This window comes from Microbispora sitophila (assembly GCF_014892245.1).
Classification (GTDB): Bacteria; Actinomycetota; Actinomycetes; order Streptosporangiales; family Streptosporangiaceae; genus Microbispora; species Microbispora siamensis.
Window position 1 is genome coordinate 153,401 of record NZ_JADBGC010000010.1, and the last position, 57,671, is coordinate 211,071.

The window sequence follows — 57,671 nt, forward strand, 5'->3', positions numbered from 1 at the left end:
CGCGCCCCGCTGCCCACCCTGGCGGCGCCGCCCGGGCTTCCCGGGCGGCGCCTCTCTGTTTCAGCGCTGGTCCTCGCCGCCCGCCTGGCTCCAGGGGTCGGCCACGCCCTGCTGCGGTGCCTGCGGTACCTGTGGTGCCTGCATCTGGGCGGGGTCGGCCACCGGGTATCCGTACGGCTGGGGCTGGGCGTAGCCGTACGGCACCGGATAGCCGTAGGACTGCTGCGGATAGCCCATGGTGTAAGGCTGCACGGGCACGAAGCCGACCATCGGGGCGTAGCCGGGGGTGGCCGCAGGGTATGCCGCCGCCTCGGGAGCCTGCGTCCGCGCCGCGGCCGGGCCGCCCCGCCGTATGGCGGCGGCGTGCGCCATCCTCCGCAGCCGCCCCTCGAAGACCAGCCAGGCGATCAGCGCGATGCCCACGAGCACCGCCGCGGGGATCGCGAGCCGGTGGGCCAGCGTCGGCTTGTCGTACTCGGGGGACGCGTTGCGGATCTCGATCGGCACCGTCTGGGGATCGGGCTGCTCGAACGACACTCCTGCGCTGGGAGTCTGCTGCGCCACGTCCGGCGACGACTCGGCCGACGCGGTGGGCAGTTGCACCTGCCCGTTGTCCTCCGGACTCGGGCTGGGACTCGTGACAGGGGTGTCGGTCAGCGTCGGGATCGTCTGCGGCGGCGGGTTCTGCTCCGTCGTGGACGCGGGCGGAGCGGTCGTCGTCGTGGCCGGCTTGGGCGCCTTGGTCTTGGTCTGCTTCGGCGTCGGCGTGATGGTGACGGTCTTGGTCACCACGGGCTCGGCGCTGGGGCTCGCGTCCCCCGTGGAGGAGGCCGGCGGCGTCTGCGTGACGGTGACCGTGACGACCGCGCACTGGGGGTCCGTAACGGGGTCGCACGGCTCCACCGGGTCGGCGCTGGCGCCGATCACCGGGCCCACGGCCAGGATCGCCAGCGTGGCGATGGCCACCGACGCGACAGCCGAGGACGCGGCTCTCATGTACGCGCGTCCGATCACCGCTCGCCTCCCGTCGGCCCGGCTTTAAGGTCAGAACCGATTGTAGTTTGGTAAAAGCAGGAGCAAAGCCCGATCTTGCGAACGATTCGGCGACTATCCGCCCGAATTATGTGCCGGAGGAGCCGGGCAGCAGCTTCTCGATCGCGGCGACGACCGGCAGATCCGCCGGAAGCCAGGGCACGTCGTACAACTCGTGCGGCTCCAGCCAGCGCAACGCGAGGTGCTCCAGCGGGCGGGGCACGCCCGCGACGACGGTGGCGAGCCACACGCGCATCAGGTAGCCGTTGGGGAGCGGCCAGTCCCCGCCGACGCGGTGTCCGAGGACGACCCGGACGCCGAGTTCCTCGGCGCACTCGCGCACCAGCGCCGCGCGCTCGTCCTCCCCCGGGTCGACCTTCCCGCCGGGGAACTCCCAGCCGCCGCGCAGCGCCGGGGGTCCGGACCGCTGGGCGGCCAGGAGGCGACCGCCCTCGACGATCGCGGCCCCCACGACGAGCTGAGTGTCCGTCACGTCTGCGCCCGCTTCAGTTGCTCGATGACGGTCTCGTTCTCCAGCGGGCGCGTGAAGCCCACGATGTTCGGCCGGTCGCGGTAGGTCGTGACCTTGATGGGCCCGCACAGGGTGCACCGCGCCTCGATCATCTTGCCGGGCGACACGATCATCCCGACATGCCCCGGACTGTCCTTCGATGTGCCGGGCCCGGCGTTGAAGAAGACGAGGTCACCGGGCTGCTCCTTGCCTTCCTCGATCTTCGCACCGAAGGGCCACTGGCCGAAGGTCGTGCGGGGAATGGTCAGACCCGCGTTGCGGTAGGCCATGTAGATGATCCCCGAGCAGTCGAAGGCGTCCGGGCCTGTGCCGCCCCACCGGTACGGCTTGCCCCGCTGCGCCAGAGCGTACTCGAGGATCTTACGTACGACGTCGTCGGGGGCGCTGTCGACGTAGCCGGAGTCGCAGGCCGGGTCGGCCTCGGGCGGCAGGACGATGTCCCCGGTCGCCGCGTAGCGCTTGGCGATCTCCAGCACCTGGTCGACGTACCAGGTCGCCCGGTTGTAGACGAAGATCGCCCTTCTGAGGTCGTCGGGGGCGCCATTGCGCTTGAGCATCTTGGCCGCGCCGAGGATGGCGTCCGCCGGGTTGTAGACGTCGCCGTAGCCGTCCCCGTCGCCGTCGGAGGCGTAGCCGTTGATGCCCGGCTCGATCTTCATCTTGGCCTGGCCGCCCCAGGTGCTGATGAGGAACTGCATCGGCCCTGCGGCCCCCGCGTAGTTCGTGCCGCTGCGCACCCCCGGCAGCGTCGAGCGGCCGTGGTTCGTCTCCCGCTTGCCGATGGCGGCCAGGACATTCCACTGCACGCCGATCTGCTTGCCGAACTTCTTGTAGAGCTCCAGGTAGTCGCCCGGGATGTCGCCCTGGGCCGTCTGCGACACGTCGGCGGCGCCGGCGGCGGACTCCCCCGTCGCCGCCTCGGCGCAGTTCTCGGCCGCGCCGCCGCCGAAGAGGATCGACGGGCTGGGGGTCATCAGGATGATCGAACCGAACAGCGTGGCCGGGACGATCAGAACGAGGGCCACGGCGATCACCCGCCAGTCCCGCCCCGCCGACGCGAGCCCGCGTACGACGCGCGTCGAGGCGCCGGACGAAGTCATGCGCGGCGGAGCGGTCACGGCGAGCTGTCCCCGTCCTGACCGGCGTCGGCCAGTTGCAGGTCGTACACCCGCCAGTCGGTCCCCGCCTTGATCACGGTCACGGCGAACTGCTCGGGCACGTCCTTCTGGCCGTTCTTGTCCGTCACGTGACGGACCGAGCCGACGACGAACACCACCTGGTCGGCCGTCATGTCGCGGATCGTCGTCACCTTCGCCGACCCCTTGGAGGTCACCTGGTCGGCCTCGTTCTGCTCCACCACCGCGGGGTCGGTGACGGTCCTGGTGAGCTGGCCGGCGAACTCGTCGGTCGCGAACCGCTTCAGCCGGTCGGCCCGCGCCGCCGGCTCCTCGCCCGGAGAGAAGGTGCCGTACGCCTCGGTGAAGCGGCGTGCCAGGTCGGCCGCCGCGCCGATCTCCTCCCTCGACAGCGGCAGGTACGCGTACACGTCGAAGGCGCCGGGAGTCGTGGCCACCGGGCTGGGCTCCCGGACCGCGGCCGTCGCCCGCGGGGTGGCCACGACGGACTGCTCCCTCGTCTGCTCGTCGCCCCCGGAGGAGGAACCCGGGCTCATCGTGAGGTAGACGCCGACGGCGGCGAGCACCACGACGGCCGCCGCGAAGGCGAGGCCCTTCCCCCGATCACTGTTCCGGCTTCTCATCAGTCGCCGGAGTCGCGGTCGGCGGGCTTGGCCCAGAACGGGGTCGGCGCGTCGCTGTCACGGCGCGTGCCCTCTCCCCTGCTCGGCAGCCAGAGCGGGGGCGGCTCGGCCGAACGGGAACGGCTGGACGACGAGCCGCCGGACGAACCGGAGTCACGCGGTGGGGCGGGCCGGGAACGGCCGCCGTCGCCCCGCCGGGACGATCCGCCGAACAAGCCTCCGGACGAACCACCGGACGACCTGTTCGAGGACCTGCCGGAGGAGCCGCCGAACAGGCCACCCGAGCCGCCCGAGCCGCCCGACCCGCTCGACGAGCCGCGCGAACCGCCGAAGAACCCGCCCGAGCTTCCGCCGGACGGCCGCGTGGACGACGGCCGGGAGGCCCAGCCACCACCGGACCTGCCGCCGAACCAGCCGCCACCGGATCCCCCGCTGGAACCACCGCTCGATCCGCCGCTCGGACGGCCGCGGGACGGTGTGGGCTGTGCGGCGGACGGCGCGGGCACGGCGGAGGCGCCGGTGACCCGCTGCGGCGGGGCCGCCGGGCTTCCGCCGGACGACGCCGCGGCGGACGCGGCCTGGGCGGCGGCGGACAAGCCCGGACCGGACGGCTTGGACGCCCGTACGGGCCCGGCGGGCCGCACTCCCGAGAGGTTGAGCGGTGGCGCCGTTCCCGGACGTGAGGCGGTGACCCCGGCCTTGCGGCGACCGGCCCCCTGCGCGTCGGCGTCGAGCGGCGCGGGTTGCGCCCCCGCACGCGCTCCGGCCTGGGCGGGCACGTTGCCCACGCCCTCCTCGCCGCGCACGCGGCCCTGCGCCACCCCCGCCGCGGCGGCCGCCGCCGTGCCCGCGCCGGTCGCCATGGCGGCCGCGCCGATGACCGGCTCGGCCTTGCGCAGGCCCCACCGGGCCGCCCGGGCCGCCGCGACCGGCGGCAGCGCGTTGGCCGCCCGCGAGAGGGTCGGCGCGGTGGCGGCCTCGCCGAGCATCCGGGTGGTGAGCGTGTGCCCGTCCATCGAGGCGAACAAGTGCTGGAACGGCCGCCTGTAGAAGAAGACCGCGATCGTCAGCAGCGCCATGAACAGGATCTGCATGCCCCAGGGCAGGTTGGTCGAGATGATCAGCGCGTAGCCGTACACGAGGATGCCGAGCACCAGGGCGAGCACGGCCTGGCGCAGCAGGGTGCCGACCAGCATCTCCACCCAGCGCATGGCGATGATGCGGCCGGAGCCCGGATGCACGCCGATCAGCAGGAAGATCGGCCCGAGCATCAGCAGCAGCAGGAAGCCGACCTTCAGGACGAGCAGCGACACCGCGACGAGGAAGATGAGCAGACCGGCGACCATCGCCGCGATGAACGCGCCGATGGCGATGCCCAGGCGGCTGGTCCAGTCCTTGCCCTGGAACAGGAAGTACGCCGGGGTGCTCTGCATCGGCTTGGCGATCTCCTCCTCGAACCGCTTCTGGTGCTCGTCGGTGCTCGGGACCTGACCGGCCGCCTGTTCCTTGGCGTCGATCGCCTGGAGGTTCAGGGTCTTCGTGCCCAGGCCCTTCACGAGGCCGGCGTTGGGGTCGGCCGTGCCGAACTCGCCCATCAGCCACGGCTTGCAGACCAGGACCGACCACAGCGCGTCGGCGTTCTGCGCCACGCCGGGCGTGCCCTGGCGGCCGTAACCGCCCGCCGTGGGCGCGCTCGGCACCTCGCCCGGCGCGGTCTCCTCCATCGGCAGGCAGGACGCCCCGCCCGCCCCCGGCAGCCCGGAGAACGCCGAGTTCACGATCTCGCCGGTCTTGTCGGTCACGGTCTTGCCGAGGCTGGTGAAGTCACCCGGGCGGCTGAAGAACCAGATGGCGACCGTGACCGCGAGGACCATCCAGATGACGCCCTCGGTGGTCGTCGTCGCGCGCTTGCGGATCAGGCCGTACCACGCCAGCCAGATCGCGCCGAGGATGACGATCGGCCGCAGGTAGGGCCAGTACATCGCGTTGGCGAGGTTGGTGACGACCTCGTCGGCGACGTCCTTGATGGGCTGCAGCGGGCCCTCGGTGGCCGCCGCCTGGTAGGTGCTGATCGTCAGCCGGTCGACGGCCTTGGCCCACGAGAACACCGTGTTGGCCCACGCGTTGCCGAGCACGGCCGTGACGTCGGAGCACCCGAGGTCGTAGGTGTGCCAGAACTGGCCGGCCATGCCGTACCGCTCGTAGTTGGTCGCCGGCTCCTTCGGCGCCTGAGTGGTGTTCTGGCCGGCGCCGGCCGTCGCCTCTTCGGTCGACGGCGGCTGGACCAGCCCGTCGACGCCGCCGCCCACGATCTCGGGGGCGAGGTTGGGCGACAGGTCACAGGGGCCCACCGCGCTCGCCGTACCGGTCGGGAAGACCAGCGGCAGCGTCACGAACGCCGCGAACGCGACGAACAGCAGCGCCAGGCCCCGGCGAATCCTCCTGCCGCGTCTGGCACCCTCCCTGGTGCGACCCTTCGGACCGTTCCTGCGCACGCTCACGATCGCACCTCCTGCGCGACCCCCGACCGACCGGAGCCCCCGTCAAGAAGATCATGCACGTTCTCGTTGGGTTTGTCGTGTGTCGGATTGGTGTCAAGCCAGCGCAGCAGTTCCTCCGAGATAAGGTCCACCCCGATACGGCCGGCCCGGCCGTCCAGATCCCGGAAGACGCACTCCCCGTTGCCCAGGGAACGCAGCACCGCCTTGTGCTCCTCCGACGGGTCCACGCCGAGGAGCTCCATCACGTGCTCGACCTCCACGCGTTCCGTCGAACGGAACGCGAAGACCGACGACAGACAGTTGGTCACCTGCTCGTTGAGCAGGTCACCGGCGTTCTGCGAGACCAGGACGAGCGCCGTGTTGCGTGAGCGGCCCATCCGGGAGACCTCCGGCACGAGCTTGGCGCCCTCGGGGGTGGACGTGATCGCCCACGCCTCGTCGAGGAAGATCGCCTTCGGTGTGCGCCGGTCGAGCCCGTTCATCAGGCGGCGCGCGAACTGCGACACGAGGTAGAGCAACGCGACCGACAGCCGCTGCTCGTAGGAGTAGTCGTCCCTGACCGTCATCACGTCGGGCAGCGTGAGGCCGCCGAGCGTGAACACGGTCGTCCAGCCCTCGGTGTCGATCTGCTCGCCGCCCGAGGCGTCGAAGCACAGCCGGGCCAGGTGCATCTCCGACATCGACCGCAGCACGGCGCCGAGGTTCTTGGACGCCGGGTCGGTGGACTGCTCCAGGTGGTCCACCACCTTGCCCAGTGAGGGGTCGGGCTCGTTGGAGATCGCGGCGACCGCCTGGATCATGGCGGACTCGCGCTCCTCCGACATCCTCGGCAGCAGCAGCCGCAGGGTCTCGGTCGCCATCGTCTTCTTCGTCGCGATGTCGTCGCCGAACGAGAACGGGTCGAGCAGCCCCGGCGCGGCCGACCCCAGCGGGATGACCCGCGCCTTGCGGCCCCGGTTGCGCAGGAGCCGTACGAGCGACTCGGCGTCGCCCTTGGGGTCGATGACCGCGATCGTGACGCCGCGTAGCGCCATCTGGTAGATCAGCAGCAGCGCGAGCGTCGTCTTGCCGCCGCCCGGCTCACCGGTGATCGCGATGGCCGTCGGGCGGTTGCGCGCCGCCGCGACGAGCGGGTCGAAGTGCACGATGCTGCGCGCCCGTCCCAGGGTCTCCCCGACGTACGGCCCGATCCAGCCGGCGTTCGACTCGTCCACCCGGTCGCCGAGTTCGACGGTCGCGGTGGCCATTCCGCCCGCGATCGTGCGCAGCGGCTGCCGCTGGGCGTACGCGTTGACCCGCAGCCGCTCCCCCGGCAAGGCCTCGCAGAACAGCGAGAACTGGTCGCCGGTGGAGTTGACGACGTCGATGCCGATGTCGCGGTAGTGCTCCACGACCGCCTCGACCCGCTGGATGCACATCTCCTCGGTCGGCGCGCTGACGCTCAGCCGGTGCCAGCCGTACACGAACGGCAGACGCTCCTTGGTGATGCCGTGCTCCAGCATGCGGGCGGCGTCGATCTGCTCGGCCAGCGCGAGCGGCGCCTCGGCGCCCGCCTCGCGGATGTGGCTGTCCATGTCGCGGGCGTGGGCCAGCTTGCGCGCCACGTCCTTGCTCGCCCTGACCGGGGGGATCAGCCGCATCCGGCTGGAGACCTCCACCGGGAACGGCAACTGGTCGGCGAAGTGCAGCCACGGCTCGCCGTCCGGGAACGGCATGAGGTCGGGGAACCGGGCGAACGACAGGTGCGCGGTGTAGGAGTCTCCGGCCGGCTGCACGATCCGCAGCAGCGACCTGCCGTTGTGGATCTGCCCCTCGACCAGCGCCTCGATCTCGCCCTTGCCCCACCTGCGGCGCGGCGTGGCCGAGGCCAGCGGCTCGCCGAGGCCGCCCGCCGCCGCGTGCTGGAACAGCCAGGCGATCTCCGTGGAGGTGGCGTGGCGGGCGTACAGCGCGCTGGACGCCAGGGCCCGGCCGAGCCGCTCGGCGGCCTCGGTCCACCGGGCGATCTCCTTGTCCGGCACGTGGTCGTCCTCGATGCCGAGCGCCTTCTCGCTGCGCTGGTAGAAGCCGAAGAGCTGGGCCAGCACGCCGGTGCCGAGCTGCGCGCCACGCGGCCCGAGCCGTACGCCGAGGTAGACCTCCTTGCTCCAGAAGTCCTTGGCCCAGACGTGGCGGTACATCTCCTCCAGGTACTCCCGCCAGCCCGGGCCCTCGTCCGAGGTCGAGTTGAGCGCCATCGCCCAATCCGCCGCCGGGTAGGCCCGGTGCGCGATCCGCAGGTGCACCTCGGCGTCGGGCATCCTGATCGCGGCCAGCGCGATCGTGATGTTGGTGGCCAGCGCCTCGCGCTCCTCGGGGGTGAGGAACTCGTAGCTCACCGTCGGCAGCCGGAAGTAGGCCCAGGCCGCCGAGTCGGTGAGGAGAACGCGATCGTCGAAGTAACGCACCGCGAGGCGACTGCGCGCCCTGCTCATCGACCTCTCACCAGCTTCCTCGCTCGCCCCTCATCTGGCCACCTCCTGCTTCGCCTGGACAGCCGCCAGGCCGCTCACGATCACACCCGCAAGCGCAACGTACGCCCTGCGGCCGCCCATCCGGAGGTGATTGACGTCGACCGGTCCCGGCCGCCCGGGTGCCAGCTCGTCCTCCCAGGGCACCCGGACGATCGCCCGGCAGCGGCCGCTGGCCACCGCCTCGGCCTGCTCCACGTCGGGGAGGCTGCGGCGGCTCACGCCGTTGATCACCATCACGGCGCGACGCCGCAGGTCGGAGCAGCCGTGCCCGTCGAGCCACTCGTAGGTCATCGCCACCGCCTCGGAGGCGTCCTCGCTCGCGGGGGCGACCAGCACGAGCTGGTCGGCGTACGGCAGGAGCCGGGCCGCCAGCGCGGCCGCGGGGTCGATCACGGTAAGCCGGTAGTGCCGGTCGAGCGCGGCGAGCGTCCTGCGCCAGTCGGCCAGGAACGCGCGTTCCGCCAGGCGCTGCGTCACCCGGTCGTCGGTGTCCGCCCCGACGACCTCCAGTCCCGATTCGCAGCGCGTCGTGTACGCCCGCATGCCGAGGTAGCCGGTCACCTCTTCCGAGCCCTCGATGAGCGAGCTCAGCGTCTCGGGGGACTCGGCGGCGATCCTCGTCGTGAGCGTGTCCTCTCCGGTGTTCGCGTCGAGCGCGAGCACGCGGTCGTCTCGATAACGGGCCAGTGTGTGGCCCAGCATTAACGCCGTGGTCGTCTGCCCGGCGCCGCCCGTGCAGCCGAGCACCATGATCCGCCTGCTCGTGCTGAGCGGGATGCGGGTGCGGGCCTCGTCGACCTCCATGCCGTCCGTACGGCTGCCGCCCACGACGACCTGCGCCAGCCGCCGCCAGCCGCCCGAGGTGTCACGCCCGACGACGGCCTCGACGCGGCGCAGCCGCGGCGGCTCCTCGTGCGCCGGCCTGCCGGGGGTGGCCGTCCCCGGGGTGGGCAGCGACGGCCGGGCGGGACCTGCCGGGCCGACCGCTCGGGGCCCCGCGGGCACGGCCCGGATCGACACTGCCGCCGGACCCGCCGGAGGCGGCGGCACGTCCCCCTTGCCGGTGGCGCTCTCGTACGGCCTGGACCCCGGCGCGTGGGGCGGCCTGATCCAGGTGGCTGTGTCCTCCTGCGTGACCTCCGCGGCTTCCCTGGTCTCCCTGGTCTCGGCGGCCTCTGCGGCCTCGGCGGCCTCTGCGGCCTCGGCGGCCTCTGCGGCCTCGGCGGCCTCTGGGGCCTCCGCGGAAGGGGCCGCTGCCGGAGGTGCCGCTGCGGACGCCACCTCCTCCATCGCGGCCCGCCCGGCCGCCACGCCCTCGTCCGGCTCCGCGTCCCCCGTGGGCGCGGGCACCTCGCCCGATGCGCCGCCCGGCACGCGGGGGCGCACAAGCCGCGGCGGACGGCCCTTGCGATGCTGCTCGAGCGCCTCGTCGTCCCGCTGCGCCGTCGTTTCCCGGCGCGCGGCCTCGGGCCCCCGCGGCGTCGCTGCGGCATCGGCGGGAGGGACCGGGTCAGGGACGCTCAGGTCGTCGGCACCCTCCCCACCGGCCTCGGCGTCTTGTGCACGCTCGTCGCGAGCACGCTCGTCGTGAACGTGCTCCTCGTGCGCGGGCTCTTCCGTCGCCGGCTCGATGAGGGAGGCCACACCGGACGGCCGTACAGCACGGGGTTCGGCCGAGGCGGCGAGCCTGCGCAGGCGGCGCAGCGTCTCGGTGCCGATGGGCGGGACGGCCGGCGCCTCCGCGGCGTCGGCGGGAGCGGCAGGGGGCGCCTGCCGGCCAGAGCCCTGCTCATGCCCCTCATCGCTCTGGTGACTCTCGTGACTCTCGTGGCTGTCGTGACTCTGGTGGAGGTCACGTTCCTCGCCGTGTCCCTCATGCGGCTCGCGTTCGCGATCCGGGCCGGTGACGTGGCCGGTCTGCGGCTCCGCGGGGAGCGCGGGCGGTGCGGGCGGCGTGGACGGTGCGGACGGCTCCGCGAGGTAGAAGACGCGCTCACCGGTGGCGCCGGCCCGGGTGGCGGCACCGCTGCGGGAGAGGGTCACGGGAGGTGTGTCGGTGACCGGTGCGGCGGCGGCCGCCGCGGCGGCCACGGCCGGGCGTACGACACGCGAGGGGTCCACCTGGTGCGCGCCGACTCGCCCGGCGGCGCCCGAGCCCGCCCGTGCGCCGGTCCTGGGGACCTTCGGGACGGGCACCTTGACCGAGACCGCGCGGCGCGCCTTGCGGGCCGCCTTGGCGTGCGCCGCCGCGGCGGGCGGCGTGGTCCGCCAGACACGCGCCGTGAAGGCGACCTCGTCCGGCTCGTCGAACGGGGCCATGCGGCACCAGGTGCGGGGCTCGCTCATGTAGCGGAGCTGCGACTGGAGCAGCTCGGTGAGGCGCTTGCTCTCGATGACGGGACGGGTGGAGAGCCAGGTGAGCACACCTGGAGGAACGAGGTAGATGACGTGCCAGGGGGCCGCGAACGGCAGTCCGATCAGGTAGAGGAAGACCCACCACGGCACGGAGACACCCACGAACACACCGATCCAGACGACCGGAAGCGGCATCGGCAGCCGTAGGTCGTACAGCTTGTACAGCCGCTTCTCAATACGCCAGATATTGGTATATGTGGGCAGATCCACCCCGAACCTCCTCTCCGCCCGATCACTTGATGCCAAGCGCGCCCGCGATCGCCTTCGCCGTCACCTCGATGATGTTGGGAACGTAGAAGATCACGCCGATCGCGATCGCCAGGATGATGAACTGGACGAACCTGGTGATCTCGCGGGTGAAGAGAAAGAAAATCGCCACGACGGAGACGACCGCGAGGAAGAGCGGAGCGAAGAACTTCCGGAGGAAGTCGGCGAGACCTTCGGTGTTGATGCCCGTCGTCGGCGCCGGTGACGGCGCTGCCAGATCAAGGACGTGGTCCGCGATGGTCTTCAGTATCAACTCTCGCCCTCCCGGGGGTATGGATCAGCGATGTCTTTGCTGGGCATGCGCTACCCCACGGACCGGTTCGCACCCTGGATGTCCCTGACGAACCACTTGCCGCCCTGCTTTTCGATCGTCAACTGATAGGCCTGCTCGAGACCGGCCGGCTGCGCCGCCGGATCCTGCGACGGGCTCGCCACCGCCGCCGACTGTCCGGACGCCACCGCCCACACGACCACCGCCGTGACCTTCCTGCTGTCGGCGCCGCCCGGCGGGACCACCACGTCCTTCAACTCGGCGAGGGTGAACTCGCCGTTGAACCCGTTGACGGTCACCCCGCTCGCGACGTACCGCTGGAGGTCGACCTGGTTGCCCGCGGCGTACGCCTTGAAGAAGCCTTCGAGCTGGGGACGCAGTTCGGCCTCGGTGGCGGAGTCGCGGTCGGGGTCCGGAAGCTGCGGCAGGCCCGCCGGCCCCGGCGCGGGCAGCAGAGCCGGCTGGGCCGAGACCACGAACCTGCTGTTGTCGTAGTAGACGGGCACGGACAGCAGACCCCGGCTGCCCCCCGACTGGTACGTCACGGTCACCCGGGCGTTGTGGTCGTCGACCACGTCGATCCCGGCGAACTGGAAGGCTCCCGCCGACATGCGTCCGTAGCCGTTCCAGCCGAACTGCTCGTCGGCGCCTTCCGGCAGGAACGACTTCAGCCGTTCCGCGCGCTGCTGGGGGTTGGCCGCGTCGTAGTTGAGGTAGACCGCCGCGAACTGGTTGGCGAAGGCCGCGGCCTCCGTCACCGGGAAGCCGGACGTGGCCGTGCCGGTGGGGGTCACACCGGCCGGGTCGTCCTGCGTCAGCCGCTCGAACGGAGCGCGGACGCCGTTGACCACGACGACGACGATCAGTGCCCAGAGGATGACCCGGCCGGTCCAGACGAGCCAGCGGCCTCCACCGCCACTCCAGCCTCTGCGGCGGGGGGCCGTGCCGTGCGCGGCACTCGCCGCCTCGAAGCCTTCCAGTGGGTACGGGTCAGGGTCGCCAGCGATCCGAGGATCCTGCTGGACGTCTGACCTGCGAGCCATCACGCCTCCGCTCGCGCCGATCCCTCCGGCTGGCGCGGTTTCCTCTTGCTCTCGATCCGGTTAACCGCATTGAAGTATTCACCCTAGCGGTCTCGCCAATTCTTCCAGGTAAGCCACGCCCATGGTGCAAGCATCGCCGCGACCGAGCAAACCGGGTCTACATCCCGTAGAGACGCCCCACAGCTATCCACTCCGCGGAAAAGCACGTTACGCCTGGCCAGCGGGGGCATCGATTACCTAACCGCCACCTATTGCTGTCTTCGCAGCTCGCAGGCATAACGAAACCGACCGTACGCGCCACGACGGCCCCGCGCGGGGCGGGGCCGTCGTGTCTCGAACTACGCCTGCGCCCTCACTGGCACGCCTCGGAGGAGGACGAGGAGGACGACTCACTGGACGTCGGCGGGACGCTCTCCGGACCCGAGATCGCGGGCGGGACGTTCTCCGGAGCACTGCCCAGAGCGCTACCCGGAGCGCTCTCCGGCAGCGAGGAGCTCTGTGACTGGCCCGCAGACGACTGCGACTGCGATCGCGCCTGCTCCGACAACCGCTGCTGCGCACGCTGGGACATCTGCTCGATGCGCTGCTGCGCGCTCGCCGCCTCCTGCATGACCTGCTGTCTGGCGCTGCTCGCCTCGTTCCTGATGCTCTGGCGGGCCTCCTCCGCCATCTGCTCCATCGACGCGCCCATGCCCGGGAACGCCTCGCTCCGCAGGCTCGAACCGCTGTACTGGCTGGAACCGCTGTATCGGCCGGCAGACCACTGCGCCGGGAACGCCGCGACCGTGATCCTCGGCACGCCGATCGGCACCGTCCCGGCCACGGGTACGGCCTCGGTCGCCAGCAGCGGCTCGCTTATGGTCGTGGTGTACGACGTCGCCCGCCTGCGGCGCCCACGCCGCTCCCGGGGCGCCGGTGGCCGCGGAGGCGGTGTCGCCGAGAAGCGCGATTCCGCCGGCCGTGAGCGTCGAGGCGAAAATCGCCGCGAGAGCCGGCTGTCTGGATTTCCGCTGCATGGTCGCCCCCTTGGGCCCGATCGGGCCTCGCCAGGTCGGGCCACCTCGGCTTTTCCCGGTGCCCGAATTCGGCCGGCATCCCCTTCCGCCGTGCCGGATTACGACAGCGAAGAGATTTGTCACGAAAAGGGATTCAAACGGCGACTACGCACCAAACGGCCTCGTCTCGAGGCTTCAAGGAGCATCACGAATGCGTCTAGGGCAGTCGGCCCAAGCGTTTCCGCTGGCCATGGAGGATCTGCCGGAGGGAGGGCCGCAGCGGGTGATGCCGCTCACCGCCATGACCGCCGCTTTGCCCGACCCGGCCGTTTCAGGGCCGTTGGAGATCGTAGGCGACGTCCGACACGCAGACCGTCCGGACTCGCGCACGGCCGGCGACTCGATGTGCAGCGGCGGCACGCCGAGCTCGTCGGGATGGGGCAGGTCCAGCTCTCTGCGGTGGCGCCGGACGTGGTCGACCAGAACGTTGCGGGCGATGACGAGCAGCCACGCGGCCGGGTTCCCGCCGCGCGAGCCCCCCGCGTTCTTGTGTCTGTCACAACAGACCAGACGCGGCCGGGGCAGGGATGGTCACCCACCTCTTCCCGGGATGCTCGAAAATGTCGTGCAGTCCGCCGGGCAGAGCAGGAAGGTTGCAGAGGTGGCCATACCGCAGCAAGAGCACCTGGTACGGCAGGCGACGACGTCCGACGCCGCTGTCGTCGCCGAGTTGCTGGACGCTTTCAACCGCGAGTTCGACGCGCCGTCACCGGGAACGGAGGTGCTCACGGCACGCCTGCGCGGGCTGATCGCCGGGGACCACCTCGTCGCCCTTCTCACCGGCGAACCGGCCGTCGGCGTCGCGGTTCTGTCCTTCCGGCCCAACGTGTGGCAGGAGGGTCCGGCCGCGATCCTGGACGAGCTGTATGTGCGGCCCGACATGCGCGGACAGCGGTTCGGGCACGCCCTCCTCGAAGAGGCGTGCCGCCTCGCAGGGGAACGCGGCGCGGAGGCCCTCGAGATCAACGTCGACGGTGAGGACACCGACACCCGCCGCTTCTACGAGGCGCACGGCTTCGCCAACAGCGAGCCCGGGGCGACCGAGCCGATGTTCTACTACTACCGCGACCTCGTCTGAGAACGTTCAGACGTTGAAACGGAACTCCACGACGTCACCGTCGCGCATCACGTAGTCCTTGCCCTCGATGCGGGCCTTGCCCGCCGCCCTGGCGGCGGTCATCGAGCCCGCCTCCACCAGGTCGTCGAACGAGATGACCTCGGCCTTGATGAAACCGCGCTGGAAGTCGGTGTGGATGACCCCGGCGGCCTCGGGAGCGGTCGCGCCCTTGCGGATCGTCCAGGCCCGGGCCTCCTTGGGCCCGGCCGTCAGGTACGTCTGCAGGCCCAGCGTCTCGAAGCCGACCCGGGCGAGCTGGGAGAGGCCCGACTCCTCCTGGCCGACCGACTGCAGCAGCTCCAGCGCCTCGTCGTCGGGCAGCTCGACCAGTTCGGACTCGATCTTGGCGTCGAGGAACACGGCCTCCGCCGGCGCCACGATCGCCGAGAGCTTGGCCCGCAGGTCGGCGTCGGTCAGCTCGTCGGCGTCGAGGTTGAAGACGTAAAGGAACGGCTTGGCCGTGAGGAGGTGGAGCTCACGCAGGTCGGCGAGGTCGATCCCGGCCGCCTTGCCCCCGGCGTACAGGGTCGTGCCGGTGTCGAGCAGCTTCGCCGCGGCCTCGGCGGCCTCCAGGAGGACCTTGCGGTCCTTGTTGTTGCGCGCCTCCTTCTGCAGGCGGGGCAGCGCCTTCTCGATCGTCTGCAGGTCGGCGAGGATCAGCTCGGTGTTGATCGTCTCGATGTCGCGCTCCGGCGCCACCTCACCGTCCACGTGGGTGACGTCGGGGTCGGAGAAGACCCGGATGACCTGGCAGATCGCGTCGGTCTCGCGGATGTTGGCGAGGAACTGGTTGCCTCTGCCCTGGCCCTCAGACGCACCCTTCACCAGGCCCGCGATGTCGACGAACTCGACCTTGGCCGGGAGGATGCGCGCGGAGCCGAAGATCTCCGCCAGCTTGTCCAGACGGGAGTCCGGCACGCCGACGATGCCCACGTTGGGCTCGATCGTGGCGAACGGGTAGTTGGCCGCCAGGGCGTTCCCGCTCTTGGTCAGGGCGTTGAAAAGCGTGGACTTGCCGACGTTGGGCAGGCCGACGATGCCGATGCTCAGGCTCACGTACCACGAGTTTAGGGGCCTCGGGGGGTGCGCCGGACATCGGCGGCTCGGCCCGCTCCCAGGCGCGCCTCCCTGTTTGGCACGCCAATGCCTGAAATCATCCAGACCGTGGATGTCGTGGCTCTCGCACTGGGACTGGTGATCGGCGCGGTGGTCGGCGCGGCGCTCGCCGGGATGCGGACCGCCGGCCGTACCGCTCAGGCGGCCGCCAGGGTGGCCGAGGCCGAGGCGCGGACGCGGGCGGCCGAGGACAAGGTGGCCTACATGGAGAACCAGCTCACCGAGCGGTTCCAGGCCATCTCCGCACACGCCCTCGACGTGGCCAACCTGCGCTTCCTCGAACTCGCCGAGAACCGGCTGAACACCACGAGGGCCGAGGCGGCCGGGGACCTCGACCAGCGCAGGCAGGCGGTCGAGAACCTGGTCGCGCCGCTGCGGGAGACGCTCGCCAAGGTGGAGAGCCAGCTCAGGGAGAGCGAGTCGGGCGCCCGCGCCGCCCGCGCCGAGCTGAGCAAGCAGATGGACTTCGTACGGGAGAGCTCCGATCGGCTCAAGGCCCAGACGGACGCGCTGGTGCGGGCACTCCAGCGGCCGGAGGCCCGGGGACGCTGGGGAGAGCTGCAGCTGCGCCGGGTGGCGGAGATCGCCGGGATGGCCCGCTTCTGCGACTTCGACGAGCAGGTGAGCGCCGTCACCCGCGACGGCGTGGTCCGGCCCGACATGGTCGTACGGCTCAGCGGCGGCAAGAACGTCATCGTGGACGCGAAGGTCTCGCTCGCGGCCTACCTGGAGGCGGCCGAGACCGCCGATCCCGAGTTCGCCTCGGCCCGGCTGGACGCCCACGCGCGGCACGTGCGCGAGCACGTGGACCGGTTAGCCGCCAAGTCCTACTGGCAGGCGTTCAATCCGTCGCCCGAGTTCGTGGTCCTGTTCATCCCCGGCGAGGCGTTCCTCGCGCCCGCGCTGGAGCGCGACCCCGGGCTGCTGGAGTACGCGATGCGCAGGCGCGTCCACATCGCCACTCCCACGACGCTCGTCACGATGCTCCGCACCGCGCAGTACGCCTGGCAGCAGACCGCGGTCAGCGAGAACGCCAAGGCCGTCTTCGATCTCGGCAAGGAACTGTACGAGCGGCTCGGCGGCCTCGGACGGCACGTGGACGGCCTGGGCAAGGCGCTCACGCGAGCGGTCACCGCGTACAACCAGACGGTCGGCTCGCTGGAGAGCCGGGTGCTGGTCAGCGCGCGGAGAATGAACGACCTCGGTCTCGTGGACTACTCGCTCGACGCCCCGTCGGCGGTCGAGGAGGTCCCCAGGCCGGTCGCCATCCCCGAACTCGAAGGTGAAGAGCGGGTAAGCCCCCCTCCCCCGCTTCGTCAGAACGGTAAATTGACGCGAGACTTGTCGTAAGGGGGGCCCGATGACAGGCACCGGTCGAGCGGGGCTGCGGCTGACCGCTCGGGGGGCGATCGTCATGCTCTTCGTGATCACTCTGGTGGGCATGCCGTTCCTGCCCGGGCCCGCGTTCGTGGCCGGTTGCCTCACGGCGGCCCTGCTGGTGCGTCCCCGGGACCTACTGCCGCTGGTGGTGACGCCTCCGCTGGTCTTCTTCGTCGCGGCGCTGCTGGTGGAAGTCGTGCGGGCGCTCAGGTCCGCTTCGATGCTCCAGACGTTCGGGCTCGGCATGTTCACCGCGCTGTCGTCCGGCGCGCCGTGGCTGTTCCTCGGGTCCGCGCTGGCGCTGGGGATCGCGTGGGTGCGCGGCCTGCCCGCCAACCTGAGGGAGTTGCGCGGCGCGCCGGCGCCCACACCGGCGCCGGCCTCCCACTCCCGTTCGCGCCGTGGCCGCGCCCGCACGTTCGACCCGGAGCCTGAGGGCTACTTCGAGCCCCGCGTGTACGGCAGGGCCGCCGACGAGTGACCCCGGGTCGCGGCCAGGCCGCGCCTAGACCGCGCGGAGGTCCTTGCGGAGCTCGTGGGGCAGGGCGAACCGCATGCTCTCCTGCACCGACTCGACCTCCTCGACCTCGGTGAAGCCGTGGTCGGCCAGCTTGGCGAGCACTCCCCGCACCAGTTCCTCCGGAACGGAGGCGCCGCTGGTCAGGCCGACCGTGCGCACGCCCTCAAGCCACTCGTCCCGTACGAACGAGGCGTCGTCGACGAGGTAGGACGCGGCGGCGCCGTAGTCCTTGGCGACCTCGACCAGCCGCTTGGAGTTCGAGGAGTTGGCGGAGCCGACGACGATCACCAGGTCCGACTCGGCGGCGATCTGCTTGACGGCCGTCTGCCTGTTGGAGGTGGCGTAGCAGATGTCGTCGCTCGGCGGGTCGATGAGGTTCGGGAACCGCGACCGCAGCCGGGAGACCGTCTCGGTGGTCTCGTCCACCGACAGGGTCGTCTGGGAGAGCCAGACGACCTTCTCCGGGTCCCGTACGGACACGCCGTCGACGCCGTCGAGCCCATCCACGAGCTGGATGTGCTCGGGCGCCTCACCGGCGGTGCCCTCGACCTCCTCGTGCCCCTCGTGCCCGATGAGCAGGATGTCGTAGTCCTTGGCCGCGAACCTCTTGGCCTCGTTGTGCACCTTGGTCACCAGCGGGCACGTCGCGTCGATCGTACGGAGACTGCGGCTCGCGGCCTCCTCGTGCACGGCGGGCGAGACACCGTGAGCGGAGAAGACGACGATGGCGCCCTCGGGGACCTCCTCGGTCTCCTCCACGAAGACGGCGCCGCGCTCCTCCAGCGTCTTCACGACGTGGGTGTTGTGCACGATCTGCTTGCGCACGTAGATGGGCGCGCCATACTGCTCCAGCGCCCGCTCGACCGCCTGCACCGCACGGTCGACACCCGCGCAGTAGCCGCGGGGCTTGGCGACCAGGACACGGCGGGTCGCTGAGGTCTGCACGTCCATGTTCCTATGCTATGTGGAACGCGAGCCGCCTCTTGACCCTGGTCTTGCAAGACTGGGGGTACCAGATACGCATCTCCCCGGGAGCCAATATGTCCGTCCTTAAGGCAATAACGAAACCTCTACGTGATTTGCCGGTCTTCGTACTTCAGACCGCTCTGAACGGGGTCGGACAGGCGTTGCTGGTCGGCGACAAGATCAAGACCACCATCAAGGAGCGCTTCGCCGGTGGCGAGGCACAGGACGGCGAACGCCCCGAGACCGCCGAGGCACCGCGGCCCGAGCAGGCCGCCGGGGAGCGCCCCGCGCGCCGGGAGCCCGTCATCTTCGCCCCCCGCCCGAGCAAGGCCGAGCAGGCCGAGGCGGTGACCACCGAGCCTGTGAAGACCGAGGCTGTGAAGACCGAGGCCCCGGCCACGGAGACGCCGGCCGCGGAAGCGCCGGCCACGGAAGCGCCGGCGGCGGAGACGGCCCCGGCCGAGCCCGTGAAGGCCGTGGAGGCCGTGGAGGCCGTGGAGGCCGTGGAGGCCGTGAGCGAGCCGAAGCCCGAGGCCGCGCCTGCCGCCGAGGCCGAGAAGCTCGACCTGCCGGCCGTGCCCGTCGAGGTTGAGCCCCCGGCCGTCGCCGAGGTGGCGGACCGGACCGCCGCGCCCAAGAAGCCGCGCACCCGCCGCAAGGCCACCACCGAGGCCACCGAGACCACCCAGGCCACCGAAACCACCGGGGCCGCGACCACGGAAGAGGCCGCACCCGCCGAGGCCAAGAAGCCGCGCACCCGCCGCAAGGCCGCCGCCGAAACCACCGAGGCCGCGACCGAAACCGCCGATAGCACGACCACCGCGGCGCCGAAGGCCACCAGGACCCGCAGGAAGACCGCCGCCAAGCAGGCGCCGGAGAGCCCTGCCGAGGCGCCGGCGGAGCAGCCCAGCACGGAGGCGGCCGAGCCGGGTCAGCAGCCCGTGGAGCAGCCGGCGGCGGAGGCGACGACCGCCGAGACGGCGGAGCCCATGCCGGGCTACGCGAACCTCTCCGTGGCGTCGCTGCGGGCGCGGATGCGCGGCAAGTCGGCCGAGCAGGTGCACGCGCTGCTGGACTACGAGCAGGCGCACCTGAACCGCCCCGAAGTGGTCCGGATGTTCCAGAACCGGCTGTCCAAGCTCCAGTCCGAGGCCTGATCCCGAGCCGCGCCCGCCCGGCCGTACGCCGGGCGGGTGACGGCGCGTCCTCCGCCCGGTCGCCTGTGGATTGTCGGACGGTGCGGCTAGCCTTCAGGTGCGAGCCGGGCCAGGCGAGGAGGGCATTTGAGCGCGAAGACGTCCCCTGAGGCGCCGCTGCCGATCAGGTCGGTGCTGCAGATGGTCGCCCAGTGGATCGGCAAGCTGGGCACCGTCTGGGTCGAAGGGCAGATCACCGAGCTGACCGCCAGGGGCGGCACCGTCTTCCTGACGCTCCGCGATCCCGTGGCCAACGTCTCCGCGCGGATCACCTGCGCGCGGGCGGTCTACGAGGCGAGCGTGCCGCGTCCCGTCGACGGCGCGCGCGTCGTGATGCACGTCAAGCCGGACTTCTGGGTCAACAAGGGCTCGTTCGCGTTCACTGCCCTGGAGATCCGGCCGGTCGGCATCGGCGAACTGCTGGCCCGGCTCGAACGGCTCCGCCAGGTCCTCGCGGGCGAGGGCCTGTTCAACGTCGACAGGAAGAGGCGGCTGCCGTTCCTGCCGGGCACGGTCGGGCTCATCTGCGGGCGTGATTCGGCGGCGGAGCGTGACGTGCTGGAGAACTCCCGCCGCCGCTGGCCCGCCGTCCGGTTCAAGGTGGAGCAGGTCGCCGTCCAGGGATCGTACGCCGTGGGCGAGGTGACCGAGGCGCTGCGCAAGCTCGACGCCGACCGAGAGGTCGACGTGATCATCATCGCCAGGGGCGGCGGCTCCCTCGAAGACCTGCTGCCGTTCTCCGACGAGTCGCTGGTGCGGGCCGTCGCGGCCTGCCGTACGCCGGTGGTGAGCGCGATCGGCCACGAGCAGGACAGTCCGCTGCTCGACCTCGTGGCCGACGTGCGCGCCTCGACTCCGACGGACGCGGCCAAGAAGGTCGTGCCCGACGTGGGCGAGCAGCTCACGCTCGTCCACCAGCTCAGGGACCGGGGCCGCCGGGTGCTGCGGGGCTGGGTCGAGCGCGAGATGTCCTGGCTCGAGTCCGTACGCTCCCGGCCGTCCCTGGCCGATCCCGTCCGGGAGCTCGACCGGCGGGCCGAGCAGGTCGACGCGCTGCGCGAGCGGTCCAGGCGCTGCCTTTCGGCGTCCCTGGACCGCTCGGCCGACTCGCTGGAACATCTCCGGGCCCGACTCGTGGCCCTGTCCCCCGCCGCCACGCTGGAGCGCGGCTACGCCATCGCGCAGCGTCCTTCCGGAGAGGTCGTCCGCCTGGCGGCGGACGTCAAGCCGGGCGACGAGCTCACGATCCGCTTCTCCGACGACCGTGTGACGGTGACCGCCCAGGACGCGTGACCCGGGCGCACCGGGTCGCGGCGAGGTCAGATCGCGAGGCGCACGTCGTAGGCGCCGAGCCAGGCGTTCATCTGCAGGATGCCCTCCAGCGACGTCCGGGCGCCCTGCAGGCTGACCGCGGCCATGGGCTGGTCGAGCATCGTACGCACCTTGCCCGCGTCCACCAGGCAGCCGATGGCCGGGGCTCCGTCGAGCACGCGGGTCACCTCGGCGCGCAGCGCACGCTCGTACGCCGGGTCCTGCGTCGAGGGGTACGGCACCTTGCGGCGCTCGACCACCGACCGGGGCAGCACGTCGGCCGTCGCCGCGCGCAGCAGGCTCTTCTCGTGCCCGTCGAAGGTCTTCATGGCCCAGGGGGCGTTGAAGACGTACTCGACCAGGCGGTGGTCGCAGAACGGCACCCGGACCTCCAGGCCGACGGCCATGCTCATGCGGTCCTTGCGGTCGAGCAGGATCTGCACGAACCGGGTCAGGTGCAGGTAGCTGATCTCCCGCATCCGCTTCTGCAGCCCCGTCTCCCCCGGCACGCGAGGCACCTCGGCCAGCGCCCGCTGGTAGCTGTCCGCACGGTAGGCGGGGATGTCGAGCTTGCGCAGCAGTTCCTCGTTCAGGAACTCGCCCCGGCTGGACAGGCCCGTCTGGGTGTGGGTGGCGAGCCACGGGAAGGTGCCGGAGTTGACCGCTTCAGGGTCGTGGAACCACCGGTAGCCGCCGAACACCTCGTCGGCGGACTCCCCCGACAGCGCCACCGTCGAGTGCCCCCTGATCGCCTTGAAGAGCAGGTAGAGCGAGGTGTCCATGTCGCCGATGCCGAGCGGGAGGTCCCGCGCCCGCAGGACGGCCGCGCGTACGGCGGGGTCCATGAGGTCGGCGGAGTCCAGCACGATGTCCGTGTGGTCCGAGCCGACGTGCCGCACGACGTCGTGGACGTAGGGCGTGTCCGGGGTATCGCGCATGTCGTCGGCCTGGAAGTTCTCGCTGTAGCCGGCGAAATCGACGGAGAACGACCGCACCCCGCCCTGGCCGGCGAGCGCGCGGGCCGCCAGCGCGGTGACCGCGCTGGAGTCGAGACCGCCGGACAGCAGCGTGCACAACGGCACGTCGGAGATGAGCTGCCGCTCGACGATGTCGTCGAGCAGCTCCCGCACGGTCCTGATGGTGGTCCGCAGGTCGTCGGTGTGCTCGCGGGCCTCCAGCTGCCAGTAGCGGCGCTTGCTCAGACCCTCGCGCCGCACCTTCACCACCTGGCCGGGGCGCACCTCGTACATCCCCCGGAAGACGGCGCTCTCCGGCGTCTTGACGAAGGCCAGGATCTCGCGCAGGCCGTCGGCGTCGATCACCCGCTCGGCGAGCGGGTTGGCCAGGATGGCCTTGGGCTCGGAGCCGAAAAGCACCCCGTCAGGTGTCGGGTAGTAGTACAGAGGCTTGATCCCCATACGGTCGCGCACGAGCAGCAGTTCCTCGCGGCGGGCGTCCCAGATGGCGAAGGCGTACATGCCGTTGAGGCGGGAGACGAAGTCCTCACCCCATTCGAGGTACGCCTCCAGGACGACCTCGGTGTCGCTCTGGGTCCGGAACCGGTGGCCGCGCTGGGTGAGCTCGGCACGTAGCTCCCTGAAGTTGTAGACCTCGCCGCTGTAGGTGAGCGCGGCCACGACCTCGCCGCCGGCGTCGGCGGTCATGGGCTGGCGCCCGCCCTCGATGTCGATGATGGCCAGCCGCCGGTGGCCGAACGCGGCGTGCGGCGCGAGCCACATCCCCTCGGCGTCGGGCCCCCGGCACGCCATCGTGTCCGTCATGGCCTGCACGGTCTCCCGCTCGCGACGAAGGTCGCGTCCATAGTCCACCCAGCCGCTGATTCCACACATAGGATGACCCCCCGATCATCGCCCCCGAAGATGGTTAGTACATCTAAGTAACGGACAAACCATCCGATTTATGCCCAAACCGGGCACGGCTAAGAGGCCGCGGAGTGTCGGTCCCGGCCTCTAAGGTGGGGACGTGGCTGAGGACAAGCAGACCCCGTCGGACAAGCAGACCCCGTCGTACGAGCAGGCCCGCGAGGAGCTGACCGAGGTGGTGCGCCGTCTGGAGACCGGCGGGCTCACGCTGGAGCAGTCGATAGAGCTGTGGGAGCGGGGAGAGCGGCTGGCCGCGATCTGCGAGGAGTGGCTCCAGGGCGCCCGCGCGAAGCTGGCCGCCGCGATGGCCCAGCGCCAGGAGCCCCAGCCGAACGGCACCGAGGAGGCCCCCTTCTGACACCGGGCCACTCCGGACTTGCTCGTCTAAACCTGCCAGAGGGCGGCGAGCTGCCGGGTGGCCAGCCGGGACGGTACGGCGCGCAGCAGCATGTCGCGTAGCCAGGCGGCGATGCCGGTCTGGGAGGTCAGCCTCGACTGCCGGGCCGCCGCCAGCATCATGCGGTTGGCGCCGGGCCTGCGCTCGGCGTCGTAGCGCAGGAGCCGCTGGGCGACATCCGCCGGCTCCGCGTCGGCCAGGTGGCGGGTCAGCGCGGCGGCGTCTTCGAATGCCTGGCTGGCGCCCTGGCCGAGGTCGGGTGACATGGCGTGCGCGGCGTCGCCGAGGAGCGCGATCCTGCCGGTCGCGAACGAGGGCAGGGGTTCGGCCAGGCGGGCGATCGGGTCGACGTAGATGTCGTCGGGCGAGGTGGCCTCGATCAGTGCCGTGACCAGGGGGTGCCAGTCGGCCATCAAGGACAGCATCTGCCGGCGTGCCTCGTCCGTGCCTGGCGGCGGGCCGTGCAGGACGGAGTCGGTGAACCAGTACAGGCGGTCCTCCCCGACCGGGAACAGGCCGAACATCGCCCCGCTGCGGCGGTCGACCAACTGGCTGGTGAGCAGGTCCGGTGCCATGCCGGGAGGGCGGGGCAGCATGCCGCGCAGGTCCATCCGGCCGGTTCGCCGCAGCCCGGGGTGACCGGGGAAGAGCTGTGCGCGCAGCGTGCTGCCGATGCCGTCGGCCGCGATCACGGCGTCCGCTCTCGCGACGGGCTCGCCTTCGCTGATCACGGTGACCCCGGTGGAATCGGGCTGCAGACGCTCGATCGGGGTCGTGGTCCGCACCAGGCCGGGAGGCAGCGGGGCGCGCAGCGCCCGGTGCAGTTCCGCTCGGTCGATCATGGCGGGGGTCAGGACCACCTGCTGGGCCTGGGCCAGGTCGGTGACCAGCAGCGGCCGTCCGCGCCAGTCCCGCAATCCCCCGCGGGTCGTGTGCACGACGTGCTCGCGGACCTCTTCACCCAGCCCCAGCGCGTCCAGCGCGCGCAGCCCGTTGGGCATGACCACGATCCCGGTGCCCGCTTCCCGCAGCTCGGCGGCCCGTTCGACGAGTGTCACCTCGTGGCCCGCGCGATGCAGTCCCACCGCGGCCGCCACTCCTCCGAGCCCGGCGCCGACCACCACGATCCTCATGAGACCTCCCGCTCATTCACTACGATCGTACTAGTACGGCTATTGGTAGCGTATTGCCATGCCACCCACTAATCCGGCCCGTCGACAAGCCCTGACCGATGCCGCGATCGAACTGCTGGCGTCGTCGGGCGTGCACGGCCTGACCCACCGGGCGGTGGAGAAAGCGGCGGACCTCCCGCCGGGAACGGCTTCCAACTACTTCCGCACCCGTGAAGCGCTGCTGATGGCCGCCGCGGAGCGCATCGCCGAGTTGCATCACGCGGACACCGACCGGGCCGTCAAGCAGCCCGCGACGCTGGTCGACCTGCTGACGGAATCGTTGCTCACAGCGGCGACCACGCTGCGCAACCGCTATCTGGCGATCTTCGAACTGCAACTGGAGGCCGCGCGCCGGCCGGCGCTCGCCTCGGCTCTCGCGGGCCTGCAGGACACGGCATCGCTGGTCACCGCCGGGCACCACGAAGAACTCGGCCTCGACATTCCACGCGAGAAGATCCCCGCCATGATCGCGCTCTACGGCGGCGCGCTGTTCACCCTGGTCAGCGCGCCGCCGGAGCACGTCAGCAGGAACGTCGTCCAGAACATGGTCGAGGTCATCGTGTACGGCTGCGTTCAGCCGGCGTAAGCATGTCAGATGCCGGGGCGCCGCGCGTCGACCTCGATCTCGATCTTCATGCGGGGGTCGGCCAGACCACACTCCATCATCGTGGCGGCCGGCCGCACGTCGCCGAAGCGGCGGCGCAGCACCGGCCAGCACGGCTCGAAGTCGGCCCGGTCGGGCAGCAGGTAGCGCACCCGCACCACGTCGGCGAAGCCGCACCCCGCCTCGGCCAGTGCGGCCCCGATGTTGCGCAGACACTGCTCGGCCTGCTCCACGACGTCCTCGGAGATCGTCATGGTGGTGTAGTCGAAACCGGTCGTCCCGGACACGTGCACCCGGTCGCCGTCCACCACGGCCCGGGCGTAGCCGATCTGCTCCTCGAACGTCGAGCCGCTGAGGATCACACGTCGCTCCGTCATGCGCGGAACGCTAGGCCGACGCGCGGCGATACGTCTAATACATCCTCAGACATGGCCTGATATCTCTGTGCGTATGGAGCGCCCCGAACTCCCCCTGGCGCAATTGCACGCCTTCGTCGTGCTCGCCGAGGAACTGCACTTCAGCCACGCCGCGGCCCGCCTGGGCATCGCCCAGCCCCCGCTCAGCCAGCAGATCCGCCGCCTGGAGGACAAGGTCGGCCACGCGCTGTTCAGCCGAGAACCGGGACGCGTCGCCCTGACCGCGGCGGGCCGCGAACTGCTGCCCGCCGCCCGGCGTGCCCTCACCGATCTCGCCGACGGCCTGGCCGCCGCCCGGGCCGTCGGCAGCGGCCGGGCCGGGCGCCTGCGGGTCGGCTTCGCCGCCTCCCTCGCCCTGACCGTCCTGCCCGGTCTGCTGCGCGCGTTCCGGGAGCGATTCCCCGACGTCCGCCTGGACATCCACGAGATGACCACCGCGCCGCAGATCGCCGCCCTGCGCGACAAGGCCATCGACGTCGGCCTGCTGCGGGAACCCCCTGCCGACGACGCCGCCGACGGGGCGGAACTCGCCTTCAGGACGGTGCTCACCGAGCCCTTCGTGGCCGTGCTGCCGTCCGCTCATCCGCTGGCCGCCCTGCGGACAGTACGGCTCTCGCGACTGGCGGACGAGCCCTTCGTGCTCCTGCCCCGCGCCGCCGGCCCGCGGCTCCACGACCAGATCACCGGCCTGTGCGCGGCGGCGGGGTTCACGCCCCGGATCGTCCAGCGGGCGGTGGAATGGCAGACCGTGTGCGCCCTCGTGGAAACCGGCCTGGGCGTCTCCCTGGCCCCGGCGAGCATCCGGCGCATCCGGCTCAAGGGCGTCGCCTTCCGCACGGTCGAGCCCAACGCGCGCACCCGGGTCGCCGTCGGCTGGCGTGAGGACGACTAGAGCCCTCTGGTCGCGCACCTGCTGGCGACCGTCAGCCGGGATCCGGGTTCAGCCCGCTGACGACACCGGAGAAGGCTTGGCCTGAGGGGCGAGGGTCCGCACGAGGGCGGTCAGCTCGTCCCAGTCGGCCGTTCCGGTGACGACCACCGTGTGATCGGGGAAGACGCGGACCAGCGTCCGCTGGTTCTTGTCCTGACGGAACCGTTCCTCCCAGGTCACGCCGTCGATCTGGCGGCTCCCGCCGGGCTTGTCGGTGTTGGCCATGCGGTTCACGAAGTCCGCGGACGGTCTCTCGTCGCTCTGGGCGAGCATGGCGTGCTGCCGCTTGGCGGTCGCGAACCCCAGCCGCCACGTCACGGCGCCGTTCTTCTGGGTCAGTGACGAGCTGTTGGGCACCCAGTCAGGCAGCACCCGGCTCGGGGCGACGATTTCGTACGGCGCCGTGCGCGCCGCGTTGACCCGGTCGATGGAGAAGTCCACCCGGGGGATGTGCTCGGTGCGGCTCTGCGGCGTGATGAGCAGGAACGCTCCGACGGCGGCGAGGCAGACGAGGAGCGCGAATGCGTAGCCGTAGAGTCCCTGGGTGAATCGTCCCACGTAATGCGAGATTAGTCGGTGGAGCGGGCGGTGGCCGTACCGGCCTTCACGAGTGCCGAATATCGCCGATGATGCGAAGAGCGTCCTCGGCCATCCTCCGGGCCTGCTCCGGGTCGTCCGACAGCGTGACCTCCTGCACGACGGCCGCCAGGGCGCCGGTGACGACGACGACCAGGGCGTCCTCGTGCTCGAACAGCGCCGCGGTGCGCCTGGCCCACTGCCGGAGCCGGTCGCGCATGATGACCTCGAACCCGGGCGGGGCGTCGCCGCGCAGGAAGAGCGCGGCGAGATCGCGCTCGGCGAGGCAGCCCTCCAGGTAGGCCCGCGCGGCGGCGAGGAATTGGGGCATCGGGTCGGTTTCCCCGGCCGCCCGGGCCTCCTGCACGGCCTGCCGGGTGCGCTGGGTCTGCCGCTTCTGGAACTCCTCGAACAGCGTCAGGTAGAGGTCGGCCTTGCCGGAGAAGTGGTGGTACAGGCTGCCGACGCTGGCGCCGGCCTTGGCCACGACGTCGGTGACGCCCGCCTCGGCGAAGCCGCTCGTGATGAACGTCTCCTTGGCGGCGTTCAGGAGGGCTCCTCGGGTCGCCGCACCCCGCTCCGATGTGCGCATCATCACTTGTCGTTCGGTGTCGCCGCTCATGCGGCGACGATATCTCCGACCCGTCCGTTCCGGAGGTCCGCGACCGCAAATGGCCTCCTACCTGGCCCAACAGGTTCAGACCAATCGGACAAGAACGGCTTCGCGAACTACGATCGCTAGAACGGCACCTACCTAAAAGGGGATCAATGGCTGATCACGTACCGGCCGCTCTGGCGACGGGGGAACGCGCACCCGACCGCAACCTGGCTCTAGAACTGGTCAGGGTGACCGAGGCGGCGGCGATGGCGGCCGCGCGCTGGGTGGGACGCGGGGACAAGAACGGGGCGGACGGCGCCGCCGTGAACGCCATGCGCCAACTGATCAACACGGTCTCGATGAAGGGCGTCGTGGTGATCGGCGAGGGCGAGAAGGACAACGCCCCGATGCTGTACAACGGCGAGGAGGTCGGCGACGGGACCGGCCCCGAGTGCGACGTCGCCGTGGACCCGATCGACGGCACCCGGCTGTGCGCGCTCGGCATGAACAACGCGATCTCCGTGATCGCGGTCAGCGAGCGCGGCTCGATGTACGACCCGTCCGCGGTCTTCTACATGGAGAAGCTCGTCACGGGCCCGCAGGCGGCCGATCATGTGGACATCGACGCCCCGGTGGCCGACAACATCCGCGCCGTGGCGCGGGCCAAGGGCGCCAAGCCGTCCGACGTCACCGTGGTGATCCTGGACCGGCCCCGGCACGAGCGGATCGTCAAGGAGATCCGGGAGACCGGCGCCCGGATCCGTTTCATCACCGACGGCGACGTGGCCGGCGCGATCATGGCGGCGCGCAACGGCACCGGTGTCGACCTGATGCTGGGCATCGGTGGCACGCCCGAGGGCATCGTCGCCGCCTGCGCGCTCAAGTGCATGGGCGGCGTCATCCAGGGCAAGCTGTGGCCGCGCGACGATGAGGAGCGCCGCAAGGCCCTCGACGCCGGGCTCGACCTCGACCAGGTGCTCACCACCGACGACCTCGTACGCTCCGACGACGTGTTCTTCGCCGCGACGGGCATCACCGACGGCGAGCTGATGCACGGCGTGCGGTTCCAGGGCGGCGCGGCGGTGACGCACTCCCTCGTCATGCGGGGACGGTCGGGCACGATCCGCAAGATCGAGAGCGAGCACCAGCTCTGGAAGCTCGGCGCCTACAGCGCCATCAACTTCGACACCGCCGTCTGAGACCTCAACGGCCGAACAGGCGGCGGCGGGGGCGCTTCGGCGAGCGGGCGACGACCTTGCCGCCGAAGACGAACCCGGCGAGCTCGATCACGGGCGCGTCCGGCGCGAAGTCGGTCGCGCCCGGCGGGAGCCGCACCTCGTTCCTGAGCGACCGGACGCGGGCGTCCGGGGCGGTCACGATCCGCACGCCCTCGGGGACCGTCAAGTTGACCGTGCCGGCCATGACCGCGAGCTGCACCACCACGTGCCGCGACTGGAGCAGCGCCTCGCACAGGTCCATCGTGACCGTGCCGCCCAGGGACGTCACCGGCACCTGGGAGGGCACGACCCACCGGCCGCCACGGGTCTCCGTACGGAAGAAGGCGGTGACGGGACGGCTGTCCACCCGGAACGGCTGGCTCTCCGGCGGCAGCAGATCCACGGTCAGCTCGGCCAGCTCGCCGAGGGTCCGCGCGGCCCAGACGCGCTCCACCCGTTCCTCGTGTTCCAGCGGCGTGAGCCGCCCGTCGGTGACGGCGTCCGCGAGCACCGCGACGATCCGCTCCCGATCGGCGTCGGAGGCCCGCAGCAGGGAGGGGTCGGGCGTGTCCGGGGTGCGCGGCGAGAGGAAGGCGGAGATCCACTTCACGGCTGAGGACTCGCTGCTGCTCACACCATCGAGAGTATGCGCTCCCCGCACGACGGTCACCATGCGACGCGGCGCGCGACGTCGACCCCCACGTTGACCGGGACTTCGTGGCCGCTTAGCGTGAGGAGGTGGTCGCGGGGGCGGTGACACGGCAGGTCGGCAACCTTCCAGCCGACCTGACGAGTTTCGTCGGCCGGCGGCGTGAGCTGGCCGAGATCAGGCGGCTGCTTTCGGCGTCGCGTCTGGTGACGCTCACGGGAGTGGGCGGCGTCGGCAAGACCCGTCTGGCCCTGCGGGCGGCCGCCGAGCAGCGCCGCGCGTTCGACAGCGTCTGTCTGGTGGATCTGAGCACCGTCACCGATCCCGCGCTCGTGGCGGAGACGGTGGCGGCGACCATGGGCGTACGGGACGAGTCGGCGGCCGGCCCGGTGGACGCGCTGGAGCAGGTGCTGTCCTCGCAGCGGACCCTGCTCGTGCTGGACAACTGCGAGCACCTGCGGGACGCCTGCGCCGTGCTCGCCGACCGGCTCCTGCGCGCGGCTCCCGAGCTGCGCATCCTCGCGACGAGCCGGCAGTCGCTCGGCATCACCGGCGAGCACCAGATGAAGATCTCGCCGCTGCCCGTCCCCGAGCCGGGCCGGCCGCTCGACCGCAGGTCGTTGGAGTTGTACGACGGCATCAGCCTGCTGACGGAACGGGCGGCGGCGGTCCTGCCCGGCTTCACCGTCACCGAGGACAACCACGCGGCCGTCGCCGAGCTGTGCCGCCAGCTCGACGGCATCCCCCTGGCCATCGAGCTCGCCGCGGTGCGGCTGCGGGCCCTGTCGGTGAACGCGCTCGTCGAGCGCCTGCGCGACCGCTACCGCCTGCTCACCGGAGGCAGCAGTACGGCGGTGCCGCGTCAGCAGACCCTGCACGCGCTGGTCGACTGGAGCTTCCAGCTGCTGCCCGCCGCCGAGCGGACGCTGTGGACCCGGTTGTCGATCTTCCCCTCGCACTTCGACCTGGACGCCGTCGAAGCGGTGTGCACCGGCGGCGGCATCGAACGCGACGACGTGCTCGACCTGCTCGACGCGCTGCTGGACAAGTCCCTGCTGCTGCGCGAGGAGCACGCCGGCGCGGTCCGCTACCGGATGCTCGACACGCTGCGCGAGTTCTGCCGCAAGCGACTCGGCGGGCCGGCGGAACGCCGGTCGCTCCAGCGGCGGCACCGGGACCACTATCTCCAGCTGGTGCGGCAGGCCGCCGCCGAGTGGTTCGGCCCCGACCAGTTCTCCTGGTCCAGGCGGCTGAACCTGGAGCAGGCGAACCTCCGCGCCGCGATGGACTGGTGCCTGCAGGAGCCCGGCGAGGCGGAGGCCGGGCTGCGCATGGCGACCTTGCTCACCGAGCCCTACTGGATAACCAACGCCTTCTTCAACGAGGCTCGCCACTGGCTCGACCGCACGCTGGCGGCGGCGCCGGAACGCACGGAGCTGCGCGCCCGCGCTCTGCTCTCCGACGCCTTCATGGCGCTCACGCAGGGGGACACCACGGCGGGCCTGCCCCTTCTCGACGAGGGCCGGGCGCTGGCCGAGGAACTGGGCGATCCGGAGATCCTGGCGCACGCGTCCCTGATCGCCGGGCTGGCGGCGCACTACAGGGGCGACTACGCGAGCTGCGCCGAACTGCTGAACCTGGCCCTCGTCGAACAGGAGGCCGCGGGTCACAAGAGCGGGATACTGATGTCCCTGACCACGCTGGCGGCGACATTGGGCCAGCTCGGCGACCGCGAGCGCGCGACGGAGCTGTTCGAGCGGAGCATCGAGCTGACCAGCAGCCACGGGGAGAGAGTCGGCCGGGCCTGGGCTCTGACGATCTTCGCGATCTACCTGTGGCAGTGCGGCGACGACGAGCGGGCGACCGCACTGGCGCGCGAGGGGCTGGCTCTGGGCCGCGACTTCGGCGACCGGCTGAACGCCGCGACGAACCTGCAGACGCTCGCCTGGCTCCTCACGGGGAAAGGCCGTAACGCGGAGGCCGCGCGGCTCCTGGGAGCCGTCGAGGAGATCGGACGCACGATGGGCCTGACCCCGACCAGGGTCAAGCGGTTCGCCGAGTTCCACGAGAACTGCTTGACCACGCTCCGGAGCAGGATGGGCGACAAAGCCCTCGGCCGGGAGCTGCGCCGGGGCCGCCGGATGACGCCGGACGAGGCGATCGAGGAGGCGCTCGGCGACCGGGCCGAGGGCGCGCCGACGCGGCCGGAGGAGGCGATCGTGGAGGCCGAGCCCACGCCCCCCGCGACGACGGTCTCCACGGCCGAGCCGTCCCCGCTCACCCGGCGGGAGCAGGAGATCGCGGAGCTGATCGCGCAGGGACGGAGCAACAAGGAGATCGCCTCCACCCTCGTCATCTCGCAGCGCACCGTGGAGGGCCACGTCGAGCACATCCTGGACAAGCTCGGCTTCGCCTCCCGGGCCCAGATCGCCGCCTGGATGGCCGCCCGCGAGGCAGGCGGCCGATCCTGACCGGCGCACCCCATTGACCGGGCGGGTGACGGCTCCTACGCTGACCAAAACTTGAACCCCCCTCATGTTCCTGGAGGCGTGCGATGCCGGCAGAGGACACGGTGCCTACTTCTCGCGACCGGCAGGCGCGGCTCGCCACGTTCGCGGTGTTCTTCGTCCAGGGCCTCACCTTCGCCACGCTGCTCACCCAGGTGGCGGCGCTGCAGAAGAAGCACGGCCTGTCGGACGGCGAGCTGACCATCCTGCTCCTCGTCGTCCCGGTGATCGCCGGGGCCGGGAGCGCGCTCGCCGGGGCCGCCGCGTCCCGGTGGGGCAGCCGCCCGATCCTGCGCCTGGTGCAGCCGCTCGCCTGCGCCGCCGTCGTGCTCGCGGGCCTCGCCCCGAACGTCCCCATGCTGGTGGCGGCCAACGTCCTGTTCGGCCTCGGCCTGGGCGGGGTGGACGCGGGCATGAACATGCAGGGCGTCGCGGTCGAACGCGAGTACGGCCGGGCGGTGCTCACCGGGTTCCACGCGCTGTGGAGCGTGGCGGCGGTCGTCGGGGCGCTGTGGGCCTCCGCGGCGGCCACGCTCGGCCTCGGCCTGCCCGTCACGTTCGCGATCGCCCTGGTCCCGGCCGCCGCTCTCGCCGTCCTCTCCTCGCTCTGGCTCTACCGGCCGGAGGAGGAGCACCGGGCATCCGCGGCCCGGGACGAGGACACGGGTGCGGGCAGGCCGGCCGGGGCCGCGTGGCGCCCGATCATCCCCCTCTGCCTGGCGATGGCGTTCCTCTACGTCGGCGACTCGTCGGTCTCCAACTTCGGCACCGTCTTCATGGACAAGGTCCTGCACGCCTCGGCGACCGTGATCCCGCTGGCCCTGGGGGCCTACCAGCTCACCACGTTCCTGGTGCGCGTCGGCGGCGACCTCGCGGTGCGCAGGTGGGGCCCGGCGGCCATCGTCCGCGCCGGGGGCTCCGTCGCGACGCTGGGCTTCATCGCGATCGTGGCGGCGCCGACGGTGCCGCTGGCGATCGCGGGCTTCGCCCTCACCGGGATCGGCCTGTCCGTCGTCGCCCCGCAGTCGTTCTCCGCGGCCGGCCGCCTCGACCCGGCGGGCACGGGCGTGGCGATCGCCCGGGTCAACATGTTCAACTACGTGGGATTCATCGTCGGAGCCGCGCTCGTCGGCGGCCTCGCCGACGCCTCCGGCTTCCGCGTCGCCTTCGCCGCACCGCTCGTCCTCGCCGCCGCGATCATCCTGCTCGCGCGCGGCTTCCAGCCGCGTACGGCCGACCCGGCCGCCGCGACCACCGTCGTCACCCCCTGACATTCCCCGCCAGAGCGCGTACGGCCTCGGTGACGCGGTGGGCGGGCAGGCGGGCGAAGCCGATCACCAGCCCCGGCGAACCGTGAGCCGGTGTCACGGCCTCCGCGGACAGGCCGGCGGCGCGGGCGGCCTCGGCCAGGCCTGACGGGTCGCCCCCGTCGTCCATCTCCGCGTACAGGTGCAGTCCCGCTGAGATGCCGCGCACGGTGATCCAGGGCAGGTGCTCGGCCAGGGCGCCGACGAGGGCGTCCCTGCGCCGCCGGTACTCCCGGCGCATCCGGCGCAGATGTCGGTCATACGCCCCGCCGGCGATGAGATGGGCGAGCGCGTACTGGTCGATGACCGGCGAGCCGAGGTCGAGTTCCCCGCGCGCGAGCCGTACGGCACGGGCGACGCGCGGCGGCGCCGCGATCCAGCCCAGCCGCAGCCCCGGAACGAGGGACTTGCTCACGCTGCCCGCGAGCACGACCCGGTCGGGCGCGAGGCCCTGCAGGCACCCGACCGGGTCGCAGTCGAAGCGGAACTCGGCGTCGTAGTCGTCCTCCAGCACGAGGGCGCCCGTGCGGGCCGCCCACTCGACCAGCGCGGCGCGGCGGGCCGGGGACAGGACGACGCCGGTCGGGTACTGGTGCGCCGGGGTCACCAGCGCGGCGTCGGCGTCACCGGGCAGGGCCCCGACGACGATCCCCTCCCGGTCGACGGGCACGGGGACGGTGTCCGCCCCGGCCCGGCGGAGCAGCGGTAACTGACGTGCGCTCGTCGGGTCCTCGACGGCCAGGACGACCCTGCGGCCCAGATCCCGCACCAGCGCCTGGACGGCGAGACTGAGCCCCTGAGCCACCCCGGTCACGATCATGACGTGGTCCGCCGGCGCGTCCGCCGCGCGCACCCGGCCGAGGTACGCGGCGAGTTCGCGGCGCAGGGCGGGCACCCCGCCGGGGTCGCCGTAGTCGAGCGCGTCGTTGGGCAGCGTGGCCAGGACGTGCCGGACGGCGGCGAGCCAGGCCTGCCGGGGAAAGGCGCCGAGGTCGGGTGAGGTGGGCCGGTGACCGTAGTAGGGCCAGCAGAGCGGTTCGTCCGGAATCTGCTCGGCGGCGGCGTGCCGTCCGGCCCCCGCCGCGACCCGGGTGCCGGCGCCGGTCCTGGATTCGAGGAGTCCCTCGGCCACGAGTTGCTCGTAGGCCTCGACGACGACGCCGCGCGACAGGCCGAGATCGCGGGCGAGGTCGCGGGTGGCGGGCAGGCGGGTGCCCGGGACGAGCCGCCCGGACCGGACGGCGTTCCGCACCTCGCGGGCGATCTGCCCGGCGAGCCCGCCCGCGGCCCTGTCGACCACGAGATGAAGATCGGCCATTGGTACACTCTAATGCCCCACGATTGGACCATGGCGCAGGACCAAGCCGTCCCTAGCATCACCTGACATGAACACTCATGTGGCCGGAGCAGCGGGTGCGATGTTCCTCGTGGGGACGTTGGCGGCGGTCTCCGGCGTTATCGCGGACTATCCGGTCCACGGGGGTCAGGCGCTCCGCTACGCCCTCGCCGCCGTGATCCTGCTCGCCGTCGCCAGGACCCGCGGGCTCGGATGGGTGCGGCTCCGGGCGCGCCAATGGGCGCTGCTCGCCGCGCTGTCGCTGACGGGACTCGTGCTGTTCAACGTCTGCGTGGTCGAGGCGACCCGCGCGGCCGGGCCCGCGCTGCCCGGCATCGTCCTCGGCACCGTGCCGCTTGCGCTCGCCCTCGTGGGCCCGATCTTCACGGGCGCCCGGCCGTCCCCGCGTGTCGTGGCCGCGGGTCTGGTGGTGGTCGCCGGAGCCTCGCTGGCGACCGGCGCCGGCAGCGGGAACGTGACCGGACTGCTGTGGTCGCTGGGAGCCCTGGTCTGCGAGCTCTGCTTCTCACTGCTGGCCCTGCCGCTGCTGCCGCTGATCGGCCCCCTCAGGCTGTCGGCCTGGACGTCCGCGCTGGCGGTGCCGTTCCTCCTGGTCGTCGGCGTCACCCTGGACGGCCGTCACGTGCTGCGCGTGCCGACCGGCGCGGAGGCTGCCGGCCTGGCCTACCTCGCCCTGGTGGTGACGACCGTGGCGTTCTTCCTGTGGTATCGCTCGCTGCCCCACCTGGGCGCGGACCGGGCGGGGCTGTTCGCCGGGATGATCCCCGTCGGCGCGCTCGCCACGGCCGCCTTTCTGGGGATCGCCGTCCCCTCCGCGGCCGACCTGGCGGGCGCGGCCCTCGTGATCAGTGGGATCGCCCTCGGGCTCCGCTCACCCTCACCTCGTCGTCCTGTTCGATCCTTCGCGGCTCGTCGCGCGGCACCGCTCGCGCCCCGGGAGGGGACCACCAGCTGATGTCGCCGTCCTTGACCTGCCGCAGCACGAGCGTGAGCAGCGACACCGCCAGGGCCACGAGAATGCCGATCGCGAAGATGACCATGACCCATACCTCGGCGTTCATGACCCCTCCCCCCTGTGCTCTATGTCTCAATTATCCCGCTTTGCGGCCGAATGTTCAGTATGAACTTATTCAAAAGCTACTCACGGCCCGGCATGATGACCACGGCCCGCGCGCCGTACGCTGTGCAAAGACCATGGGCGGTCCGCGCGGCGGGCGCGCCCGACCAGGCAGACCACGAGGAACCGAGGACGATGCCGGAGTTCGACTACACCGACCTGCTCCCGCTTGGACCGGACGAGACGGAGTACCGCCTGATCACCACCGAGGGGGTGCGGGTCACCGAGGCGGCCGGGCGCAGGTTCCTGGAGGTCGAGCCGGAGGCCCTGCGGCTGCTCACCGAGACCGCGATCCACGACATCTCGCACTACCTGCGGTCGTCCCACCTGGCCCAGCTCCGCAAGATCGTCGATGACCCCGAGTCGAGCGGGAACGACCGCTTCGTCGCCCTCGACCTGCTCAAGAACGCGAGCATCTCGGCCGGCGGCGTGCTGCCGATGTGCCAGGACACCGGCACCGCGATCGTCATGGGCAAGCGCGGCCGGCACGTGCTGACCGACGGGCGCGACGCCGAGCACCTCAGCCGCGGCGTGTATGACGCCTACACCAGGCTCAACCTGCGCTACTCGCAGATGGCGCCGCTGACGATGTGGGACGAGAAGAACACCGGCTCCAACCTGCCGGCGCAGATCGAACTGTACGCCGAGGACCCGGGCGGCCACCCGGACGCGTACAAGTTCCTGTTCATGGCCAAGGGCGGCGGCTCGGCCAACAAGTCGTTCCTCTACCAGGAGACCAAGGCGGTCCTCAACGAGAAGCGGATGCTCGCCTTCCTCGAGGAGAAGATCCGCTCGCTCGGCACCGCCGCCTGCCCGCCGTACCACCTGGCGATCGTCGTGGGCGGCACCAGCGCGGAGTACGCCCTGAAGACCGCGAAGTACGCCTCGGCCCGCTACCTCGACTCCATCCCCACCGAGGGCGCGCCGAGCGGGCACGGCTTCCGCGACCTGGAGATGGAGAAGAAGGTCTTCGAGCTGACCCAGAAGCTGGGCATCGGCGCGCAGTTCGGCGGCAAGTACTTCTGCCACGACGTGCGGGTCATCCGGCTGCCCAGGCACGGCGCGTCCTGCCCGGTCGCCATCGCGGTGAGCTGCAGCGCGGACCGCCAGGCGCTGGCGAAGATCACCCCGGAGGGCGTCTTCCTGGAGCAGTTGGAGACCGACCCCGCCCGCTTCCTGCCCGACACCACCGACGAGCACCTCGGCGGCGATGTGGTCAGCGTCGACCTCAACCGCCCGATGCCGGAGATCCTCGCCGAGCTGAGCAAGTATCCGGTCAAGACCCGGCTGTCGCTCACCGGCCCCCTCGTCGTGGCCCGCGACATCGCCCACGCGAAGATCGCCGAGCGGCTCGACGCCGGCGAGGACATGCCGCAGTACATGAAGGACCACGCCGTCTACTACGCCGGCCCGGCCAAGACCCCCGAGGGCTACGCGTCCGGCTCCTTCGGCCCCACCACCGCCGGGCGGATGGACTCGTACGTCGAGCGCTTCCAGGCGGCGGGCGGCTCGATGGTGATGCTGGCCAAGGGCAACCGCTCGAAGCAGGTCACCGAGGCGTGCCAGAAGTACGGCGGCTTCTACCTCGGCTCGATCGGCGGTCCCGCCGCCCGGCTGGCCCAGGACTGCATCAAGAAGGTCGAGGTCCTGGAATATCCGGAGCTGGGCATGGAGGCGGTCTGGAAGATCGAGGTCGTGGACTTCCCGGCCTTCATCGTCGTCGACGACAAGGGCAACGACTTCTTCGCGGACACGACCGGTCCCGTCCTTACCATCGGACGGCGCTGACCCTGCGGGGAGGTTGTCAGGATCTTTGACAGAAGATCTCAACAATTTCCCGGCATGGTCTCTACAGGTCGCACTACACAAATCGGTAAGCTGCCACCCATGCGTGCGCCGTCCGGATACCTGTTAGCCGCGCGCTATCGGCTGATCGAGCCGGTCGGGCGCGGCGGGATGGGCACTGTGTGGCGCGCGCGTGACGAGCTGCTCGACCGCGAGGTGGCTGTCAAGGAGGTGCGGCTTCCGCTGGTCCTCGACGAGGATCTGCGGGCGGAGCTGTGCGCGCGCACCGAACGCGAGGGCCGGGCGACCGCCATGGTCGCCCACCCCTCGGTCATCACGGTCTTCGACGTCATCACCGAGGACGACCGTCCCTGGATCGTGATGGAGCTGCTCAGGGCGCGGTCGCTGGAGGAGCTGATCCGTCAGGAGGGCCCGCTGCCGCCGCGCCGGGTGGCCGACATCGGCCGGCAGGTGCTCGGCGCGCTGCGCGCCGTCCACGGCAAGGGCATCCTGCACCGGGACGTGAAGCCCAGCAACGTGCTGGTGACCGACGACGACCGGGCGGTGCTGACCGACTTCGGGCTGGCCGCCCTGGAGGGCGACGCCTCCATCACCCAGGCCGGGATCGTCCTCGGCTCCGCGGGCTACATCGCCCCGGAACGCGTCCTCGGCGACAAGGCGAGCCCGGCGGCCGACCTGTGGTCGCTGGGCGCCACCCTCTACACCGCCGTCGAGGGCCGCGGCCTGCACGGGCGCCGTACGGCCGCGGCCGCGCTCGCGGCGCTGACCAGCGGCGCTCCGATCCCCATGGAGAAGGCGGGCCCGCTCGCCCCGGTCCTTCGCGGCCTGCTCCAGATCGACCCCGCGGCGAGGCTCGACGGCGTCCGCGCGGCCCACGCGCTGTCCAGGATCGCCGCCGGAGGCGCGGCCGAGGACCCGTTCGCCTCCCCGTTCCGGAGCGGGCGGCCCACGCCGCCGCCCATCGCCCCGCAGCCCACCGCGCCGGAAACCCGGAAGCCGCCGCAGCGCAGCCGGGGGCAGCACCGGGCCGAATCGCGGCCCACGCCCAAGGTGACTCCGCGCGACCGGGACTCCGGCCCCCACCGGCAGCCCGGGCCGTACGGCCAGCCGTACCGGCCCGGGGAGCACGGCCAGCCCCACGCGTACGACCCGTACGCCTCGGGGCGGAACGACGTGTTCGCTCCACAGGGGCAGTCCGGCCAGTATGGGCAGTTCGGCCAGTACGGGCAGTTCGGCCAGAGCGGTCAGCTGCGACACAGTGGCTCACCCAGTGGCTCACACGGCGGCTCCTTCAGTGGCCCCCACCAGCAGATGGGGCAGTCCGGCCACCACCGCGGCTACCCGCGCGACTTCGGTTACTCGCGGGAGGCGCCTTCCGTGCCGTCCCAGCGTCGGCGGCCGAGCGAGGGCATGCACCGCAAGCCGTCGGAGCCCGCCCTCCACCACGTCGTGCGCATCCCCATGATGCGGCACGTGGCGAAGATGATCAAGATCCTGCTCCCGCGCCGGTATTGGCCAAGAATCTTCATCAAGTAACCAGAAAGCGATTTCCAAGGTGGAATCGCTATCTTTCTAGATATGCCGGAACAGCACCCGCGGCTGCTCGCCGACCGCTACGAGCTGCGCACCCGCATCGGCCGGGGAACCATGGGCACCGTCTGGCGGGCGTACGACCGGTCGCTCGGCCGGGAGATCGCGGTCAAGGAGATCCGCCAGGACCCCTCGCTCAGCCCGCGGCAACGGCAGGAGCTGCGCGAACGCATGATGCGCGAGGGCCGCATGGCGGCGCGCGTCAGCCATCCCTCCGTCGCCACCATTCACGACGTGATCGTGTCCGACGGCATTCCGTGGATCGTCATGGAGCTCGTCGAGGGGCGCTCGCTGGAACAGGTGATCGACGAGGAGGGGCCGCTGCCGCCGCGTCTGGTGGCGGAGATCGGCTACGACCTGCTCGGCGCGCTGCGCGCCGCCCACGCCCAGGACATCCTGCACCGTGACGTCAAACCGGCGAACGTGCTGCTGACCGAGACGGGCAGAGTGGTGCTGACCGACTTCGGCATCGCCAAGGCGCTGGGCGACCACGCGCTCACCCAGACCGGCATGGTGATCGGCTCGCCGGGATACACCGCCCCGGAGCGGGCCCGGGGCGATTACACCGGCCCCGAGTCCGACCTGTGGTCGCTCGGCGCGACGCTGTATTTCGCCGTAGAGGGACGGCCGGCGTACGAACGGGCGACCGTGGGCGAGACACTGGCCGCGTTGATGACGGAGAACGCCGACGCGCCCACGCAGGCCGGGCCGCTGCGGCCGGTCCTGGACGGGCTGCTGGAGAAGGAGCACACCGCGCGCCTCACGCCCGAGCGCGCCGCCGCGATGCTGCGCCTGATCGCCGACACCCCCACGGGCTCCATCCCCGCGGTGCCCCCAGTGCCCCCAGCCCCGGTGCCCCCGGCGCCGCCCCCGCCTGCGCCGGCTCCCGCGGGTGAGGCGAAGGCGCGCCCCGACGGGAACGGCTCGGCCGACCGGTCCCACGCCGCGGAGTCTCGCGGCAGCACCCTGCCCGCCACTGGGGCCGCCGCAGCGGCGGCCGCCCGACCCCCCGGAGGGAACATGACCGGAGACGACGAGGACGACGCCAACCGCACGGTGGTCGTCCCCCGCCCCGCAGGCGGCCTCCGCCTCCCGTCCCCGCCTCCGGGCGGCCCCCAGAACCGTGCCGCAGGCGAGCCGGTCCCCGACGCCACCGACAGGCACAGCACCACGGTTCCCGGAAGGCTGCCCGGGCGGGGACCGGCGACGCCCCCGTCGCCCGGCCCCGCATTCGCCGGGAACGGCCCCGTACCCACGCCAGGGCCTCCCGCCGGACAACATCCGCCACACCCCGGCACCTCCCAGCCCGGCTCCTTCCAACCCGGGGACGGCGTCCCGGGAAGGCCGCCCAGCCTGGGCACGGACCTGTTCGCGATGCAAAGTCCCGCCGGCCCGGACGCCAAGACGCAGGCCCGGGTGCTCGTGACGATGGGGATCGCGCTCTTCGGCGTCCTCGCGCTGATCCTCCTGGGCGTCTTCGTCTTCGCCAGGTGACCGGTGCGCAAAGGGATCGGCTACGCCGACGCGGTGCGCCTGCTCGGACAGGAGAGCAAGGTCGCGAAGGCCCTCACCGGCACCCTGATCGAGGCCGTGCCGGTGCTGTCGCTGTTCGACGTCAAGGACGAGGCCGTACGGCTGGCGGGCGAGGTGACCGGCAGGCTTCGCGACCGGGTGACGGGCCTGAACCGGTACGACCGGACAGCCCGGCTGGAGGCGGCCCAGGCCGTCCTCGTCGTGGCGGCGTTCTTCGAGGCCCTGGATGAGCTGCCCCTGCCGTTCGATCCGAAGGATCTCCGCCTCGACCGGGACGAGCAGGCGGCGCTGGCCGGGTCCGGCGCGGGTCGGGCACCGTTCGTCCACACGCTGGTGACGATCGAGCCGGCCGGTTTCCGGGCCGATCACTCCTACGCGGACATACTCGACTCGATCGGCGCGTACTACCGCAAGCTCGCCACGGCACTGACCGGGTTCATCTCCGGGCTGGCGGTCCGTGACCGGCTGGATTCCACCGAGTGGACTCGCGCCACGACGACGATCAAGGAGGAAATCCCCGAGACCGCCCGCCGGAGGTACGAGGAACTTCACCGGCGGCTGGCTCTGGACATCCCCGAGTTCGCGCTCTGGCGCGACACGATCGAGCGGCGGCGACTCGCCACAGGGCTGGGCGAGCTGGAGGCATTGCTCGCCCAGGTCGCCGCGCGCACCAGGACGCCGGAGCACCGGCACGCGCTGTCGCGCGCCCATCGGGCCGTCCTGGACCGGCCGATCGCGCAGTCCGGCGAGGTCCCCGCGGGCATGCGCATGCCCGCGCTTGTCGAGGCGTACGTGAACCCGCGCTTCCGGCCGGCCGAGTACGGCGAGCAGGCCGATCCGAGCGCGGAATGGTGGTGGGACCAGAGGGAGCCGAGCGACGACATCGCCGGCTTCCTGGCCCGCTACTTCACCTCGCCCGAGGCCACCAGGATGCCGCTGGTCGTGCTGGGCCAGCCCGGCGCGGGAAAGTCCGTACTCACCAAGATCCTGGCCGGTCGCCTCCCGGACGGCGACTATCTCCCGGTGCGCGTGCCGCTGCGGGAGGTGCCGGCCGACGGGACGATCCAGGAGCAGATCGAAGCCGCCGTACGGGAGACCACCGGCGAGCACCTGAGCTGGCCGGAGCTGACACGGTCGGCGGACGGCGCGCTGCCGGTCGTCATGCTCGACGGGCTGGACGAGCTGCTCCAGGCCACCGGCGTCCATCGATCCGACTACCTGAGCCGCGTGGCCGACTTCCAGCGCAGGGAGGCCGAGCTGGGCCGCCCGGCGGTCGTTCTCGTGACCACGCGGACCGCCGTCGCCGACCGGATGCGCTTCCCGCCGGGATGCCTGACGATCCGGCTCGAACCCTTCGAGGAGGAGCAGGCCCGCCGCTGGCTGGCGGTGTGGAACGCCGCGAACGACGAGTACTTCACCGCGCACGGCCTGAAGCCCCTGCCGCCCGAGGCGGCTTTGGCGCACGGCGACCTGGCGTCGCAACCACTGCTGCTGCTGATGCTCGCGCTGTACGACGCCGACGCCAACGCCCTGCAGCGCGGCGAGACCGGGCTGAGCCAGGCGGAGCTGTACGAGCGGCTGCTGACCCGCTTCGCCCGCCGTGAGGTGGACAAGCACCAGCCGGAACTGCCGGAGACGGCGGCGGCGCAGGCCGTGGAGATGGAGCTGCGCGCCCTGGCCGTCGCGGCGTTCGCGATGTTCAACCGGGGCAGGCAGTGGGTCACGACCGACGACCTCGACGGCGACCTGGCCGCGCTGCTCCCGGCTCCGGCGGCCCGGACGACGAGCTTCCAGGCACCCCTCTCCCGAGCCGACCGGGTGATCGGGAAGTTCTTCTTCGTCCACCAGGCGTCCGCGGAAAGGGACGGCGCCAAGCTCCGGACGTACGAGTTCCTGCACGCCACCTTCGGGGAGTACCTCGTCGCGCGGATGACGCGCGACGTCCTGCGCGGCATGGTCGCCCGCGAGACGGCGGCCGCGGCCGATCCGTTCTTCGCTCCCGCACAGCCCGACGACGGGCTCCTCCACGCGCTGCTGTCGTTCTCACTGCTGACCGAGCGGCAGCCGACCGTGGCGTTTCTCCGCGACCTGCTGCCCGCTCTCGACCGCCAGCCCACCATCGACCTGCTCGTCCGGCTGCTGCACGGCGCCGAGGCCCGGGCCGATCAGAGCTACGCCGACTACCGGCCCGGGAGAAGCTCGTTCATCACCCGGTACGCCCACTACACGGCCAACCTGGTGATCCTCGCCTCCCTCATCGCCGACGGCATAGCGGCCGGCGAACTCTTCCCCGGCGGTGAGCCTCCGGCCGACGCCTGGTGGCGCCTGGCGACCCTGTGGCATTCACGGCTGAGCAGCGAGGCGTTCACCGTCATGTCCCTGCTGTTCGAGGTCGAAAGAGTGACGCGGAACGATGTTTCCGACTTGATCGTCCGTTATGCCGGCGACGCGGAGCGCCGATGGCGCGGCCGGGTGACTCCGCGGTGGACCGGGGAACGGCAGTTGCCTGTGCCGACACGCCGGACGCTCGACGTGGCGCACTTCCTCGGCAACCCGCTGCTGGACAGCGTGGCCCTTGCCGCCGAGCCGCCGATCATGGCCGAGGACCTCCACTTCACCGCTCACCTCGCCGGCGAAGGCGATCAGACCATCGTGCACCTGGCGAAGGCGTGGCAACTCACCGCGGGGATGCGGGAGACGATCGAGGCGATCGCGGCGGCCCTCCGTGAGGAGTATTGGAACCATCCCCCGACAGTCTCCACGGTCTTCCGGGAGGTGACGGGGTCGGAGCTGCCTGATGAGGTCGTCGTGCCTCAGGTTCTTCGTTCAGGGGACGCGCATCCGGGCAGGAACGATGCGACAGGGAGAGGCTGAGGGACTGAGACATGGACGAATTCCGGATCGAGCACGACTCCATGGGCGAGGTCCGGGTGCCCGCCCGTGCCAAGTGGCGGGCCCAGACGCAGCGGGCGGTGGAGAACTTCCCGGTGTCCGGCCGGGGGCTTGAGCCCGCGCACATCGCGGCGCTCGCCCGCATCAAGGCCGCCTGCGCGAAGGTCAACGCCGAGTACGGCGTCGTCGACAAGGACATGGCGCAAGCGATCCAGGAGGCGGCCGAGGAGGTCGCCGAGGGACGCTGGGACGACCAGTTCCCGGTGGACGTCTTCCAGACCGGCTCGGGCACCTCGTCCAACATGAACATGAACGAGGTCGTCGCGACGCTGGCGCAGGAGCGGCTCGGCCGGCCCGTCCACCCGAACGACCACGTCAACGCCGCCCAGTCGTCCAACGACGTCTTCCCGTCCTCCATCCACGTCGCGGCGACGTACGCCGTGGTGCACGAGCTGACGCCCGCGCTGGAGCACCTGGCGACCGCGCTGGAGGAGAAGGCGACCGAGTTCGCCGACGTGGTGAAGTCGGGCCGCACCCACCTCATGGACGCGACGCCGGTCACGCTCGGGCAGGAGTTCGGCGGCTACTCCACCCAGGTCGAGCTGGCACTCGAACGGCTCCAGGCCGCGCTGCCGCGCCTGGCCGAGCTGCCGCTGGGCGGCACGGCCGTGGGCACCGGTGTGAACGTGCCGGGCCCCGGCTGGGCGCAGGCCGTGATCGCCGAGCTGAGCCGGACGACCGGCCTGCCGTTCACCGAGGCCAGGGACCACTTCGAGGCGCAGGGCGCGCGTGACGGCCTGGTCGAGCTGTCGGGCATGCTCAAGGTGATCGCCGTCTCGCTCAACAAGATCGCTAATGACCTGCGCTGGATGGGGTCGGGCCCGCGCGCGGGGCTGGCCGAGATCAACCTGCCCGACCTGCAGCCGGGCTCGTCGATCATGCCGGGGAAGGTCAACCCGGTGATCCCCGAGGCCGTGACGATGGTGGCCGCGCAGGTCGTGGGCAACGACGCCGCGATCACGATGGCCGGGGCCTCGGGATCGTTCGAGCTCAACGTGATGCTACCGGTGATGGCCCGCAACGTGCTGGAGTCGATCCGGCTGCTGGCCAACGTGTCGCGGCTGCTCGCCGACCGGTGCGTCGGCGGGATCACCGCCAATGTGGAGCGCCTGCGCGAGTACGCCGAGTCGTCGCCCTCGATCGTCACCCCGCTCAACCGGTACGTGGGGTACGAGGAGGCCGCCAGGATCGCGAAGCAGGCGCTGAAGGAGCGCAAGACGATCCGGGAGGTCGTCATCGAGCGCGGCCACGTGGCGAGCGGCGCGCTGACCGAGGAGCAGCTCGACCAGGCACTGGACGTGCTCTCCATGACCCGCCCCACATAGGAATGCGGGCATCTATGTCGCCGGCCGCCATGTGCCGGGCGGAACCTGGTTCCTATCGTGAGGCAGCATGAGCCTTGAAGGGCGTACGGCCCTCGTCACCGGCGCGGGGAGCGGCATCGGACGGGCGTGTGCCCGGCGCCTGGCCGCCGAGGGCGCGCACGTCGTCGTCGCCGACATCAACGCCGAGGCCGCGGGCAAGGTGGCCGCCGAGATCGGCGGCACGCCGGTGGCCGTCGACCTGTCCGATCCGGAGTTCCTGGTGGCCTGGCGGGGCCAGCTCCCGCCCTCGCCGGACACCCGCCTCCAGGCCGACATCGTGGTGAACAACGCGGGGTTCCAGCACGTGGCCCCGATCGAGGAGTTCCCGCCCGAGATCTTCGGCAAGATCATGCGGGTGATGGTCGAGGCGCCGTTCCTGCTCGTACGGGACGTGCTGCCCGGCATGTACGAGCGCGGCTGGGGCCGGATCGTCAACATCTCCTCCGTGCACGGCCTGCGCGCCTCGCCGTTCAAGGCGGCCTACGTGACGGCCAAGCACGCGCTGGAGGGCCTGTCGAAGGTGATCTCCCTCGAAGGGGCGCCGCACGGCGTGACCTCCAACTGCGTCAACCCCGCCTACGTCCGCACACCGCTCGTGGAGAACCAGATCGCCGACCAGGCGCGCACCCACGGGATCAGCGAGGACGAGGTGGTGGAGCAGATCATGCTCGCCCCCGCGGCGATCAAGCGGCTGATCGAGCCGGACGAGGTGGCCGAAATGGTCGCCTACCTGTGCGGCCCGCAGGGATCGTTCGTCACCGGCGTCTCGATCCCCATCGACGGAGGATGGAGCGCGCGCTGACCACTCCGGCCCCCAAGAACACGACGGCCTCGAAGAACACGAGGGCCCGGATGAACACGGACGGCGCCCGCGCCTACCTCGACCTGCTCGCCCGCGAGGCGTCGGCGGTCGAGTTCGAGGGCCCGATTCTGCAGGCCAGGGCGGCCGGGGCCGACTCCGCGACGCTGGAGGAGCTGGAGCGGGCCAAGGTCGCGGCGCTGCAGGTGCGGGCCGTGCTGCGCCGGCGGGCCAAGCGGGAGGCGGAGCTGTCGGCGCTGTTCGACACCGCCAGCGACCTGGCCGGGCTGCGCGACCTCGACGCGGTGCTCGAGGCCATCGTGCACCGGGCCAGACAACTGCTCGCGACCGACATCGCGTACATGACGCTGAACGACCCCGAGCGCGGCGACACCTACATGCGGGTGACGGACGGGTCGATCTCGGCGAGCTTCCGGCGGCTGCGGCTGCCCATGGGCGCCGGGCTGGGCGGGCTGGTGGCGCAGAGCGGCACGCCGTACAACACGGCGGACTACTTCGCCGACCCGCGGTTCCGGCACACGAACACGATCGACGTGGCCGTCCACGAGGAGGGCCTGGTGGCGATCCTCGGGGTGCCGCTGCGGCTCGGGACGCAGGTCATCGGCGTGCTGTTCGCGGCCAACCGCAGTGCCAGGCCGTTCGCGCAGGAGGAGGTGGCGCTCCTGTGCTCGCTGGCGGCGCACGCCGCCGTGGCCATCGACACCGCCCGGCTGCTGCAGGAGACCCGGGCGGCACTGGCCGAGCTGAGCGAGGCGAACACCCTGATCAGGGCGCACAGCGAGTCGATCGAGCGGGCCGCCGACGCGCACGACCGGATGACCGGCCTCGTGCTGCGCGGCGGCGGGGTCGAGGACGTCGCCGCGGTCGTCACCGAGGTGCTGGGCGGCCGCCTGACCGTGCTGGACGACGAGGGCCGCCCCCTCGTGGGCGAGTCCGGCGACCTGGACACGGGCGTGTTCGACGCCGCCCAGTCCTCGCGAGCGCTGGGCCGCACGGTCAAGCGCGGCGACGCGTACGTCGCCTCGGTGGATGTGGGGGCGGCGCCGCTGTGCACGCTGGTCCTGCGGACCGACCACCCGGTGTCCGACACCGACCAGCGGATCCTGGAGCGCGCCGCGATCGTCACCGCGCTGCTGCTGCTGTTCCGCCGCAGCGTGGCCGAGGCCGAGGGGCGGGTGCGCGGCGAACTGCTCGACGACCTGGTCTCCAGGCCCGAACTGCGCGGGCTGGACGACCGGGCCCGGCGGCTCGGCGTCGATCTCGACGCGCCGCACGTGCTGGTCGTGGCGCGGCACGACGGGCAGCGGGAGCGCGGCGCGTTCTGGGCGTCGTCGCAGGCGACGCTGGCGCACGGCCTGGCCACCGCCCGGGGCGACGAGGTGGTGCTGCTGCTGCCCGGCGACCGGCCCGGCGCGCTGGCCCGGCGCGTCGCGGCCGAGCTGAGCGCCTCGCTCGGCCGCCCGGCGACGGCGGGGGCCGCGCCGGCCTCCGGTCCGGTGACGGCGGTGGCGTCCGCCTATCAGGAGGCCCGGCGCTGCGCCGGGGCGCTGGTGGCGCTGGGCCGTACGGGCGACGGCGCGAGCGCCGAGGAGCTGGGCTTCGTCGGCCTGCTGGTGGGCGAGCGGCGCGAGGTGTCCGGCTTCCTGTCCGGCACGCTCGGGCCTGTGCTCGACTACGACGCGCGCCGGGGAACCGCCCTGGTCAAGACGCTGAACGCCTACTTCGGCGCGGGCGGCTCGCTGTCGCGTACGGCCGAGGCCCTGCACATCCACGTCAACACGGTGACCCAGCGGCTCGACCGGGTGGGGCAGCTGCTCGGCGAGGACTGGCAGGAGCCCGAGCGCGCCCTGGAGATCCAGCTCGCCCTGCGGCTGCACCGGCTGCGCACCCACATGCCGGACGCCTGAGGTGTGTGGCATCGCCCCATAGGAGTGACCTCGGTCACTGCATACCGTGTGCGGAACCCCCCATCGGAGGAGTTCCCATGGCAAACACCCCACCTGCCCGGATCGGAAAGGTCGTCGGGGCCAGCCTGATCGGCACCACCATCGAGTGGTACGACTTCTTCCTGTACGGCTCGGCCGCCGCCCTGGTCTTCAACAAGCTGTTCTTCCCCTCCGAGGAAGCGCTCACCGGCACGCTCTACGCGTTCCTCACCGGCCTGGTCGGGTTCGTCGCCCGGCCCCTCGGCGGACTCGTCTTCGGTCACTTCGGCGACCGGCTCGGCCGCAAGCGACTGCTCGTCATCAGCCTGCTCATGATGGGCGGCTCGACGTTCCTGATCGGCTGCCTGCCGACGTACGCCACGCTCGGCGCCGCCGCGCCCCTGCTGCTCGCCGTTCTCCGCCTGGTGCAGGGCTTCGCCCTCGGCGGCGAGTGGGGCGGCGCGGTGCTGCTGGTCTCCGAGCACGGCGACCCCCGCAACCGCGGCTTCTGGGCGTCCTGGCCGCAGGCCGGCGCTCCCGGCGGCAACCTGATCGCCACCGGCGTGCTGGCGCTGCTGGCCGCGGTGCAGCCCGACGACGCGTTCCTGTCCTGGGGCTGGCGGATCGCGTTCCTGCTGTCCGGCGTGCTCGTGCTGATCGGCCTGTGGATCAGGCTGACGGTCGCCGAGTCGCCGGTGTTCCAGGAGGCGCTGGAGCGGCAGGAGCCCGCGCCGAAGGCCCCCATCGTCGGCGTGCTGCGCCACCACTGGCGGGACGTCCTGGTGGCGATGGGCGCCCGGATGGCCGAGAACGTCTCCTACTACGTGATCACCGCGTTCGTCCTCGTGTACGGCACCACGGCGGCGGGCCTGCCCAAGGGCACCGTGCTCAACGCGGTGCTGATCGGCTCGGCGTTCCACTTCGTCACGATCCCGCTGTGGGGCGCGCTGTCGGACCGGATCGGCCGCAGGCCGGTCTATCTTCTCGGCGCCGTCGGCGTCGGCCTGTGGGCCTTCGCGTTCTTCCCGCTGATCGACACCAAGAACTTCGCCCTGGTCACCGTGGCCGTGACGGTCGGCCTGCTGCTGCACGGCGCGATGTACGGCCCGCAGGCGGCGTTCTTCTCCGAGCTGTTCGCCACCCGGATGCGTTACTCGGGCGTGTCGATCGGCTACCAGCTCGCCTCGATCGCGGCCGGCGGCGTGGCCCCGCTGATCGCGGTCGCCCTGCTCGACGCGTACGGATCGAGCGTGCCGGTCTCCGTCTATGTGGTGGCGGCGGCGATCCTCACGATCATCGCGGTGATCGCCTCCAGGGAGACCCGCGACCGCGACCTGTCCGCCATCGAACCGACCTCGGGCGCCGCCAAGGCCGCCGCCATTGTGAAGGAGGCCTGATGCGCCCCGGTTCTGTCGTGCTGGCCGCGCTGGCGCTGGCTCTCCCGCTGGCCGCCGCCATCCCGTCCGAGGCCGCCGCCTGCCCGAACGTGATCGTGCCGGGCGCGCAGAAGCAGGTCACGGCCTGCCTCGGCGACCTCACCACGAAGGGCACGCTGGCCTCCGGGCACACCGACCAGTCGGACTGGTCGGGCCTCAACTCCACCGGCGCCGTGAACCCCAGCGGCGTGCCCGGCATGCAGATCGACGGCTACTTTCCCGACACCTCCACCGGGAACACCAACCACGGCTGGAACCACGACGCGCAGTTCGTGATCCGGCTGCCGGAGCGGTGGAACGGCGGCCTGGTCGTCGCCGGGTCGCCCGGCAACCGGGAGACCTACGCCAACGACTTCACGATCTCCGACTGGGCGCTGGCCAAGGGCTACGCGTACGCCGCGACCGACAAGGGCAACACCGGCGTCCACTTCTACCGCGACGGCGTACGGCCCGGCGACGCGGTGGCCGAGTGGAACCGCCGGGTGAGCGAGCTGGCGGTCGCCGCCAAGGCCGTCGTCCGGCAGCGGTACGGCAGGCCGGCCCGCACGACGATCGCGGCCGGTCAGTCCAACGGCGGCTACCTGGTCCGCTGGCAGATCGAGAACCGTCCCGACCTGTTCGACGGCGGCGTCGACTGGGAGGGCACGCTCTTCACCGCCGACGGACCCAACCTGCTGACGTTCCTGCCGCCCGCGCTGCGCGCGTACGCGAAGGGCGACACGGCCGGGGTCGCGGCGGCGGGCTTCGCGCCGGAGTCCGACTTCCTGTGGCCGTTCCACTACCAGTACTACTGGGACTTCACCCAGCGCGTCTTCCGTGAGGAGTTCGACCCCACCTATGACGGCGACGCCGAGGCGGGCACGCCGTTCTGCGCCTCCGGCACGCCCGGCTGCGACACCGACTACGACTACGCTTCCAGGCCCGCGGAGGTGAAGCAGGCGGTCGCGCGGGTGAGCGTGACCGGAAAGATCAAGCGACCGCTGATCGTCGTCCACGGCACCCTGGACGCGCTGCTGCCGATCCGCGAGGATTCGGACGTCTACGCCAAGATGATCGCCGACCGGCACCGCGACCGGCTGCTGCGCTACTACCGCATCGAGGACGGCACCCACGTCGACAGCCTCTACCCGGCCTTCCCCGACCGCCTGCGGCCCCTGCTCCCCTGCTTCCGCAGCGCGTTCACCGCGCTGGAGGCGTGGATCGGCACGGGAACGCCGCCGCCCCCGAGCGCCACCCTGCCTCGCCCGGACACGGGCGACCTCGAGAACACCTGCACACTGGGAGCAACACCATGACCCTGCCCATATCCGCCGAGCGTGTCAGCACTCCCCGTCTGACCCTCAACGTCCTGTCGGTATCCGGCTCGTCGGGCGACCCGGTGGTGTTCGTGCACGGCAACGTCTCCTCCAGCGCGTTCTGGCACTCGACCATGACCGCGGTCGCGGCGGAGGGGTTCCGTCCGTACGCGCTCGACCTGCGCGGCTTCGGCGACTCCGACCCGGAGCCGGTGGACGCGAGCCGGGGGGTGCGCGACTACTCCGACGACGTCCTGGCGCTGCTCGATCAGCTGGGGCCCGCGCACCTCGTGGGCTGGAGCCTCGGCGGCGGGGTCGTCATGCAGGCCATGCGCGACCGGCCCGCGGCGGTGCTGAGCGCGACGCTGATCAACCCGGTCTCGCCGTACGGCTTCGGCGGCACCACGGGCCCGGACGGCGTGCTCACCAGCCCCGACGGCGTGGGCTCCGGCGGCGGCGCGGCCAACCCCGAGTTCGTGGCGGCGCTCCAGGCGGGCGACCGGTCGGCCGACTCCCCCGTCTCGCCCCGGAACGTGCTGCGCACCACGTACGTCGCCGCCGGGACGGACCTCGGTGAGGAGGAGGACGCGTTCGTGGAGTCGATGCTGTCCACCCGGATCGGCGAGGACCACTACCCGGGTGACTCCCTGCCCTCGGACGCCTGGCCGGGCGTGGCCCCGGGCAAGCGGGGCGTGCTGAACACGATCGCGCCGACCAACTTCCGCATCGACGACCTGCACGAGATCGACCCGAAGCCGCCCATCCTGTGGATCAGGGGCGACCAGGACGTGATCGTCTCGGACACGTCGCTGTTCGACCTCGCGCACCTGGGGGCGATCGGCGCCGTGCCCGGCTGGGACGGCACGCCCGCGCAGCCCATGGTGACCCAGACGCGGGCCGTGCTGGACCGCTACGGCGCCTACCGGGAGGTGGTCGTCGAGGGCGCCGGCCACGGCCCGCACCTCGACAAGCCCGAGGAGTTCCGCGCGGCGCTGCTCGCGCACCTGCGCGGCCAGCCCGCGCGAACCGACTGAGTCAGCGGCGGTCGCGCAGGACGCGGACGGCGAGGCGCCGCAGCAGTGAGGGGGCCTGCGGCGAAGCCCCGGCGGGCAGGACGGACACCTGCCCGCCGCGGCGCACCGTCAGCCCGAACAGCAGGTCCACGTCCTTCTGGTCGACCCGCAGCGCGGGCCGCCAGGACCCCGGGCCGAGGCAGTCGTCCCCGCCGATCCGGCTCACCGGCACCCGCGCGACGAGCTGCCCGGCCACCCGGCCGGGTATCCCCGGCTCGACCAGCGCGGGCACGACCATGCTGCGCCCGCGCCCGTCCTGCTCGCGCAGCACCAGCTCGGCCGGCGGCCCGCCGCTCGGCGGCACGTACGGCACGGGCACGACGACGAAGACGTGCCCCTCCTGCCTCGCCACGGTGGCCCGGGACGAGACCAGCGCGATCGACTCGGGGAACGACTTCGGCTCCACGCAGACGCCCAGCTCGCCGCGCTCGGACCAGCACGGCACGACGAGCCGCCTGGGCTCGCCGGCGAGCGCGCCCGCGCAGCTCATCGGCAGGGCGGGGCGGGCCACCCGGGTGCGGCCCGAATGGACGCCCCGCATGCGCACGTGGACCTCCCACAGCCCGGCGGGCAGCGGCCCTCCGAGGGCCGCCTCGCCGGCGTCGAGGCGGGCCTGGCCGGTCACCCACACGCGCACCTGGTCGCCGCGCGTCTGGTCCCCGAGGCCCGCACGGCCCACCGAGCAGGTGACCGGCAGCGAGTGGATCACCCCGGTCTCCACGTGGCGGACGCAGACCTCCATGCGGGCCCTGCGCACCGCGTCGGTCACGTCGGCGCCCTCGTCGTCGAGCAGGCCGTCGAGCAGGCCCTCGACCCCGGGGGGCGGGGTCCACAGCAGACGGTCGCCCCGCTGCCGCAGCCACAGCGGGGTGCCCCCGGCCCGCAGGATCTCCACGCTCAGGTCGAGCAGCAGCACGCCCTGGTCCCAGCGCAGCTCCCGCAGCTCGGCGCTGAGCCTGGCGCCCCGGGACGCCTCGGCGAGCGCGACCAGCGCGTCGAGGCGGTCCAGGCGCAGCAGCGCCGTACGGGCGCGCAGGTGCGCGGGCAGGTGGACGTCGAGCGCGGCGGGAAAGCGGTCGAGGGTGAAGCGGCGCAGGAAGGAGAACAGGACCATCCGCTCGTCCGGCTCCGCGGCGAGGAACCGCGCGCCCGCGAGACGGCGCAGCCCGAGCGTCCGATACCAGTGGGCCTGGATGCGCTCCCGCTGGGAGCCCGGCTCGGTGTAGCCGTCCACCACATCGAAGATCGCGTTGAGGCCGTCGAAGAGCGCCTCGGCGTCCGGCGCCTCCTCCTCGTGCGGGCCCAGGTGGCAGCAGATCTCGTCGGCCAGCACGGCGATCACCTTCGCGGCGAGGTACGCCCTGGTCACGAAGGCCTGCTCGGACAGCGGCCGGTCGGCGAAGCGGAGCTGGCAGGTCTCCAGGAAGTCGCGGCTGAACAGCTTGTGCGCCGTCGGCAGCGCGAGGAGGTGGTCGCGCAGCACGTCGGCCCGATCCCGGTCGCGGGCCAAGGCGGCCGGCGGCGGCCCCTGGTCGGCGAGCCTGCCGATCAGCACGTCGGCGTCGGTCTCCACCGCCCTGTCGTACATCCGCTCCAGGGCGTGCGGCTCAAGCCTGTCGTACTGGCCGAGCAGGTAGACGTACTCGCCGCGGGCAACCGACAGGCCGACGTTGCGCCCCCGCGTGGGCGAGCCGCTGTGGTCGAGGTGCAGGACCCGCACGTTGTCGCGCTGCTCGGCGATCGCGTCGAGCCGTCTGCGGGTCCCGTCCGTCGACCCGTCGTCCGCGAAGACGACCTCGTACTCTTCCGGCGGCAGCGACTGCTCCAGCACCGAGCGCACACACGCGCCGAAGGCGTCGTTCGACAGCCCGGGGTTGGACACGGGCATAACCACGCTGACCTTCACACCCATGAGGCCAAGGGTGCAGTGCGACCCCCACCGCACGCGCGGGCTTGCCGAAAGGTCGAGAAACCCTGACCAGAGTTTCGCGGATCAGGTGCCGCGACTAATACCAGCCGGTGGACTGGGAGTGCCCCCAGGCGCCGCAGGGCGTCTTGTAGCGGCCGGCGATGTAGCCGAGACCCCACTTGATCTGGGTGGCGGGGTTGGTCTGCCAGTCGGAGCCCGCGCTCGCCATCTTGCTGCCGGGAAGCGCCTGGGGGATTCCGTAGGCGCCGCTGTAGCGGTTCATCGCCCGCTCATTCCAGTGGCTCTCCTTGTCCCAGAGCTTCTCCAGGCAGCCCCACTCGCCGCCCCAGCCGCGCGCCTCGGCCATCTGCTTGCCGAGGGCCTTGTTGCTGCCGGGGTCGGGGGTGGAGCCGGGCGGGAAGTCGGCCGGGGTGAAGCCGCCGCCGCCGGGGGCCTTCTGGGCGATCTCGACCGGGTCGAGACCCTTCTTCCGGTCGTCGCGGGTGCTTTGCAGCCTGTCCTTGCGCAGCGCCTGGACCGCCTGCTCCTTGAGGATGTCGGACTCCGGGTCGGGCGCGTTCGGGTCGAGGGCGAGGAAGCTGTCCGGACCCAGCACCTGCTTGGGAGCGTTGTTGTGCTCCATCGAGGTACGGATCACGAAGGTCGCCCCGCCGGCGACCACGGCCACGCTGACGCCGAGGATCACGATCCGCTTGGCGGTCAGCCGGCCGGAGCCGGAGCGTTGGTCTCCTCCCCGCCGGGATCGGGGGGCGCGGGGGCGATCCTTCAACTGCTGACCAGAGCTCACGGCTTATGAGCTTGCCCTGTGGTGGGGGGTGCTCCGCAACCGAATCGTGGTACCTGTTTGGTGACGTCTTGACCCGACCGCCGATCACATGGACTTTCCCCCACAATGTGATGTTGGTCACATTCTCTGCCACAGGGAGAGGCATGGGTGCCCGGCACCAGCCTGCTCCCGCTTCTTGACAATGACGTCCGAACGAGGTCACAAGGTCGTGACAAATAGGGGAATTGGTGAGGTCCGCACCATAATGACCGGGTGGCAGGCATCCTCCTGGTCGAAGACGACCCCTCGGTCCGTGCCGGACTCGAGCTCGCGCTCACCCGGCAGGGCCATTCGGTGACCGCGTACGCCACGGGCGAGGAGGCCCTCGACCACGTACGCTCCCGGCGTCCCGAGATCGCGATCCTGGACGTGATGCTGCCCGGCATCGACGGGGTCGAGGTGTGCCGCCGCATCCGCAGGCTCGACCCGCTGCCGATCATCCTGCTCACGGCCAGGGGCGACGACCTCGACGTGGTGGTGGGGCTGGAGGCCGGTGCGGACGACTACGTCGTCAAGCCGGTGGAGCCGCGGGTGCTCGACGCCCGCATCCGCGCCATCCTGCGCCGCCTGGAGTCGGCCTCGCCCGACCGGCTCACCTTCGGCGACCTCGTGATCGACCGCGGAGCCCTCAAGGTGAGCCTCGCGGGCAAGGAGATCCACCTCACCCCGACCGAGCTGCGCCTGCTGCTCGAACTGGTCCGCCACCCCGGCCAGGTGCTCAACCGCCGCTACCTCCTGCGCGCCGTCTGGGACCACACCCACGTGGCGGACTCGCGGCTGGTCGACGCGTGCGTGCAGCGGATCCGCGCCAAGATCGAGCCGGTGCCCGCCGATCCCGTCTACATCCACACCGTGCGCGGCTTCGGATACCGCTTCAGCCCGCCATGACCTGGGTGCCCACCGGGTTGCGGGCCCGCCTGGTGATCACCTTCCTGCTGGTGGCGGTCACCGCGTCCGCCATGGTGGCGGGCCTGGGATACCAGATCGTCCGCCGGGGGCTCCTGGAGCGCGCGGAGCGGGGCGCGGTCGCCGACGTACGCGAGACCCTGTCCAGGATCACGTTGCCGATCGGCGCGAGCGACGTGGTCTGGCCGAGCGACACCACCGTCACCGAGGAGGACCTCGGCGGGGTGGTGCAGGCGCTCGAGGCCCCGGAGCGGACCGTCATCGTCACCTACGGCGACCACCGGCGCTCCAACGCCGGGGCCGGCTTCACCATGACCGACGTGCCCGACCAGCTCCGCTGGCAGGCGGCCCGGCGGCTGGTCTATCAGAGGGTGCTGCTCAGGGACCACCCGTGGCTGATCGTCGCCACGCAGATCCAGCGGGCCACCCGCGACGGCGTGCTGCGCCCGACGGGCCTGACGGCCTACGTCTTCGTGCCGCTGTCGCAGGAGGAGGCCGTGCTGTCCCGCCTCAAGGCCGCCCTCGCGCAGGCCGGAGGCATCACGCTCGCCCTGGCGCTGACCCTGGCCCTGCTGTCGGCCCGGCGGGTGCTGCTGCCCGTGCGGCGGCTGGGCGCGGCCGCCCGCGCGCTCGGCGCCGGTGAGCTGCACGTCCGCCTCCCCGTGCGGGGCAGGGACGAGCTGGCGGAGCTGACCGCGACGTTCAACGAGACGGCGGCGGCGCTGGAGGACACGGTCTCCGAGTTGCGGACGCTGGAGTCGATGTCGCGGCGGTTCGTCGCGGACGTCTCCCACGAGCTGCGCACGCCGCTGACCGCGATGACCGCGGTGACGGACATGCTGTCGGAGGACGCCGACGACCTGCCGGACGACGCCGGGGAGGCCGTGCGGATCGTCGTCCGCGAGATCGACAGGCTCCGCGTGCTGGTCGAGCATCTCATCGAGATCAGCAGGTTCGACGCGGGCGCCGCCACGCTCCGCCGGGAGACCGTCGACGTGGGCGACACGCTGGCCGACTGCCTGGAGGTGCGGGGCTGGGCCGACCGGGTGAAGCTCACCGTGCCCGTCGGGCTCACGTACTCCCTGGACGCCCGGAGGTTCGACGTGATCGTGGCCAACCTCGTCGGCAACGCGCTCAACCACGGCGCGCCTCCCGTCGTGGTGAGCGCGCGGGTGGCGGTCGGCGGCGACAAGCACGGAGCGCTCGAGGTGACCGTGCGCGACCACGGGAGCGGCATCCCGGAGCAGGTCCTCCCCCACGTCTTCGACCGCTTCTACAAGGCGGGCACCGACCGGGCCAGGAGCGTGGGCAGCGGCCTCGGCCTGGCCATCGCCAAGGCCAACGCCGAACTGCACGGCGGCTCGATCACGGCCGAGCGCTGCGACCCCGGCACCCTCTTCCGCGTCTGGATCCCGAAACCATGAGGAGGAGACGGATCAGACACGCGGTCGCGGCCCTGTTCGCGGGGCTGCTCATGGCGCCGGCGGCCTGCGGGGTCGTGCCGACCGGGGTGGTCGACGCCGGTCCGGCGCCGGTCATCAGCGGCACCCCCACCCTCGTCACGATCTACCTGCTGCGGGACGGCCGGCTGTGGCCCACGCGAGTCGCGGCGCGCTCGCCGCACGTCAACGACGTGCTGGACGCGCTGTTCGCGGCCAGCGGGCGGCCGTCGAACCGGCTGTCCACCGCGCTGACCGGGCTCACGCTGGCCCAGGTGCAGCTTGTCAGGTACGCCCCGGACGCGGGCAGCCGCAACGACCCCGACAACACCCTCAGCCTGCGCGTACGACTGTTCGTGAGCGGCTGGAAGATCACCAGGACCGCCATGGCCCAGATCACCTGTACGGCGCGGCTGCGCCCGGAGATCTGGGCCGTGGAGATCGCTCACGCGACTCCCGACAGGAACGGCCCCCTGAAGGTCCACACCTGCCGGGAGTTCTGGGATCTGGCCCCCAAGGACGGCCATCTCCCTCCGTGATGGATCAGAGCGTGATGTTCTCCAGCATCTCGGTGACCAGGGCGGCGATCGGCGACCGCTCGGACCTGGTCAGCGTGATGTGGGCGAACAGCGGGTGGCCCTTGAGCTTCTCCACCACCGCGACGACACCGTCGTGCCGCCCCACCCGAAGGTTGTCGCGCTGGGCGATGTCGTGGGTGAGCACGACCCGCGAGTTGGCCCCGATGCGGGACAGCACGGTCAGCAGCACGCCGCGCTCCAGCGACTGCGCCTCGTCCACGATCACGAAGGCGTCGTGGAGGGAACGGCCGCGGATGTGGGTCAGCGGCAGGACCTCCAGCATGCCCCGGTCGATGACCTCCTCGATGACCTCGGGGGATGTCACCGCACCCAGCGTGTCGTAGACCGCCTGGGCCCACGGGCCCATCTTGTCGTTCTCCGAGCCGGGCAGGTAGCCGAGCTCCTGGCCGCCGACGGCGTACAGGGGCCGGAAGACGATGATCTTGCGGTGCTGGCGACGCTCCAGCACCGCC

Annotated in this window: 47 protein-coding genes (1 of these 47 cut by a window edge); 25 read left to right on the top strand and 22 right to left on the bottom strand. The window is 71.7% G+C overall.

Annotated features, from left to right (window positions below; genetic code table 11):
• Positions 1 to 60: 60 nt before the first annotated feature.
• From IL992_RS20005 to IL992_RS20050, 10 genes are all read right to left on the bottom strand, one after another.
• The gene (locus IL992_RS20005; protein WP_193204881.1) at positions 61 to 1,014 is read right to left on the bottom strand and encodes a hypothetical protein; all 954 of its coding nucleotides are present in this window, start codon (positions 1,012 to 1,014) and stop codon (positions 61 to 63) included.
• Positions 1,015 to 1,120: 106 nt separating this feature from the next.
• Positions 1,121 to 1,525 carry a (deoxy)nucleoside triphosphate pyrophosphohydrolase gene (locus IL992_RS20010; RefSeq protein WP_319018681.1) on the bottom strand — a complete coding sequence of 135 codons (405 nt, stop codon included), beginning with the start codon at positions 1,523 to 1,525 and terminating at the stop codon, positions 1,121 to 1,123.
• Positions 1,522 to 2,682 (bottom strand): C40 family peptidase, encoded by a 1,161-nt coding sequence (locus IL992_RS20015; RefSeq protein ID WP_319018682.1) that lies wholly within the window; start codon positions 2,680 to 2,682, stop codon positions 1,522 to 1,524. Before IL992_RS20015 ends, IL992_RS20010 begins: the two co-directional genes overlap by 4 nt.
• Positions 2,679 to 3,323, bottom strand: coding sequence for a hypothetical protein (locus tag IL992_RS20020; protein ID WP_193204882.1), 645 nt, complete (start codon positions 3,321 to 3,323; stop codon positions 2,679 to 2,681). Before IL992_RS20020 ends, IL992_RS20015 begins: the two co-directional genes overlap by 4 nt.
• On the bottom strand, positions 3,323 to 5,824 hold the full coding sequence (locus IL992_RS48420) for a type IV secretion system protein (protein WP_319018683.1): 2,502 nt from the start codon (positions 5,822 to 5,824) through the stop codon (positions 3,323 to 3,325). Before IL992_RS48420 ends, IL992_RS20020 begins: the two co-directional genes overlap by 1 nt.
• Positions 5,821 to 8,298: an ATP-binding protein gene (locus IL992_RS20030; RefSeq protein ID WP_193204883.1), complete on the bottom strand. Its 2,478-nt coding sequence runs from the start codon at positions 8,296 to 8,298 to the stop codon at positions 5,821 to 5,823. The genes IL992_RS48420 and IL992_RS20030 overlap by 4 nt, the downstream gene beginning before the upstream one ends.
• A gap of 30 nt (positions 8,299 to 8,328) precedes the next feature.
• Positions 8,329 to 10,962, bottom strand: a complete 2,634-nt coding sequence (locus IL992_RS20035; protein ID WP_193204884.1) for a TcpE family conjugal transfer membrane protein — start codon at positions 10,960 to 10,962, stop codon at positions 8,329 to 8,331.
• 22 nt (positions 10,963 to 10,984) lie between these two features.
• Entirely contained in the window at positions 10,985 to 11,272 is a 288-nt protein-coding gene (locus tag IL992_RS20040; protein ID WP_139577384.1) for a hypothetical protein, read from the bottom strand.
• A gap of 50 nt (positions 11,273 to 11,322) precedes the next feature.
• On the bottom strand, positions 11,323 to 12,333 hold the full coding sequence (locus IL992_RS20045) for a conjugal transfer protein (protein WP_193204885.1): 1,011 nt from the start codon (positions 12,331 to 12,333) through the stop codon (positions 11,323 to 11,325).
• A 352-nt stretch (positions 12,334 to 12,685) separates the two neighbouring features.
• Complete coding sequence (locus tag IL992_RS20050; RefSeq protein WP_193204886.1) at positions 12,686 to 13,156, bottom strand: hypothetical protein; 471 nt, start codon at positions 13,154 to 13,156, stop codon at positions 12,686 to 12,688.
• 833 nt (positions 13,157 to 13,989) lie between these two features.
• Here IL992_RS20050 and IL992_RS20060 point away from each other — a divergent pair.
• A complete protein-coding gene (locus tag IL992_RS20060) occupies positions 13,990 to 14,466 on the top strand; it encodes a GNAT family N-acetyltransferase (protein ID WP_319018684.1) in 477 nt (158 codons plus the stop codon).
• Between the two features lie 6 nt (positions 14,467 to 14,472).
• Here the strand turns inward: IL992_RS20060 and ychF are convergent, their stop codons facing one another.
• Positions 14,473 to 15,561, bottom strand: a complete 1,089-nt coding sequence (gene ychF, locus IL992_RS20065) for a redox-regulated ATPase YchF (RefSeq protein WP_193204888.1) — start codon at positions 15,559 to 15,561, stop codon at positions 14,473 to 14,475.
• Positions 15,562 to 15,669: 108 nt separating this feature from the next.
• Between ychF and IL992_RS20070 the strand changes: the two genes are divergently transcribed.
• Complete coding sequence (locus IL992_RS20070) at positions 15,670 to 16,971, top strand: DNA recombination protein RmuC (RefSeq protein ID WP_193204889.1); 1,302 nt, start codon at positions 15,670 to 15,672, stop codon at positions 16,969 to 16,971.
• Positions 16,972 to 16,981: 10 nt separating this feature from the next.
• Positions 16,982 to 17,482, top strand: a complete 501-nt coding sequence (locus IL992_RS20075; RefSeq protein ID WP_193204890.1) for a DUF6542 domain-containing protein — start codon at positions 16,982 to 16,984, stop codon at positions 17,480 to 17,482.
• 24 nt (positions 17,483 to 17,506) lie between these two features.
• Here the strand turns inward: IL992_RS20075 and IL992_RS20080 are convergent, their stop codons facing one another.
• The gene (locus IL992_RS20080; protein ID WP_193204891.1) at positions 17,507 to 18,472 is read right to left on the bottom strand and encodes a 4-hydroxy-3-methylbut-2-enyl diphosphate reductase; all 966 of its coding nucleotides are present in this window, start codon (positions 18,470 to 18,472) and stop codon (positions 17,507 to 17,509) included.
• Between the two features lie 128 nt (positions 18,473 to 18,600).
• Between IL992_RS20080 and IL992_RS20085 the strand changes: the two genes are divergently transcribed.
• Entirely contained in the window at positions 18,601 to 19,644 is a 1,044-nt protein-coding gene (locus IL992_RS20085; RefSeq protein WP_193204892.1) for a hypothetical protein, read from the top strand.
• A 126-nt stretch (positions 19,645 to 19,770) separates the two neighbouring features.
• Positions 19,771 to 20,976, top strand: coding sequence for an exodeoxyribonuclease VII large subunit (gene xseA / locus IL992_RS20090; RefSeq protein WP_193204893.1), 1,206 nt, complete (start codon positions 19,771 to 19,773; stop codon positions 20,974 to 20,976).
• A 26-nt stretch (positions 20,977 to 21,002) separates the two neighbouring features.
• Here the strand turns inward: xseA and asnB are convergent, their stop codons facing one another.
• Positions 21,003 to 22,844: an asparagine synthase (glutamine-hydrolyzing) gene (gene asnB / locus IL992_RS20095; protein WP_193204894.1), complete on the bottom strand. Its 1,842-nt coding sequence runs from the start codon at positions 22,842 to 22,844 to the stop codon at positions 21,003 to 21,005.
• Positions 22,845 to 22,977: 133 nt separating this feature from the next.
• Between asnB and IL992_RS20100 the strand changes: the two genes are divergently transcribed.
• On the top strand, positions 22,978 to 23,235 hold the full coding sequence (locus tag IL992_RS20100; protein WP_193204895.1) for an exodeoxyribonuclease VII small subunit: 258 nt from the start codon (positions 22,978 to 22,980) through the stop codon (positions 23,233 to 23,235).
• A gap of 26 nt (positions 23,236 to 23,261) precedes the next feature.
• Here IL992_RS20100 and IL992_RS20105 read toward each other — a convergent pair whose 3' ends face one another.
• A complete protein-coding gene (locus IL992_RS20105; protein WP_193204896.1) occupies positions 23,262 to 24,407 on the bottom strand; it encodes an FAD-dependent oxidoreductase in 1,146 nt (381 codons plus the stop codon).
• A gap of 58 nt (positions 24,408 to 24,465) precedes the next feature.
• On the opposite strand from IL992_RS20105, the gene IL992_RS20110 reads away from it, so the two are divergent.
• Complete coding sequence (locus IL992_RS20110) at positions 24,466 to 25,032, top strand: TetR/AcrR family transcriptional regulator (RefSeq protein ID WP_193204897.1); 567 nt, start codon at positions 24,466 to 24,468, stop codon at positions 25,030 to 25,032.
• Between the two features lie 5 nt (positions 25,033 to 25,037).
• On the opposite strand, the gene IL992_RS20115 is transcribed toward IL992_RS20110, so the two are convergent.
• On the bottom strand, positions 25,038 to 25,427 hold the full coding sequence (locus IL992_RS20115) for a RidA family protein (RefSeq protein ID WP_193204898.1): 390 nt from the start codon (positions 25,425 to 25,427) through the stop codon (positions 25,038 to 25,040).
• Between the two features lie 73 nt (positions 25,428 to 25,500).
• Between IL992_RS20115 and IL992_RS20120 the strand changes: the two genes are divergently transcribed.
• Positions 25,501 to 26,358, top strand: a complete 858-nt coding sequence (locus IL992_RS20120) for a LysR family transcriptional regulator (RefSeq protein ID WP_193204899.1) — start codon at positions 25,501 to 25,503, stop codon at positions 26,356 to 26,358.
• Positions 26,359 to 26,406: 48 nt separating this feature from the next.
• Here the strand turns inward: IL992_RS20120 and IL992_RS20125 are convergent, their stop codons facing one another.
• Positions 26,407 to 26,955, bottom strand: coding sequence for a DUF4245 domain-containing protein (locus tag IL992_RS20125; protein WP_193204900.1), 549 nt, complete (start codon positions 26,953 to 26,955; stop codon positions 26,407 to 26,409).
• Positions 26,956 to 27,001: 46 nt separating this feature from the next.
• Complete coding sequence (locus tag IL992_RS20130; protein WP_193204901.1) at positions 27,002 to 27,595, bottom strand: TetR/AcrR family transcriptional regulator; 594 nt, start codon at positions 27,593 to 27,595, stop codon at positions 27,002 to 27,004.
• Positions 27,596 to 27,741: 146 nt separating this feature from the next.
• Here IL992_RS20130 and glpX point away from each other — a divergent pair, with 146 nt between their 5' ends.
• Positions 27,742 to 28,770, top strand: a complete 1,029-nt coding sequence (gene glpX, locus IL992_RS20135) for a class II fructose-bisphosphatase (RefSeq protein ID WP_193204902.1) — start codon at positions 27,742 to 27,744, stop codon at positions 28,768 to 28,770.
• 4 nt (positions 28,771 to 28,774) lie between these two features.
• Here glpX and IL992_RS20140 read toward each other — a convergent pair whose 3' ends face one another.
• Entirely contained in the window at positions 28,775 to 29,422 is a 648-nt protein-coding gene (locus IL992_RS20140; RefSeq protein WP_319018686.1) for a DUF1707 SHOCT-like domain-containing protein, read from the bottom strand.
• 104 nt (positions 29,423 to 29,526) lie between these two features.
• Between IL992_RS20140 and IL992_RS20145 the strand changes: the two genes are divergently transcribed.
• Positions 29,527 to 31,908, top strand: coding sequence for an ATP-binding protein (locus IL992_RS20145; protein ID WP_193204904.1), 2,382 nt, complete (start codon positions 29,527 to 29,529; stop codon positions 31,906 to 31,908).
• Between the two features lie 83 nt (positions 31,909 to 31,991).
• Positions 31,992 to 33,215 carry an MFS transporter gene (locus IL992_RS20150; protein WP_226873412.1) on the top strand — a complete coding sequence of 408 codons (1,224 nt, stop codon included), beginning with the start codon at positions 31,992 to 31,994 and terminating at the stop codon, positions 33,213 to 33,215.
• Here IL992_RS20150 and pdxR read toward each other — a convergent pair.
• On the bottom strand, positions 33,205 to 34,569 hold the full coding sequence (gene pdxR / locus IL992_RS20155; protein WP_193204905.1) for a MocR-like pyridoxine biosynthesis transcription factor PdxR: 1,365 nt from the start codon (positions 34,567 to 34,569) through the stop codon (positions 33,205 to 33,207). The genes IL992_RS20150 and pdxR overlap by 11 nt on opposite strands.
• A gap of 67 nt (positions 34,570 to 34,636) precedes the next feature.
• Between pdxR and IL992_RS20160 the strand changes: the two genes are divergently transcribed.
• The 11 genes from IL992_RS20160 to IL992_RS20210 all read left to right on the top strand — a co-directional run bounded on the left by IL992_RS20160 (position 34,637) and on the right by IL992_RS20210 (position 51,480).
• The gene (locus IL992_RS20160) at positions 34,637 to 35,563 is read left to right on the top strand and encodes a DMT family transporter (RefSeq protein WP_193204906.1); all 927 of its coding nucleotides are present in this window, start codon (positions 34,637 to 34,639) and stop codon (positions 35,561 to 35,563) included.
• Positions 35,564 to 35,860: 297 nt separating this feature from the next.
• Positions 35,861 to 37,513: a fumarate hydratase gene (locus tag IL992_RS20165; protein ID WP_193205038.1), complete on the top strand. Its 1,653-nt coding sequence runs from the start codon at positions 35,861 to 35,863 to the stop codon at positions 37,511 to 37,513.
• A 99-nt stretch (positions 37,514 to 37,612) separates the two neighbouring features.
• A complete protein-coding gene (locus IL992_RS20170) occupies positions 37,613 to 39,067 on the top strand; it encodes a serine/threonine-protein kinase (RefSeq protein ID WP_193204907.1) in 1,455 nt (484 codons plus the stop codon).
• 42 nt (positions 39,068 to 39,109) lie between these two features.
• Positions 39,110 to 40,615 carry a serine/threonine-protein kinase gene (locus IL992_RS20175; RefSeq protein ID WP_193204908.1) on the top strand — a complete coding sequence of 502 codons (1,506 nt, stop codon included), beginning with the start codon at positions 39,110 to 39,112 and terminating at the stop codon, positions 40,613 to 40,615.
• A 3-nt stretch (positions 40,616 to 40,618) separates the two neighbouring features.
• Positions 40,619 to 43,528, top strand: coding sequence for an NACHT domain-containing protein (locus IL992_RS20180; protein WP_193204909.1), 2,910 nt, complete (start codon positions 40,619 to 40,621; stop codon positions 43,526 to 43,528).
• Between the two features lie 11 nt (positions 43,529 to 43,539).
• Positions 43,540 to 44,931 (top strand): class II fumarate hydratase, encoded by a 1,392-nt coding sequence (locus IL992_RS20185; RefSeq protein WP_193204910.1) that lies wholly within the window; start codon positions 43,540 to 43,542, stop codon positions 44,929 to 44,931.
• A gap of 67 nt (positions 44,932 to 44,998) precedes the next feature.
• A complete protein-coding gene (locus tag IL992_RS20190; RefSeq protein ID WP_193204911.1) occupies positions 44,999 to 45,772 on the top strand; it encodes a 3-hydroxybutyrate dehydrogenase in 774 nt (257 codons plus the stop codon).
• On the top strand, positions 45,757 to 47,697 hold the full coding sequence (locus tag IL992_RS20195; protein ID WP_193204912.1) for a helix-turn-helix domain-containing protein: 1,941 nt from the start codon (positions 45,757 to 45,759) through the stop codon (positions 47,695 to 47,697). The genes IL992_RS20190 and IL992_RS20195 overlap by 16 nt, the downstream gene beginning before the upstream one ends.
• 77 nt (positions 47,698 to 47,774) lie before the next feature.
• Positions 47,775 to 49,112 carry an MFS transporter gene (locus IL992_RS20200; RefSeq protein ID WP_193204913.1) on the top strand — a complete coding sequence of 446 codons (1,338 nt, stop codon included), beginning with the start codon at positions 47,775 to 47,777 and terminating at the stop codon, positions 49,110 to 49,112.
• A complete protein-coding gene (locus IL992_RS20205; RefSeq protein ID WP_193204914.1) occupies positions 49,112 to 50,446 on the top strand; it encodes a 3-hydroxybutyrate oligomer hydrolase family protein in 1,335 nt (444 codons plus the stop codon). Before IL992_RS20200 ends, IL992_RS20205 begins: the two co-directional genes overlap by 1 nt.
• Entirely contained in the window at positions 50,443 to 51,480 is a 1,038-nt protein-coding gene (locus IL992_RS20210) for an alpha/beta fold hydrolase (RefSeq protein WP_193204915.1), read from the top strand. Before IL992_RS20205 ends, IL992_RS20210 begins: the two co-directional genes overlap by 4 nt.
• A 1-nt stretch (position 51,481) precedes the next feature.
• Here the strand turns inward: IL992_RS20210 and IL992_RS20215 are convergent, their stop codons facing one another.
• Positions 51,482 to 53,431 carry a glycosyltransferase family 2 protein gene (locus IL992_RS20215; RefSeq protein ID WP_193204916.1) on the bottom strand — a complete coding sequence of 650 codons (1,950 nt, stop codon included), beginning with the start codon at positions 53,429 to 53,431 and terminating at the stop codon, positions 51,482 to 51,484.
• A 94-nt stretch (positions 53,432 to 53,525) separates the two neighbouring features.
• The gene (locus IL992_RS20220) at positions 53,526 to 54,218 is read right to left on the bottom strand and encodes a lytic transglycosylase domain-containing protein (protein ID WP_226873413.1); all 693 of its coding nucleotides are present in this window, start codon (positions 54,216 to 54,218) and stop codon (positions 53,526 to 53,528) included.
• 270 nt (positions 54,219 to 54,488) lie between these two features.
• Between IL992_RS20220 and IL992_RS20225 the strand changes: the two genes are divergently transcribed.
• The 3 genes from IL992_RS20225 to IL992_RS20235 are packed head-to-tail and all read left to right on the top strand — an operon-like array spanning position 54,489 to position 57,159.
• A complete protein-coding gene (locus IL992_RS20225) occupies positions 54,489 to 55,163 on the top strand; it encodes a response regulator transcription factor (protein ID WP_079315655.1) in 675 nt (224 codons plus the stop codon).
• Positions 55,160 to 56,605 (top strand): sensor histidine kinase, encoded by a 1,446-nt coding sequence (locus IL992_RS20230; protein WP_193204918.1) that lies wholly within the window; start codon positions 55,160 to 55,162, stop codon positions 56,603 to 56,605. Before IL992_RS20225 ends, IL992_RS20230 begins: the two co-directional genes overlap by 4 nt.
• Entirely contained in the window at positions 56,602 to 57,159 is a 558-nt protein-coding gene (locus tag IL992_RS20235) for a hypothetical protein (RefSeq protein ID WP_193204919.1), read from the top strand. Before IL992_RS20230 ends, IL992_RS20235 begins: the two co-directional genes overlap by 4 nt.
• A 4-nt stretch (positions 57,160 to 57,163) precedes the next feature.
• On the opposite strand, the gene IL992_RS20240 is transcribed toward IL992_RS20235, so the two are convergent.
• Positions 57,164 to 57,671: the end of a PhoH family protein gene (locus IL992_RS20240; protein ID WP_193204920.1), read on the bottom strand. Its footprint extends 803 nt past the window's final position; the window shows 508 of its 1,311 coding nt (coding positions 804-1,311); its start codon lies beyond the right edge, outside the window; it ends in the stop codon at positions 57,164 to 57,166.

Bases quoted from the DNA above. Each gene is read 5' to 3' on its own strand.
- IL992_RS20165 (WP_193205038.1), top strand. From the start codon at position 35,861: ATGCCGGAGTTCGACTACACCGACCTGCTCCCGCTTGGACCGGACGAG.
- IL992_RS20235 (WP_193204919.1), top strand. From the start codon at position 56,602: ATGAGGAGGAGACGGATCAGACACGCGGTCGCGGCCCTGTTCGCGGGG.
- IL992_RS20170 (WP_193204907.1), top strand. From the start codon at position 37,613: ATGCGTGCGCCGTCCGGATACCTGTTAGCCGCGCGCTATCGGCTGATC.
- glpX (WP_193204902.1), top strand. From the start codon at position 27,742: ATGGCTGATCACGTACCGGCCGCTCTGGCGACGGGGGAACGCGCACCC.
- IL992_RS20200 (WP_193204913.1), top strand. From the start codon at position 47,775: ATGGCAAACACCCCACCTGCCCGGATCGGAAAGGTCGTCGGGGCCAGC.
- IL992_RS20130 (WP_193204901.1), bottom strand. From the start codon at position 27,595: ATGAGCGGCGACACCGAACGACAAGTGATGATGCGCACATCGGAGCGG.
- IL992_RS20120 (WP_193204899.1), top strand. From the start codon at position 25,501: ATGGAGCGCCCCGAACTCCCCCTGGCGCAATTGCACGCCTTCGTCGTG.
- IL992_RS20075 (WP_193204890.1), top strand. From the start codon at position 16,982: ATGACAGGCACCGGTCGAGCGGGGCTGCGGCTGACCGCTCGGGGGGCG.
- IL992_RS20230 (WP_193204918.1), top strand. From the start codon at position 55,160: ATGACCTGGGTGCCCACCGGGTTGCGGGCCCGCCTGGTGATCACCTTC.
- IL992_RS20150 (WP_226873412.1), top strand. From the start codon at position 31,992: ATGCCGGCAGAGGACACGGTGCCTACTTCTCGCGACCGGCAGGCGCGG.
- IL992_RS20080 (WP_193204891.1), bottom strand. From the start codon at position 18,472: ATGGACGTGCAGACCTCAGCGACCCGCCGTGTCCTGGTCGCCAAGCCC.
- IL992_RS20175 (WP_193204908.1), top strand. From the start codon at position 39,110: ATGCCGGAACAGCACCCGCGGCTGCTCGCCGACCGCTACGAGCTGCGC.
- IL992_RS20185 (WP_193204910.1), top strand. From the start codon at position 43,540: ATGGACGAATTCCGGATCGAGCACGACTCCATGGGCGAGGTCCGGGTG.
- asnB (WP_193204894.1), bottom strand. From the start codon at position 22,844: ATGTGTGGAATCAGCGGCTGGGTGGACTATGGACGCGACCTTCGTCGC.
- IL992_RS20190 (WP_193204911.1), top strand. From the start codon at position 44,999: ATGAGCCTTGAAGGGCGTACGGCCCTCGTCACCGGCGCGGGGAGCGGC.
- IL992_RS20160 (WP_193204906.1), top strand. From the start codon at position 34,637: ATGAACACTCATGTGGCCGGAGCAGCGGGTGCGATGTTCCTCGTGGGG.
- IL992_RS20215 (WP_193204916.1), bottom strand. From the start codon at position 53,431: ATGGGTGTGAAGGTCAGCGTGGTTATGCCCGTGTCCAACCCCGGGCTG.
- IL992_RS20020 (WP_193204882.1), bottom strand. From the start codon at position 3,323: ATGAGAAGCCGGAACAGTGATCGGGGGAAGGGCCTCGCCTTCGCGGCG.
- IL992_RS20110 (WP_193204897.1), top strand. From the start codon at position 24,466: ATGCCACCCACTAATCCGGCCCGTCGACAAGCCCTGACCGATGCCGCG.
- IL992_RS20205 (WP_193204914.1), top strand. From the start codon at position 49,112: ATGCGCCCCGGTTCTGTCGTGCTGGCCGCGCTGGCGCTGGCTCTCCCG.
- IL992_RS20030 (WP_193204883.1), bottom strand. From the start codon at position 8,298: ATGAGCAGGGCGCGCAGTCGCCTCGCGGTGCGTTACTTCGACGATCGC.
- pdxR (WP_193204905.1), bottom strand. From the start codon at position 34,569: ATGGCCGATCTTCATCTCGTGGTCGACAGGGCCGCGGGCGGGCTCGCC.
- IL992_RS20195 (WP_193204912.1), top strand. From the start codon at position 45,757: ATGGAGCGCGCGCTGACCACTCCGGCCCCCAAGAACACGACGGCCTCG.
- IL992_RS20115 (WP_193204898.1), bottom strand. From the start codon at position 25,427: ATGACGGAGCGACGTGTGATCCTCAGCGGCTCGACGTTCGAGGAGCAG.
- IL992_RS20045 (WP_193204885.1), bottom strand. From the start codon at position 12,333: ATGGCTCGCAGGTCAGACGTCCAGCAGGATCCTCGGATCGCTGGCGAC.
- IL992_RS20105 (WP_193204896.1), bottom strand. From the start codon at position 24,407: ATGAGGATCGTGGTGGTCGGCGCCGGGCTCGGAGGAGTGGCGGCCGCG.
- IL992_RS20210 (WP_193204915.1), top strand. From the start codon at position 50,443: ATGACCCTGCCCATATCCGCCGAGCGTGTCAGCACTCCCCGTCTGACC.